At 49.1% G+C, this 55,517-nt stretch carries 60 protein-coding genes, 16 tRNA genes and 2 rRNA genes (2 of these 78 running past the window's edge); 14 read left to right on the top strand and 64 right to left on the bottom strand.

Annotated elements, in window-relative coordinates; all coding sequences use genetic code 11:
- The 9 genes from IC804_RS06505 to IC804_RS06545 form a co-directional block, all read right to left on the bottom strand.
- Positions 1-175, bottom strand: the 5' end (the start) of a protein-coding gene (locus tag IC804_RS06505; protein ID WP_081157443.1) for an XkdF-like putative serine protease domain-containing protein. 1,247 nt of this gene lie to the left of the window's left edge; only the first 175 of its 1,422 coding nucleotides appear in the window; its start codon is at positions 173-175; the stop codon falls past the left edge of the window.
- A 67-nt stretch (positions 176-242) separates the two neighbouring features.
- Positions 243-1,109, bottom strand: a complete 867-nt coding sequence (locus tag IC804_RS06510; RefSeq protein WP_081157442.1) for a phage head morphogenesis protein — start codon at positions 1,107-1,109, stop codon at positions 243-245.
- Positions 1,102-2,550 carry a phage portal protein gene (locus IC804_RS06515; RefSeq protein WP_081157441.1) on the bottom strand — a complete coding sequence of 483 codons (1,449 nt, stop codon included), beginning with the start codon at positions 2,548-2,550 and terminating at the stop codon, positions 1,102-1,104. The genes IC804_RS06510 and IC804_RS06515 overlap by 8 nt, the downstream gene beginning before the upstream one ends.
- A gap of 18 nt (positions 2,551-2,568) precedes the next feature.
- On the bottom strand, positions 2,569-3,960 hold the full coding sequence (gene terL, locus IC804_RS06520) for a phage terminase large subunit (protein WP_081157440.1): 1,392 nt from the start codon (positions 3,958-3,960) through the stop codon (positions 2,569-2,571).
- The gene (locus tag IC804_RS06525; protein ID WP_081157439.1) at positions 3,935-4,468 is read right to left on the bottom strand and encodes a hypothetical protein; all 534 of its coding nucleotides are present in this window, start codon (positions 4,466-4,468) and stop codon (positions 3,935-3,937) included. The genes terL and IC804_RS06525 overlap by 26 nt, the downstream gene beginning before the upstream one ends.
- Positions 4,469-4,555: 87 nt before the next feature.
- The gene (locus IC804_RS06530; RefSeq protein ID WP_081157438.1) at positions 4,556-4,822 is read right to left on the bottom strand and encodes a hypothetical protein; all 267 of its coding nucleotides are present in this window, start codon (positions 4,820-4,822) and stop codon (positions 4,556-4,558) included.
- A 447-nt stretch (positions 4,823-5,269) separates the two neighbouring features.
- Entirely contained in the window at positions 5,270-5,842 is a 573-nt protein-coding gene (locus tag IC804_RS18500) for a hypothetical protein (protein ID WP_223812906.1), read from the bottom strand.
- Between the two features lie 129 nt (positions 5,843-5,971).
- Complete coding sequence (locus tag IC804_RS06540) at positions 5,972-6,778, bottom strand: DUF4747 family protein (protein ID WP_190300670.1); 807 nt, start codon at positions 6,776-6,778, stop codon at positions 5,972-5,974.
- Positions 6,779-6,936: 158 nt separating this feature from the next.
- Positions 6,937-7,389, bottom strand: a complete 453-nt coding sequence (locus tag IC804_RS06545; protein ID WP_081157682.1) for an ArpU family phage packaging/lysis transcriptional regulator — start codon at positions 7,387-7,389, stop codon at positions 6,937-6,939.
- Between the two features lie 574 nt (positions 7,390-7,963).
- Here IC804_RS06545 and IC804_RS06550 point away from each other — a divergent pair.
- A complete protein-coding gene (locus tag IC804_RS06550; RefSeq protein ID WP_081157681.1) occupies positions 7,964-8,074 on the top strand; it encodes a YjcZ family sporulation protein in 111 nt (36 codons plus the stop codon).
- Here the strand turns inward: IC804_RS06550 and IC804_RS06555 are convergent.
- Positions 8,071-8,478, bottom strand: a complete 408-nt coding sequence (locus tag IC804_RS06555; RefSeq protein WP_190300696.1) for an ArpU family phage packaging/lysis transcriptional regulator — start codon at positions 8,476-8,478, stop codon at positions 8,071-8,073. The genes IC804_RS06550 and IC804_RS06555 overlap by 4 nt on opposite strands.
- Before the next feature lie 274 nt (positions 8,479-8,752).
- Here IC804_RS06555 and IC804_RS06560 point away from each other — a divergent pair, with 274 nt between their 5' ends.
- Positions 8,753-9,130, top strand: a complete 378-nt coding sequence (locus tag IC804_RS06560) for a response regulator (protein WP_081157557.1) — start codon at positions 8,753-8,755, stop codon at positions 9,128-9,130.
- 278 nt (positions 9,131-9,408) lie between these two features.
- Here IC804_RS06560 and IC804_RS06565 read toward each other — a convergent pair whose 3' ends face one another.
- The 12 genes from IC804_RS06565 to IC804_RS06620 form a co-directional block, all read right to left on the bottom strand.
- A complete protein-coding gene (locus IC804_RS06565; RefSeq protein ID WP_081157558.1) occupies positions 9,409-9,669 on the bottom strand; it encodes a hypothetical protein in 261 nt (86 codons plus the stop codon).
- A gap of 146 nt (positions 9,670-9,815) precedes the next feature.
- Positions 9,816-10,166, bottom strand: a complete 351-nt coding sequence (locus IC804_RS06570; protein ID WP_081157559.1) for a hypothetical protein — start codon at positions 10,164-10,166, stop codon at positions 9,816-9,818.
- On the bottom strand, positions 10,163-10,465 hold the full coding sequence (locus IC804_RS06575) for a hypothetical protein (RefSeq protein WP_081157560.1): 303 nt from the start codon (positions 10,463-10,465) through the stop codon (positions 10,163-10,165). Before IC804_RS06575 ends, IC804_RS06570 begins: the two co-directional genes overlap by 4 nt.
- A 505-nt stretch (positions 10,466-10,970) precedes the next feature.
- Positions 10,971-11,798 carry an ATP-binding protein gene (locus IC804_RS06580; protein ID WP_081157562.1) on the bottom strand — a complete coding sequence of 276 codons (828 nt, stop codon included), beginning with the start codon at positions 11,796-11,798 and terminating at the stop codon, positions 10,971-10,973.
- The gene (locus IC804_RS06585; RefSeq protein WP_223812940.1) at positions 11,740-12,522 is read right to left on the bottom strand and encodes a helix-turn-helix domain-containing protein; all 783 of its coding nucleotides are present in this window, start codon (positions 12,520-12,522) and stop codon (positions 11,740-11,742) included. The genes IC804_RS06580 and IC804_RS06585 overlap by 59 nt, the downstream gene beginning before the upstream one ends.
- A 322-nt stretch (positions 12,523-12,844) precedes the next feature.
- Positions 12,845-13,693, bottom strand: coding sequence for a recombination protein RecT (recT, locus tag IC804_RS06590; RefSeq protein ID WP_081157564.1), 849 nt, complete (start codon positions 13,691-13,693; stop codon positions 12,845-12,847).
- A gap of 14 nt (positions 13,694-13,707) precedes the next feature.
- The gene (locus IC804_RS06595) at positions 13,708-14,643 is read right to left on the bottom strand and encodes a YqaJ viral recombinase family nuclease (protein ID WP_081157565.1); all 936 of its coding nucleotides are present in this window, start codon (positions 14,641-14,643) and stop codon (positions 13,708-13,710) included.
- A complete protein-coding gene (locus IC804_RS06600; RefSeq protein ID WP_081157566.1) occupies positions 14,643-14,831 on the bottom strand; it encodes a hypothetical protein in 189 nt (62 codons plus the stop codon). Before IC804_RS06600 ends, IC804_RS06595 begins: the two co-directional genes overlap by 1 nt.
- 401 nt (positions 14,832-15,232) lie before the next feature.
- The gene (locus IC804_RS06605) at positions 15,233-15,514 is read right to left on the bottom strand and encodes a hypothetical protein (RefSeq protein ID WP_081157567.1); all 282 of its coding nucleotides are present in this window, start codon (positions 15,512-15,514) and stop codon (positions 15,233-15,235) included.
- Positions 15,489-15,761, bottom strand: coding sequence for a DUF771 domain-containing protein (locus tag IC804_RS06610; RefSeq protein WP_081157568.1), 273 nt, complete (start codon positions 15,759-15,761; stop codon positions 15,489-15,491). The genes IC804_RS06605 and IC804_RS06610 overlap by 26 nt, the downstream gene beginning before the upstream one ends.
- A 15-nt stretch (positions 15,762-15,776) precedes the next feature.
- Entirely contained in the window at positions 15,777-16,502 is a 726-nt protein-coding gene (locus tag IC804_RS06615) for a BRO family protein (protein WP_081157569.1), read from the bottom strand.
- Entirely contained in the window at positions 16,499-16,756 is a 258-nt protein-coding gene (locus IC804_RS06620) for a transcriptional regulator (RefSeq protein ID WP_008881996.1), read from the bottom strand. The genes IC804_RS06615 and IC804_RS06620 overlap by 4 nt, the downstream gene beginning before the upstream one ends.
- Positions 16,757-16,931: 175 nt before the next feature.
- On the opposite strand from IC804_RS06620, the gene IC804_RS06625 reads away from it, so the two are divergent.
- From IC804_RS06625 to IC804_RS06635, 3 genes are read left to right on the top strand one after another with little or no spacing between them, the layout of a single operon-like run.
- Positions 16,932-17,402 (top strand): hypothetical protein, encoded by a 471-nt coding sequence (locus IC804_RS06625; protein WP_008881997.1) that lies wholly within the window; start codon positions 16,932-16,934, stop codon positions 17,400-17,402.
- A gap of 21 nt (positions 17,403-17,423) precedes the next feature.
- A complete protein-coding gene (locus tag IC804_RS06630) occupies positions 17,424-17,858 on the top strand; it encodes an ImmA/IrrE family metallo-endopeptidase (protein WP_008881998.1) in 435 nt (144 codons plus the stop codon).
- 41 nt (positions 17,859-17,899) lie between these two features.
- A complete protein-coding gene (locus IC804_RS06635) occupies positions 17,900-19,033 on the top strand; it encodes a tyrosine-type recombinase/integrase (protein ID WP_008881999.1) in 1,134 nt (377 codons plus the stop codon).
- A gap of 135 nt (positions 19,034-19,168) precedes the next feature.
- On the opposite strand, the gene IC804_RS06640 is transcribed toward IC804_RS06635, so the two are convergent.
- From IC804_RS06640 to IC804_RS06720, 17 genes are all read right to left on the bottom strand, one after another.
- Positions 19,169-19,253 (bottom strand) — tRNA-Leu (locus tag IC804_RS06640).
- Between the two features lie 56 nt (positions 19,254-19,309).
- Positions 19,310-19,383 (bottom strand) — tRNA-Cys (locus IC804_RS06645).
- A gap of 9 nt (positions 19,384-19,392) precedes the next feature.
- Positions 19,393-19,464, bottom strand: a tRNA-Gly gene (locus IC804_RS06650).
- 5 nt (positions 19,465-19,469) lie between these two features.
- A tRNA-Gln gene (locus tag IC804_RS06655) sits at positions 19,470-19,544 on the bottom strand.
- A gap of 16 nt (positions 19,545-19,560) precedes the next feature.
- Positions 19,561-19,633: transfer RNA gene (locus IC804_RS06660), tRNA-His, on the bottom strand.
- 17 nt (positions 19,634-19,650) lie between these two features.
- A tRNA-Trp gene (locus IC804_RS06665) sits at positions 19,651-19,724 on the bottom strand.
- A 6-nt stretch (positions 19,725-19,730) separates the two neighbouring features.
- Positions 19,731-19,815 (bottom strand) — tRNA-Tyr (locus tag IC804_RS06670).
- A gap of 6 nt (positions 19,816-19,821) precedes the next feature.
- Positions 19,822-19,897 (bottom strand) — tRNA-Thr (locus IC804_RS06675).
- 37 nt (positions 19,898-19,934) lie between these two features.
- Positions 19,935-20,010: transfer RNA gene (locus IC804_RS06680), tRNA-Phe, on the bottom strand.
- A 35-nt stretch (positions 20,011-20,045) separates the two neighbouring features.
- Positions 20,046-20,121 (bottom strand) — tRNA-Asp (locus IC804_RS06685).
- Between the two features lie 4 nt (positions 20,122-20,125).
- Positions 20,126-20,202, bottom strand: a tRNA-Met gene (locus IC804_RS06690).
- Positions 20,203-20,213: 11 nt separating this feature from the next.
- Positions 20,214-20,289, bottom strand: a tRNA-Val gene (locus tag IC804_RS06695).
- 9 nt (positions 20,290-20,298) lie between these two features.
- Positions 20,299-20,370, bottom strand: a tRNA-Glu gene (locus tag IC804_RS06700).
- Positions 20,371-20,383: 13 nt separating this feature from the next.
- Positions 20,384-20,474: transfer RNA gene (locus IC804_RS06705), tRNA-Ser, on the bottom strand.
- Positions 20,475-20,478: 4 nt separating this feature from the next.
- Positions 20,479-20,553 (bottom strand) — tRNA-Asn (locus IC804_RS06710).
- Between the two features lie 244 nt (positions 20,554-20,797).
- Positions 20,798-23,726, bottom strand: a 23S ribosomal RNA gene (locus IC804_RS06715).
- A gap of 387 nt (positions 23,727-24,113) precedes the next feature.
- Positions 24,114-25,670, bottom strand: a 16S ribosomal RNA gene (locus IC804_RS06720).
- Together the 16S and 23S rRNA genes with 15 tRNA genes alongside form the textbook arrangement of a ribosomal RNA operon.
- A gap of 660 nt (positions 25,671-26,330) precedes the next feature.
- Here IC804_RS06720 and IC804_RS06725 point away from each other — a divergent pair.
- Complete coding sequence (locus tag IC804_RS06725; protein ID WP_008881779.1) at positions 26,331-27,149, top strand: protein-glutamine gamma-glutamyltransferase; 819 nt, start codon at positions 26,331-26,333, stop codon at positions 27,147-27,149.
- On the opposite strand, the gene IC804_RS06730 is transcribed toward IC804_RS06725, so the two are convergent.
- The gene (locus IC804_RS06730) at positions 27,120-28,028 is read right to left on the bottom strand and encodes a DMT family transporter (protein WP_008881780.1); all 909 of its coding nucleotides are present in this window, start codon (positions 28,026-28,028) and stop codon (positions 27,120-27,122) included. The genes IC804_RS06725 and IC804_RS06730 overlap by 30 nt on opposite strands.
- A gap of 57 nt (positions 28,029-28,085) precedes the next feature.
- Between IC804_RS06730 and IC804_RS06735 the strand changes: the two genes are divergently transcribed.
- Together IC804_RS06735 and IC804_RS06740 are read left to right on the top strand one after the other, a co-directional pair.
- A complete protein-coding gene (locus IC804_RS06735) occupies positions 28,086-28,763 on the top strand; it encodes an MgtC/SapB family protein (protein ID WP_008881781.1) in 678 nt (225 codons plus the stop codon).
- 69 nt (positions 28,764-28,832) lie between these two features.
- A tRNA-Ala gene (locus IC804_RS06740) sits at positions 28,833-28,905 on the top strand.
- 166 nt (positions 28,906-29,071) lie between these two features.
- Here the strand turns inward: IC804_RS06740 and IC804_RS06745 are convergent.
- Complete coding sequence (locus tag IC804_RS06745) at positions 29,072-30,661, bottom strand: DnaD domain-containing protein (RefSeq protein ID WP_081157554.1); 1,590 nt, start codon at positions 30,659-30,661, stop codon at positions 29,072-29,074.
- Between the two features lie 307 nt (positions 30,662-30,968).
- Between IC804_RS06745 and IC804_RS06750 the strand changes: the two genes are divergently transcribed.
- On the top strand, positions 30,969-31,841 hold the full coding sequence (locus tag IC804_RS06750; RefSeq protein WP_011888098.1) for a thermonuclease family protein: 873 nt from the start codon (positions 30,969-30,971) through the stop codon (positions 31,839-31,841).
- Positions 31,842-32,000: 159 nt separating this feature from the next.
- Here the strand turns inward: IC804_RS06750 and IC804_RS06755 are convergent, their stop codons facing one another.
- From IC804_RS06755 to IC804_RS06770, 4 genes are all read right to left on the bottom strand, one after another.
- Positions 32,001-32,249: a hypothetical protein gene (locus tag IC804_RS06755; RefSeq protein ID WP_008881785.1), complete on the bottom strand. Its 249-nt coding sequence runs from the start codon at positions 32,247-32,249 to the stop codon at positions 32,001-32,003.
- A gap of 56 nt (positions 32,250-32,305) precedes the next feature.
- Complete coding sequence (locus tag IC804_RS06760; RefSeq protein ID WP_008881786.1) at positions 32,306-32,806, bottom strand: GNAT family N-acetyltransferase; 501 nt, start codon at positions 32,804-32,806, stop codon at positions 32,306-32,308.
- Between the two features lie 20 nt (positions 32,807-32,826).
- Positions 32,827-33,105, bottom strand: coding sequence for a hypothetical protein (locus tag IC804_RS06765; RefSeq protein ID WP_081157555.1), 279 nt, complete (start codon positions 33,103-33,105; stop codon positions 32,827-32,829).
- Positions 33,106-33,382: 277 nt separating this feature from the next.
- Positions 33,383-36,565, bottom strand: coding sequence for an efflux RND transporter permease subunit (locus tag IC804_RS06770; protein ID WP_081157556.1), 3,183 nt, complete (start codon positions 36,563-36,565; stop codon positions 33,383-33,385).
- Between the two features lie 1,372 nt (positions 36,566-37,937).
- On the opposite strand from IC804_RS06770, the gene IC804_RS06775 reads away from it, so the two are divergent.
- The gene (locus IC804_RS06775; protein WP_031406929.1) at positions 37,938-39,173 is read left to right on the top strand and encodes an IS256 family transposase; all 1,236 of its coding nucleotides are present in this window, start codon (positions 37,938-37,940) and stop codon (positions 39,171-39,173) included.
- Positions 39,174-39,650: 477 nt separating this feature from the next.
- Here IC804_RS06775 and IC804_RS06780 read toward each other — a convergent pair whose 3' ends face one another.
- Positions 39,651-39,848, bottom strand: coding sequence for an H-type small acid-soluble spore protein (locus IC804_RS06780; RefSeq protein WP_008881789.1), 198 nt, complete (start codon positions 39,846-39,848; stop codon positions 39,651-39,653).
- Between the two features lie 113 nt (positions 39,849-39,961).
- On the opposite strand from IC804_RS06780, the gene IC804_RS06785 reads away from it, so the two are divergent.
- Positions 39,962-40,957 (top strand): potassium channel family protein, encoded by a 996-nt coding sequence (locus tag IC804_RS06785; protein ID WP_081157606.1) that lies wholly within the window; start codon positions 39,962-39,964, stop codon positions 40,955-40,957.
- Here the strand turns inward: IC804_RS06785 and IC804_RS06790 are convergent.
- Both IC804_RS06790 and IC804_RS06795 read right to left on the bottom strand, forming a co-directional pair.
- Positions 40,954-41,358, bottom strand: coding sequence for a YugN-like family protein (locus tag IC804_RS06790; protein ID WP_011888104.1), 405 nt, complete (start codon positions 41,356-41,358; stop codon positions 40,954-40,956). The genes IC804_RS06785 and IC804_RS06790 overlap by 4 nt on opposite strands.
- A gap of 333 nt (positions 41,359-41,691) precedes the next feature.
- Positions 41,692-43,041, bottom strand: coding sequence for a glucose-6-phosphate isomerase (locus IC804_RS06795; protein WP_008881792.1), 1,350 nt, complete (start codon positions 43,039-43,041; stop codon positions 41,692-41,694).
- 71 nt (positions 43,042-43,112) lie between these two features.
- Here IC804_RS06795 and IC804_RS06800 point away from each other — a divergent pair, with 71 nt between their 5' ends.
- On the top strand, positions 43,113-43,283 hold the full coding sequence (locus IC804_RS06800; RefSeq protein WP_008881793.1) for a hypothetical protein: 171 nt from the start codon (positions 43,113-43,115) through the stop codon (positions 43,281-43,283).
- On the opposite strand, the gene IC804_RS06805 is transcribed toward IC804_RS06800, so the two are convergent.
- Positions 43,278-44,441, bottom strand: a complete 1,164-nt coding sequence (locus IC804_RS06805; protein ID WP_008881794.1) for an iron-containing alcohol dehydrogenase — start codon at positions 44,439-44,441, stop codon at positions 43,278-43,280. The genes IC804_RS06800 and IC804_RS06805 overlap by 6 nt on opposite strands.
- A 149-nt stretch (positions 44,442-44,590) precedes the next feature.
- Between IC804_RS06805 and IC804_RS06810 the strand changes: the two genes are divergently transcribed.
- On the top strand, positions 44,591-44,824 hold the full coding sequence (locus tag IC804_RS06810) for a DUF378 domain-containing protein (RefSeq protein ID WP_008881795.1): 234 nt from the start codon (positions 44,591-44,593) through the stop codon (positions 44,822-44,824).
- A 32-nt stretch (positions 44,825-44,856) separates the two neighbouring features.
- Here IC804_RS06810 and yugI read toward each other — a convergent pair whose 3' ends face one another.
- The 5 genes from yugI to IC804_RS06835 form a co-directional block, all read right to left on the bottom strand.
- The gene (gene yugI / locus IC804_RS06815) at positions 44,857-45,222 is read right to left on the bottom strand and encodes a S1 domain-containing post-transcriptional regulator GSP13 (RefSeq protein ID WP_008881796.1); all 366 of its coding nucleotides are present in this window, start codon (positions 45,220-45,222) and stop codon (positions 44,857-44,859) included.
- Positions 45,223-45,327: 105 nt separating this feature from the next.
- Positions 45,328-46,500, bottom strand: a complete 1,173-nt coding sequence (locus IC804_RS06820; protein ID WP_008881797.1) for an aminotransferase — start codon at positions 46,498-46,500, stop codon at positions 45,328-45,330.
- Positions 46,497-46,997 carry an Lrp/AsnC family transcriptional regulator gene (locus tag IC804_RS06825; RefSeq protein WP_008881798.1) on the bottom strand — a complete coding sequence of 167 codons (501 nt, stop codon included), beginning with the start codon at positions 46,995-46,997 and terminating at the stop codon, positions 46,497-46,499. The genes IC804_RS06820 and IC804_RS06825 overlap by 4 nt, the downstream gene beginning before the upstream one ends.
- Before the next feature lie 396 nt (positions 46,998-47,393).
- Positions 47,394-48,674 (bottom strand): IS110 family RNA-guided transposase, encoded by a 1,281-nt coding sequence (locus IC804_RS06830; RefSeq protein WP_108437783.1) that lies wholly within the window; start codon positions 48,672-48,674, stop codon positions 47,394-47,396.
- A 149-nt stretch (positions 48,675-48,823) separates the two neighbouring features.
- A complete protein-coding gene (locus tag IC804_RS06835) occupies positions 48,824-49,141 on the bottom strand; it encodes a DUF1871 family protein (protein ID WP_223812907.1) in 318 nt (105 codons plus the stop codon).
- A 30-nt stretch (positions 49,142-49,171) separates the two neighbouring features.
- On the opposite strand from IC804_RS06835, the gene IC804_RS06840 reads away from it, so the two are divergent.
- Positions 49,172-50,332, top strand: a complete 1,161-nt coding sequence (locus IC804_RS06840; protein ID WP_081157349.1) for a MalY/PatB family protein — start codon at positions 49,172-49,174, stop codon at positions 50,330-50,332.
- A gap of 152 nt (positions 50,333-50,484) precedes the next feature.
- Here IC804_RS06840 and IC804_RS06845 read toward each other — a convergent pair whose 3' ends face one another.
- The 10 genes from IC804_RS06845 to IC804_RS06890 all read right to left on the bottom strand — a co-directional run.
- The gene (locus IC804_RS06845) at positions 50,485-50,937 is read right to left on the bottom strand and encodes a superoxide dismutase family protein (protein ID WP_369802848.1); all 453 of its coding nucleotides are present in this window, start codon (positions 50,935-50,937) and stop codon (positions 50,485-50,487) included.
- 129 nt (positions 50,938-51,066) lie between these two features.
- Positions 51,067-51,282 (bottom strand): hypothetical protein, encoded by a 216-nt coding sequence (locus IC804_RS06850; protein WP_008881802.1) that lies wholly within the window; start codon positions 51,280-51,282, stop codon positions 51,067-51,069.
- A 73-nt stretch (positions 51,283-51,355) separates the two neighbouring features.
- Complete coding sequence (kapD, locus tag IC804_RS06855) at positions 51,356-51,976, bottom strand: 3'-5' exonuclease KapD (protein ID WP_171355403.1); 621 nt, start codon at positions 51,974-51,976, stop codon at positions 51,356-51,358.
- Between the two features lie 171 nt (positions 51,977-52,147).
- Entirely contained in the window at positions 52,148-52,471 is a 324-nt protein-coding gene (mnhG, locus tag IC804_RS06860) for a monovalent cation/H(+) antiporter subunit G (protein WP_049756697.1), read from the bottom strand.
- Between the two features lie 22 nt (positions 52,472-52,493).
- Complete coding sequence (locus IC804_RS06865; protein ID WP_008881805.1) at positions 52,494-52,775, bottom strand: Na(+)/H(+) antiporter subunit F1; 282 nt, start codon at positions 52,773-52,775, stop codon at positions 52,494-52,496.
- Positions 52,772-53,248, bottom strand: coding sequence for a Na+/H+ antiporter subunit E (locus tag IC804_RS06870; protein WP_008881806.1), 477 nt, complete (start codon positions 53,246-53,248; stop codon positions 52,772-52,774). Before IC804_RS06870 ends, IC804_RS06865 begins: the two co-directional genes overlap by 4 nt.
- A gap of 6 nt (positions 53,249-53,254) precedes the next feature.
- Entirely contained in the window at positions 53,255-54,727 is a 1,473-nt protein-coding gene (locus IC804_RS06875; protein WP_008881807.1) for a Na+/H+ antiporter subunit D, read from the bottom strand.
- On the bottom strand, positions 54,720-55,061 hold the full coding sequence (locus tag IC804_RS06880) for a Na(+)/H(+) antiporter subunit C (RefSeq protein ID WP_008881808.1): 342 nt from the start codon (positions 55,059-55,061) through the stop codon (positions 54,720-54,722). Before IC804_RS06880 ends, IC804_RS06875 begins: the two co-directional genes overlap by 8 nt.
- Positions 55,062-55,478, bottom strand: coding sequence for a Na(+)/H(+) antiporter subunit B (locus IC804_RS06885; protein ID WP_008881809.1), 417 nt, complete (start codon positions 55,476-55,478; stop codon positions 55,062-55,064).
- Positions 55,471-55,517, bottom strand: the final stretch of a protein-coding gene (locus tag IC804_RS06890; protein WP_008881810.1) for a Na+/H+ antiporter subunit A. The gene runs 2,350 nt beyond the window's last position; the window shows 47 of its 2,397 coding nt (coding positions 2,351-2,397); the start codon falls outside the window, past its right edge; the stop codon is at positions 55,471-55,473. Before IC804_RS06890 ends, IC804_RS06885 begins: the two co-directional genes overlap by 8 nt.

Genomic DNA, 55,517 nt, shown 5'->3' on the forward strand with positions numbered 1-55,517 from the left:
GTTGCAAGTCGATGTTGCCGTACTGCTCTAAAAACTTGTGCGCCACTTCTTCGATTTTCTCGGCCGTTACGACATCCCCGTCACTGTCCGGCTCGTCTGGAACAAGAACGGGTCCAAATACAATCCGTTTTTCCTCATTCTTGTGTGTGACTGGCGCTGTCAGTTCGTGTTTCATCCTCTCACTCCTTTCCGTCCGGAATCGTTTCAAAAAACGCGCTACGCCTAGAATGAAATCACCCCCTTTACGGATAGTAAGGCGTGCGAGTAATCGCCTCGCCCTTTTTCGGGATATACGGACGGCATCGGCATCGACAGTTGATCCATTCCTCGATGGGGCCGGAGCGATCCAACGGGTGCATCAGCCCGTTTGAGAATCGTTCATCCATCCGCACCACCTGCCCGTGAAGCGAGTAATGGTCGGCACGGTCTCTTGGGTTTCTTCCCCTCACTCGACTGTCTCTGACCGTCAACCACTGCTTATACCGAACGTTGTAGTCTTGCATGGTCTGGACAATGCCGATGTTTTGCGCTGCCTGCACCTCGGTTCGTGCGATGGTCTGTAGCCGATGGTCCCGCAGGTCTTGGAAATCTGCACGTAAATCCACCGCAATGTCGTCAATCCCTTTGCCTTCCTCGTATCCACGAACCAACGTGGCACGGAAATCGCCTTTAATTCGCCGGAATGTATCGTCCGAAAAAACATAAACGCGCTCTCGTAATTCCTCGAGAACGCGCTCACTGAATTCAACAAAAACCAATTCCAATCCCTGTTCGAGAATGTCCTCGAACGTCAATTGTCGTGCTACGACCGCGCTTTCGACAGCTGCTTCGGCAATCTCTTCCTCCATGTCTGCGAAAATCGGGTCTAAAATCTCGGCAATAAATGATTCCTGTTCGAGAATCGACAGTGGAATATAGCCAAGCTCTCGCAACCGCTGAATGAACAAGCTCTCAAGCCCGACTTGCAATCGGACAAGACGCTGAGCAAGGCGTTCCTCGATTTCGGAAATGCGTTCGTCCTGCTCTTTAAACGCAGGAAGAGCGCCGTGCTCAACAAGGAATGACACAAGCTCGCGATCCATTTCCAACAGCTTGCACACCTTACACATGCTTGCCGCCTTCTTTCGTAGCAATATCAATCAGTTTGGCGTGCAACTGTTTCAGCGAGTCCAATACCGCACTCGTATCCGCTTGCTGTAGTGCGTCAAGTGGTTGCCCGAAAAGGTAATGTCTATCTAGGTTCGGATTGTCAATCGGCTCCTTGCCTAACTCCCGCAAAATCATGTTTTGCGTGTACGCGCCAATGTCGAACAAGAAGCGCAGCTCCTCGATCTTCGCCTGCGTGTCCTTCGTGTCAATGTCGTTGAAACGGAAACGCCAGTCGGTGATTCCTAGCCCGATGGATAGCAATCGGTTCATCACATTTTCAAGCATATCTTGTCTCGGCTCAATGACCGATTGCTTGTAGATTTCCGTTGACTCCCTCGCCGTTGAGCCGCCAAGCGACCCCTCGACGACAATCCCAGCGCGATAAGGCGGAACGCCATGCGCGGACAAGACTTCATCACGGTTATCAGTCCTCAACATTCGGAAACTTGCTTCCTTCGTCTCTACAGACAACGCTTGGAACTTGATTTCGACCGGCGTGGTTGAGTAATCCCCTTGCCCTTTTTGCGCTGTCACCACGAGCGTTGAATGCCGATTTTTCTTGATGTCCTGTTGAAAGTATCGTCGGATCAATTGCTTCGTTTGCTCGTCGAGTTCCGCTCCTGTCACCGTCACGACATACGCTGGAACGGCGTGATTTTCAAAGAAACTGATGTTGTACTCCGCCCGCTCCCGGTCGGAAATAATCGCGCTTAGCGCGGGCAAAATGTCCGGCAAGCCGTAATAGTCACTCCGGCTCGTATAATTGTGGACGTGAATGATTTCTGTTGCCCGTCGTTCGATCGGAATTGAACCGGCAGGCGCGATTTCGCCCGTCACGTAGTCCACGTCATTTTCAAAGCCAAACCGCTTGAACCATACCTTCTTCACGCCGCGAATTTGGCAATATCGGTTCATATCCTGATGAACGCGAACCGTATGCGCCGGAATATGCTCCAGACCGACAAGCGTGCCGTCTTCGGCTCGGATGACCTCATAATATCCGTTCCCAATGGAATCGTAGTCCACCATCACGTTGTTATTGATGTCGGTCAGCGTCTTGTACGGGTTCGGGTTCTCTAAAAACTGCATGGCGATTTCGCGCTGCTGTTCGCTTGGGTTGTTCGTTTTCGCTTCAAGATACCATCCTAGCCCTGCAGTATCCCGCGCCTTCGTTTTAACCGCTCGATAATGGTACGGGTTGATTTCGAGCAATTGTGCCAGTGCTTCAAAATTGTAAAGAGGTTCGACAAGCCCCAATTCCCCATACTGGCCGTCAAAACGGTCGCTTGGAATGACTCTCGACTCGCCCGATTGTTTGATCGCGTAGCGTTCGAGCGTGCTTTCCTCGATGATTTCCCCATCACTAAGAACGAACGCCTTAGCCACTGGCTTTTGCTGCATACTGCTTCCCTCCCTTCGTTAGAAGACGTCCACTTTGATTGTGCCTTTCGTTCCCGATCTGTTGAGGTACTGCAACGCTTGTGATGTCGCGTCCACTTGGTCATCTGTTGGCGCGTTCGGGAACGCGACCAATTCCTCGACATAATCATGCACCCACGGCGCGATGCTTGGGTGTGGAATATAGACGTTCCCGGCTTCGAATTGCGGCGATACGGCATTCAGCCGCTCGACTTTTGTTCCGTTCGGCACAACAGGCAACATGCCGCTGATCTGATGACGCAACGCGTTGATAATCGCCGTCCCGTTCGCGCGGTCTTCGATAAGTTTGGCTTGCGCCTGCGGCCATTTGGATGTCAGTGAGACAATCGCACGGATCGACTCGGTGAAAGACAGCTTCGCACGGACTTGGTCAAGCAAATACTTGTCCGCGCCTTTCCTGCCCCATACTTGACCGACGACAAATGAACCGTCGTTGGTATCCTTGAACGCAAAATCCCACGATTGAATGTATTCGTCCATTTGAGGGGCTTGTTTGTAATACTTGAACCACGAACGATGAATGATCGCGCCGCTTGGCGGCGTTGGACGCTGTTGGTAGAGCGCGTTCCATGTTCGGGATCCAACTGATTTCTTCGTTTCCTCCGCCCACTTCTCGTCAAATCCGTACTCCGGCCACAGCGGCTCGCCGATTTTTCGACCTAGCAAGTCGTTTTCGGAATCGCAAATCGCAGGAAGCGAAAGCACCGTCCACCGCTCCGGCTCGTGTTCGAGCAACCGTCCGGCAAGGTCATCCTCATGCCATCTTGTGAGAATTAAAATAACCCGTCCGCCGGGTTGCAAACGGGTGGATAGCGTGTTTTGCCACTCATTCCAAAGCATGTTTCGATACGTGAGCGAATCCGCCTCTTTGCGGTTCTTGATCGGGTCGTCGATGATGAGCAAGTCCGCACCTTGCCCTGTGATCCCACCGCCAATCCCGACCGAAATCATCCCACCGCGATGCCCTTCGACGTCCCAACTCGTCACCGAATTAACGTCTCTTGAAAGACGGATGCCAAACAATTCCTCGCCAAACAATTCGATCTTTTGACGGTTGGCCTTCCCGAACCGCCTTGCCAATGAATCGCCATAGGAGACTTCGATGACTCGCCTGTTTGGATTGCGCCCGATAAACCATGATGGGAACGTCTCGGTAACGGTCATGGACTTGGAATGACGCGGCGGCATGAATATCATGAGACGGTCGATTTCGCCCCGTTCCACTCTCATGAGATAATCGCAAATTAAATCCGAATGTCGAGACGGGCGATAGCGCCCAAAATGGGTGTATTCCAAATAGACCGAGTAATCTTCTTTGGCTAACTCTTTTTCGAGCGCGTCTAAATTATTCAGAATCTCGCTTATTAGCATTGCGCTTTCGGATAAGTCGCTTGATAAGCTCCCTTGCTTCTTCGTCTTCGAGAAGTTCACTGACGATGTTGTGCTCCACTCTGATTTCGTATTGCCCATAATTCGCCACCTGCCCCGAATGGTTCAAGTCTGCTGTCAGCCGCTCTTTGCGCCCCCACCGTTCAGGGAACTTTCGCTCAAGACGCCATGCGGCCGCCTGCCAATTTTCCTCCGCCGCCTTGCCGATGATCGCTACATCTCGTATCTCCGCTTGCGCCAGTGCCTTTTCTACTGCGTTGGATAACTCGACAAACGGCTGTTCACTTTTCTTCGGCCGCGCATTCGGGTTCTTCGCTAGACGTTCTTTCTCCCGTGCCCCTCGTTTCAACCAATCGTAAAACGTTGTTTTGTTAATCCCTACGTAGGCACAGGCCGTTTCAATGTAATTGCCTGCTCGGATCACTTTGACGAGTTCTTCCTGCAATTCGGGAGTAAGCTTTATTGGCCGTCCCCTTTTGTTCCTTGTCATACTCACTCACCACCTTCAACTTTATTTCTTAATATGTGTCGGCGTGAAATAAACTCCAAATAAAAAAGCACCCGATTATTCGGATGCTTAATAATTTGCCTCTTTCAATGCTTTTAAGACACCAAGAATAGCTAAACACTTTTCATAACCATTCTTAGTTAAATCTTTCGCATTTTCTTTTACTTTTTCACACAAAAACTCATTATCAGAATAATTTCGATCCATAAAAATAACACATTTTGATGCCCATACTTCAAGGTCTTCGCCTTTAAGAATTTTTTTCACTCCCCAGCCATCATCCTCAGCTTTGTCACGGAGAGCTTCACCTTCTTTAATTAATTCATCTAAATTCACTTGTATCCCTCCTTCCGCCTAAACAATGCGACAAAAGGGGGAATTTTCCTACATCGCTTTTTCGTCAAATTCCGACATTCGTACACACCGCGCAAATGGACAGGAAACAAGATATGGCACTTGCCACTTGGCCCATATACAGTTTTTGCACTTATGGCGTTCGTAGGCACGTTGGGCTTTTTCTTTGTCGTTGTATGGATACATAACCATAAACCTCACTTCATGCTCTCATCGTAGCTTCCATTACATGAGCTTATTGTTTCCTGTTTTGCGTTTTTAAATTCATTGCAAATGAAAAACGCCACCCCGATCGGAGTGACGCCCTACTCCAAAATATCTCACGTTATCATCATAACACGTCTAAACAGAAATATTCTGTCATCTTTCTGTCATTTCTCCTTCATTTTTCTTTCAGTTTTCCATTATTTTTATTGCAACACAATAAAATTAATACTCTTCATACACAAGAATATAGAATAAGGTTTTAAGGTTTCTGAGTGATACAAACACAGCAGTGATCAATGAATATATCCATATACTTATAAATATCCAATGGTAACAATACATGTTAAAGTTATTTGGAAAATTTACAATTGAAGAAATAACCAATATAACTATTCCTACAAGAATAATGAAAAATTGCGTTACAATTGCAGCAGAAAAAAATGTTAACATAACCTCATATAATGATTTACCTTCGACTTTTTTACTATATTTTAATTTTAACTCAGCAAATAATTTAGAATTGGAGGTAGCAATAACAGAAATACTTGCTATATTAAAACCAGCCAATATGGATATAAATGTTAGCGACTGATTGTTAATATCTTTTACTCCTTTTAAAACAGTACTTGTCGACGGGTCCTTATAGAAGATAAATAACAGAATTCCTCCGGTCATCAACAACGGTATAAAAAAATCAAATATTTTTTCCGATTTTGTAGAGAATTTGAGGTAATTTAAGATCACTTTAATTGGAAAATTATTTGCTTCCCAGAATAATTTAACTCTTTTCCCCATCCTCCTCTTCCCTCCATAATGGGTCTCTTTTTAAACCTCTATCTTTTAATTGTTTATAAACATCTTCCGGATCTAAATTTTTATTCTCGTCTACCTTTACATTCACAGAATATTTCTCTGATATTTTGCTTAAATATACCCTTTTAATTCTCCGTCTTGATTTCCGATAACTTTTATATTACTAACTCCCTTTACCGGAGCAACAGCTCCTCTAGGTTTAATTTTCTCCAAAAGTTTTTCAAATCCCTTTAAACTTTTCTTTTTATACTTAGACTGCATTACAATTGTAGCATAGTTGGCTTCGAATTCTTCTGCTTGCTTTTTTGCCACTCTCATTAGCTCATTTTCATATGAATTTGCTTTTTCTACAGCAAGTTCTATTTCAATTTTGTTTACACTATCTAATTTTTTTACTTCATCTAAAAAGTCCCCTCTTAAAAGAGTGCTTACAGAAATATCATATATACCTTTTGCTTGTAAATAACCTTTCCCAAGCTCACTAAAATAACTCTCTACTTTAGAGCGAATAACTTTTGTATCACCTTGTAAAAGCAACAATCCATCAGAGGCTCTTATATAAAAGTAAACAAACCTTTCTTCACCTTCTCTTGGGTCTTTGTCATGATCTCTTTGTGCCAGAGTATCAACATGTCTAAGTTTACCTACATAACCATATTCGGCATATAAAAATCTTCCCACCATATACTTATGTTCAGTATTGTTCACTTTTTCATTAAACTCTTTAATTTCATCAAGCAACATAAACCATCCATTATGTACTTTTTTTATATCATTTTTATTTCTGGAAGTTATGTCATCGATCATACCTTTAAAATTGCAGTAATTCCAGAAATCACTGTATGTTTCCTTTCCATCTGGTGATTTTTTCAACTTTTGAAAATCAATTTGATAAGCATAAAAATTTCTTTCAGCCACAATTATCCCCCTCATTACTCCTTCATATATTTATTAAAGAAATTTGGACTATGCAATATTGCCTGATTTACAAATTTAATCAAATTTTATCACTATACATTTGTCGGATTTTATCGAAATTAGTCGAGTAGCGCTAATTTTTATAATAAAAAAGACACCTATACAGGTGCCTCTTCTTTGTACACTTCGATTCGTAGCGCGAAGGCCAGCTTATAAAACGCCTTTTCCCTCACTCGATAGAACGTCGATTCACTAATCCCCATCTCATTGTACACATCGTAGTCATAAGGTTCGTCTAACGTCAAATACCGCTTCACGATCAGTTCGCGCTCCAGCTTGTTCAACCGATTCACCGCGCGGCGTATTCTCTCCATGTACTCGTCGCGCTCGCGTTCAAAATCCACCTTGTCAATCACTGCTGATTCTGTAGATGAATGAAAAGCATTGGTGTGAGCAGGAGGAACAAGTGAATATGTGGCTGTTACCTTTGGCAATCGCTCCTCTGGAATCGTAAGGAGATAGAACCGATATTTCTCCAGGGCAGCTTCAACAGCTTCCTTCGTTTTTTCACGATCGATTTCTGGGAGCTTGAACGACAACTGCTTTACCACTCGGACCCCTCCCGTGTGTTATAATGTAATTGACCCCTCTTTTCTAAGATGGGAGAAGTCCTGGCTTTTTTATTTTTGTATTAAACGCTTCAATAGTGGAAATAAATCTTAGTGGAACAAGGTCAATCTCCCCGCTCGAAGACTCGTATTCCTGTAGAATGACCTTGTTCCTTTTTAAGCCTATAACCTTGGTTCCTCCGCATCCAATCTTCGAATGAGCTTTTTCAAGTCCTCAATTAGCATGTCTTTCGAATAAACATCATCGTTCATGATTTTGCAAAGAATGTTTGTAGCCATTAGTTTTAGTTCAATAAACGCGCATTTATCTTCCCAGCTGTATGCCATTGTTATCACCTCATGGTTAGTATGAGGCGTAATAAACAGAACTATCGTTTTGTTTCCTAAATGTCTTCTTCAGCTTCTTCTGCCCCCTGATTCACACTTGTCACCGCCCATGTCAGCGAAATGCTAAACTGATTCATCATTTTTTTCATTACCTGGGCTGTTTGTCTTATACAGGCTCGCTATGTTTTACATAGGATGTACTATCCTTTTAAATCAGGAGGTTTACAAAATGTCAGATGGCTTTGGCTTTAGATCAAACTTTGCTTTAATTGTTGTGCTGTTTATCCTTTTAATTATTGTTGGATGTAGTTGTTTCTTTGGTGGTTTTGGTGGTTACTAATCTAGAATCCGTTTAAAAGTTTTATAGGGCGGATCATTATAGATCCGTCCTTTTTCATCTGCATCCACTTCTCGAAACTCCGTAAACCAGTGTAACGGGAAGCAGCCACCCAACCTTTTTAACTCCTTATCGTAATAAAAGTACGCATGTGTTTTTTTTGGCTGTAAATCATCCATCCCTAGCGCAACATGTTTGTATCCACGTTTCCTCCAAACGAGCTTTGTATTGTAGCCTTTTGAATTGTCCAATACAGGGATAGAGCTTGGTGGCACGAGAGAGCATGTTTGCGTCACGCGTGGCAAGAATTCGTCTGAAACCGTCAACATATACATGCGATATTTCTCAAGCGCTGCCTCAACAGCCTCTTTGGTCTTCCCCCCGTCCACATCTCGTAAGAATGACATCTGTTTGTACTTTACCACCCGGACCCCTCCCGTGTTATAATTTAGACTGTGTGCGAATTGCCTCTTTTTTCATCCTGGCCGGGGAGAAGCCCGGTCTTTTTTTACGCCTCATTATATATTCCCCATAATAAAGTAGGTCTAATATACCACAAAACCAAGCTCCATCACTTATAATAGTTCCATTTTCCTGTGTTAATTTAACTATTAAATTGCTAATATGAATTTTGTGTATCGACAATATTCGACAATTCGTCAAAATAGATGGAGGTGTACAATGCCAAAAGCAACAGTCCTTATTGCTGATGATTCCATGTTTATGAGGAACTTAATCAAAGATCTTCTGTCTCGTCATGGTTATCAGATTATAGCTGAGGCGTCTGATGGTTACAATGCCGTAGCTCTTTACGGAGAAAAACATCCTGACATTGCGATTTTAGACCTTATTATGCCTAAGATGAATGGCCTGCACGCCCTAAAACAAATCCTACAAATTGATCCCAACGCTAAAGTTGTCATGTGTTCCTCAATGGGGCAAAAATATCTTACTATTGAGGCGCTCCAAATTGGCGCTAAAGATTTTGTTGTTAAACCATATATTAATGAGTTAGTCTCTGCTCTTAATAATTTGTGCAACCAAAAAGAATCAAAATAAGCTGTTATTCCTGGTATACATCCACGCCTCTTTTTCATATTTTTTACAAAGCAATGAGGGGGGAAGACGATAAAATGGCCTTTATTGAAATCTTCGGATAGTAGTTGTCGATAATCTTAAGCATAAGTTTTCTTATCTCCGTAAAATCGCTTCTTAAAGATCCTAATAAAGAAGACGCCCCCTCAGATCAGTAATAAATGTCTTTAATTATTCAATTTATTAGGTTTCTCTGGCCCGATTAACTTCGGGTCTTACAATTTTTTTGCACACTTGAGATTCTATATCATGCCGTTCTGTTCTTTCCTCTTCTGCAGTATGAAAGTCAGATAATGCTCCCGGATCCTCGCTGCTGTTTTGGGCCCGATCCCCGGGATCTCTTCCAACTTGCCGAGCCACTCCATCATCAATTGCGTGTCTAATTCATTTTGCTGTTTGGCTCCTGCTTCAAATCCGCGATTCCATGCTGTCATTACATGCGGATGAGAGGGAGAAGAAATTTTCTCCCTCTCACGCTTGATTTTGCGCAGTGATCTACTCATTACATCACCACTTTCCAGCCTTTCTTTAATCGGCTGTTCAACTCACATTTTTGCAACGGCTCATATCGGTAGACAGCCTGTCCGTCTTCACGTCGAAACAACAGATACCACCTCAACCGGCGCTTACGCTTGCTCATGACATATATTCACCACCTGTTTCGTCTCACAATCTCAAACACTCTTTCCTGATCCTCAAGCGATCTCCATACCCAATGACGTCCTTTTTCCTCATCGCGTTCAAACCAACGCGTCACAAAATCTCGCCTGCGTGTATATCCGGCACTCACACGGCCGTCACGGTACAACTCTACGCGCACGCATTCATATTGATCGCCACGGCGAATAATTGCTGAATAATCCTCGCCCCAGTCCCAAACGAATTCCTTTGCATATCCAAGTGCTTCCCATCCCGGAAAAGCCCCCTGTATCTTGTCCAAAATCGCGCTATTGGCTTGTTGCCCATTCTCAATGAAATCGAAAATGGTCAACTGATTCATTTTTCGTTCAACCCCATCAACTCTAAGAGTCTTTCCAACTTCATCACCACAAGCCAGTCTTTCCGGTCTGCTTTCAAAGCCAGCGCGTCCGGCTTCTCTCGTTCATCCTCAAGCCATTTGTAGAGCGTCTGGAAGCCGTTTTTCCTTGCCTTTACCTCGAATCTCAGTCCTAATCCTTCCACATCATTCCCGAATCGACCACCCGCCGCCCCACTCAAAGGGATTCGTTCCCCTTGAATGATTTTGGCGAATTCACGTTCTCTGCGTTGTCCTTTGTTTCGTGATTTTCGTCCGCTCATTGCTCCCTCCGTACCTTATCCAAAGTCTTTATCTGCCCTTCTAAGGCGTTTTCCTCACCTTCGGGTACTTTCCTATTACCCTCGCAAGAAAAACGTCGTATAAGCCAAAATACACGGTTTACGAGTGTGTTAATTTTTAAGCCTCATCAGTGCAAGGATATATTTCAGTCGATCATAATCCAGTTCCCCGATCTCACGTCCTTCATACTCGTGTATCCCCATCTCGATAAGCTGGTTGATGACATGTTGGCGTTTAAGATCTTTCATGAACTGCACCTTTTCATAGAGAATACCCAACCTGATCACCTACTTCCCAAACTACATTCTCTGTGATTCCCAATCGTTCATACGCCTCCGCCAATCGCTTGCGAAACACCTGCATCTCGTGTTCGTGCTCTCGCCGGGCCTTTTCTGCGTATTCGCAGTCGCAGGATGCCACTAACCATGCTCCGTTCATCACTCTTGTGTATAGCCGCCCCGTTCCGTCGCATTTCACGCACATGTTTTATGCTCCTTTCAGCCGGAAATCTTCGCCTTCTACTTCCAAGAGGTATGAACCGCACTGCCCGAGCAGCCGACTGGCAGCTGCATAGCCGATTTTTTCACTCAATGTCCCTCGATCCTCATTGCTGTTGAACACGATTGGCTTTTGTTTTCTGTAGCGTTCGTTAATGATCTGATAGTACAGAGCTTCTTTCGCCTCCGACCATTTCGCTTTGCCAATGTCGTCCCAAACCAGCACATCCGCGTTGATTGCTCCGTATAGCAGTTGGTTCAACGTCTCGCCTTCGTCGTTCATCATCTTGGCTTGAATCAGCTCGTCCATGAATGCGACATCTGAAACGACGAGTACATTGAATCCGTCTTTGATCAGCCGTTTGGCTAGCGCAATTTGCAAATGCGTCTTCCCTACCCCAAAATTGTTGTGCATTTGTTTCATTTCAGCCCGTTTGCCAGCCGGAAGCTCTCGTAATCGCTGCTCCCCAACAAATGCGATAAAGCCAAGGTTGTGCCTCGCAATCACTTTTTCGCCGTTTTCCTTCTTGAACTCATTCATATATTCAAGTGTCACATCATACATCGATTGCTGATACTTCGTCACTCGCTTGAAATTCTCGAAATTCGCATGAACAAATTCATCGGGAATGAGTGCCTGCTTGAACCGCCGTTTCCACGCCTTCCGTTCCCGGCATTCGCAAGGTCGGGCGAATTCATAACCACGCTCGTCTCGATAGAAGAGGAATTCGGTATCTTTGCATTGGGAGCACTCATAGTTATCCCTTCCACCCCCAAGCTCGTCTGGCCGCTTCGGCTTCTCGGAGGATTTGTTCATATGTCTTTCCGCCTTCTGCTGAAGGTCGGCTAACACCTCGGTAATGCTTGCGAATCGTCGTGCCATCCGTACCCTCTCCCTCTTTTTGCTCGTGATATTTGCTTAGCAACACTTTGCGCACGTATTCGAAAGAATGAATCTCGTCACCGTTGAATTTCGGTTCATACTCGTCAAACACTTGATCCATCAGTTTGAGAATGTCATCCATCGGGATCTGCTCTTGTAGGAGTTTTTCTATAGCTGCTTCATCTTTAGGAGAAAGTGATAACCCTTTTCCTCTACGCTGGATGTATCTATTGGCAATTAATTGGAATGATTGATCGATTGTACGATCGTTGCCTATATAATCATCATCATCTATTTTTCTATCAGTTATATTTTTTATATCTTTTATATCTTTATTAGATAGGCCAGATGTGGCCGATCTCTGTGACAAAAGTGGCCACTCTCTAGATTCAGACCGGCCATTTTTGGCCACTCTCTTGTCTCCAGATAGGTCAGATGCGGCCACTCTCTCATTTAGGGACAGGCCATTTTTGTCCGGTCTGTTATGATAAGCGAATTTTTTTGATTTCCTAACCCTGTAAATTTCTCCGTATGGTGCTCGAATTGATTCAATATAGCCCTGTTCTTTAAGACGGGTGATATTTCTTCTGACGCTTCGTTCGCTTGAGCCCAAGTCATCGGCGATTTCTGCCAATTTCACTGGCCTTCCGCCGAGCACGATGCCCAACGTTTCTCCTTCTTCCTGCACTTCCTTGGTTACTTTGGAGATAAGCCATAAAAACTCCCATATGGCTGGTCCGATCCGTTCTCGGTGTTCTGGGGTGAGAATTCCCGTATAAACAGGGAAATAAAAACTGTCGGGCATCGTATCACCTCGGCTTTTCTATTTCTTGAAGCATATCGCAAGCTCGTCAATTACACGCTTGACGGTAAATCCCGGGTATCTGCGCATATACTCTAGTACCAGCTGTTTGAAATGCTCCTCATCCTTGGCCTCCTCCCAGATCCATCTTGGGAGGAGGACCTTATATGTGGGCTGATTATTCAGCATCGAAGACGATCTCCCCTTGTTGAGGCGTCTCTTCTTGCGGCTGCGGATCGATCACCTCGTATGCCTCGGCTTCGATGTAGTCAACTGGTTCCGGATCAGCTGTGATGTCCTTCTTCACTATCTCGTCTTGCACAACAGCTTGCTGGATCTCAATAGAAATCGGTAGGTACTTCCACATATGTCGGATGACAGTCTTTTTCGCCATTTCCTCGTAGTCTGTGACCCATGGACCATTATTCGCCGCTTTAGAGCGCTTACGGCGTTTCTCAATCTCCTCTTTTGACATAAATTCAAATTGATAGCCACCGTCCTTGAAATGAGCGACCGCGTAGGCTCCGATGAATTCACCACGATCTCCACTCATACAAGGCTTATGTCTTAATTTCGGCTCAAGGCCCAGTTCATAGTCGAATTCATCATTGGAGTACACTGCATGAGCGTAGATATTCACGATCTGCCCCGACCGACGTGCCAAATCAATCATGCCTTTATAGCCAATGATGAATTGAACATCTGTTTGACCTGTCCGTCCATTTTTGAATGGCACTAAGTAGCAATGTCCGATGAGTCCTGGCTCTAAACCAAGCTGCGCTGCTTGCATAACCGCGCCAAGAAGAGAGGGAACTGAACATTCCAACAGTTTCGGATTGGTTCGAATCGTCGTCAACGCAATGCGCGCCATCCGATCGGCATCCATGTGTTTCGGCAGGGCTTTTTCAATCTCCGGGCCCATCTTTTTCAGATATGCCGCAATCGTTTGAGCTGGAGAAGGAGGAGCCGTCTCTGTTTTCTTCGCTTTGTTTGCAAGCTGATTTTTTAAAGATTGATTTGTTGCCATACATATGACCTCCCTTATTTAATTGCAAAACGACGAGATATAGATGCTTTAGTCACTTCTTGATAAATGTCCGGATACTTCGCTTTGAGTAATTTCGTATCAACGCGATGACTCACAATGTTTTTCCACGTCACCACGCGATCTCCGGCAAATGCTCGCTCGTACTCTCCTAACATCGCCTTAAGCTGATTCTCTGCTTCCTTACGCCGCTCAGCTGCTTCTGCCTCCTCTTGTTTGGCCTGTTCATATTTAGCGATCAGCTCAACAGCGCCCGGGGGAAGCTGGATCTCTTCGTCAAACTTGGCTGTCGGGTACAGTGCTTTCAGCAAATCACTAGACGCCTCTGATCCATCGAACATCGGCGGATTTTTCTTCAGTACGTGATTGTTCCAAAAGTCTGATTCGATCTGAATGAGATATTGAATGATCTCTTCATCACGCTCGATTTTCTTGTAGATGAACTTATTTCCACCAATGAGAACTGCAATCCACCAAGAATCAAAACCTGTGACGGCCATGTAATGCTGACATTGGATGAGATACTGTGCCGGAACCTCATTGTCTTTCCATTCCTCTTTAAGGTGTTCGCTGGCCGTTTTACACTCAAGTCCCTCTTTTCGACCAACAATAAGACGGTCAACGTTTGCTAACATATGAGAGTGTTCTGGATGCTGCAGAATCGCATTTCTGCGTCGCACTTTGAGACCTGTTCGTTTGCTAAATTCTTGAGCAACGACATCTTCAAGCACTGTTCCCCAATACGCGGCTTCACTGTTCAAGCTTTCTTCCGAGGATTGTCCGATTTTTTCGAAATACACAGCCACAGGAGATTTCCATTTGTTCAGCCCAGCAATGGCGGCCGCATCCGAGCCGCCAATGCCTTTCTGTCGCAACCGCAACCATTCAAGATGATCCATGTTTGCCGTTTCTGCTAAGACGATCGGCTTCATCACAGGATCACCTCGTCGTAATCGGTAATTTCAAGGAGGTGCTCTCCTAAACAAACGGCATCGCAGAACAACTCGCCCTCAAATTGAATCGCTTCGCACCCCTTATATAATTCAGCACCGCAGTGCCGGCACTCACCGGCTATTTTGTATGATTGACGCAAACCGTAAGCAAAACGATCAAGATTCATAACTGATTACCTCCCTTGTATTTGGAAGGTCGGTGAAATATAATGGAATTGGCGAGGTAATATTCACCGACCTCTTCTTTTGGTCAAACGGTTCTGTTCCCCAAGCAGAACCGTTTTCTGTTTTTCCATTGCCGATAGGCTTCATTTTCAAGCAACCAAAAACGTTCTTCCCAGGACATCTGCAACCATTCACGAACTTTGATCATCATGACGACATCTGGCCGCACAAACTCTTTCTCACTTCGCGAGTTTTCCACACACGCGACCAAACCTGTTGTGCCCCTGCTGCATCCCCACTGGCTTCAATTACTTCCGATAGGCCAATCAGAAAGATCTCCTCTCGTAGCAACTGCTTATATCGCTTTTTGCGAAATGTTTCTCTGTTTTGTGAAAACACCATTTCACCTCCTTTTGAGACTGAATCGATCCGGATATTTCTTCATCGCCCGGAGCACCGTACGGAGCGTCACGATGCTCTCATGGTTGATTTTTCCGTCTATAAATGTCATCTCTACGATGATGTTTCTATCGAGGTCCAACAGGCTGATCATGTACATCGGTTCTGTTACCGTTTCAAACTCCATCATGGTTACCTCGATCAGCTGAACATCTTTGTAACGACTTGTGATTTCACCAGCAACACACGCCGGCAACTCATCAAACGATAGTTTTTTGATTTGCATGAGTGTCCCCCTTTTTCGCGAATATTTCTCGAAAATGCTTTTGCAAAAACTCCTCCATCTTCGAAGCAATGAAGCACCATCGCTCACCTTTTCGCTCCGGGTAGTACACGAAACCGCCGTTTTCAATGTCGAGCATCGATTTATAGCGAGGATGCAAGAGGATGTTCTCTTTAAGCCAATCCTCGCTGTATCCAGTTCGTTCCTTGAGGTCTTGCATGGACCACCAGACTTTGTTTTTCACTTCCATCCCCCTCACCTCCTTTCAAGCCGTTTCTTTCTTCAGCAACAACCGGAACGTCTCTCGTCCTTTTGGCGTGATTAGCGTCTGAACGTCTGCCTTTCCGTTTCGCTCCCACTCTTTCAACTCGAACAGTTCTGGGATATATGCCGCGTAAGGTTTGAGTTTCCCTTTCTGATCCCGATATACAAATTTATTTTGAAGAAGCCAGTTGATGAAGAACCGTTCTTTGACTTTCAACTCTTTCGCTGTGTCGCGAAAATTCGTCAAAAGGTTTCGAGCGACTAGGGCATCAAAGTAATCCGCTTTCGCCTTCATCGCGGCGATTTGTTCGTTTTGTCGCCGCACTGTTTCTAGTACACCACGAAACACCATCTTTGTTTGTTCGTCCACGAACGGAAGATACGTATTGATGAACATTTCATCATTCGAAACATATCCCCCAGTTTTACGGATGGTTGGGAGGACTTCATGTGTCACCCAACGCTTGAACTGCTTTGCTTCGGGTTTACGACTTCTCAAAACCAAGTTGTAAAGTCCAGCTTCATTGACACACAACATTTGTTGTTTTCCTCCAAGGGTGTCGGTTAAAACTACACCCTTTTCGTCTTCATCTAATCTCCCTAAGGCATCGCGACTGTTTTTGATATCGAGAACACTGCACACATCTTTTGCGATAAACCAAACTTCACCGTTTTTGATGATTGTTCTAACCTGTGTTTCACCATAAGTGAAAACTTGCGGGTTCATTTCCCTTCTCCCTTCCAATTATCATTGACTGCATGTAACGGATCATCTAAAAAAATATATTCTTCAAAGTCTAAACCATTTTCATCGCAATACTTTTTAAGTCTTCCTAAAAACTTTGGTCCTGCCATACTCTTGGAATTTAGAACCCTGTACAAATGGGCAACATCAAGATTCAGCATTCTAGCGAATTTGCGATATCTCCCATTTGCTCTTTCTTCCATTAATACTTTCACCTTGTCTTTGTTAACGTACACTTTATCACTCCCTTCCGAGTGTTGTATGTAGTCAATATTGTTTTCATGTAAAATATAACATCTATTATTACATACAGTCAATACTTTTTATGATTTTTTACTTTTCGTTGTTTACAAACAACAGAATATAGATATAACATTGATTTTAGACAACAAAAAAATGGAGGTTAGATACATGTCTTTTGATAAGCAAAGATTCGCAGAGCTACTGGAAAAGGCAAAAGGGAATAGGTCAATAAACCACTATGCTCAAAAATCAGGTGTTACATCCGCTCATATATCAAGGTTACTCAGATGCTTATTAGACAGCCCTCCCACACCTCAGACAATAAAAAAGTTAGCGGATCACGCTCACAACGGAATTACTTATGAGGATCTAATGCAAGCCGCCGGATATATCGCTGACGATACTAAAGAACATCTACCTACCCTAACGGATAAAGACGAGCGCGACATCCAAAAGGAGCTGGAAAAGATCATCAAGGGGCTCAAGACAGGAAGCGGTTTCGCTGCATTCGGCGGAGTGGACATCGACGAACTCGATGAAGAAGATCGGGAACTACTGATCGCATCTCTGGAAAACTCGCTCCGCCTCGCTAAGCGCATCGCAAAACAAAAGTTCACGCCAAAGAAATACCGTCAATAACTATCTCTAGGGGGGTTCGCTATGGCTGAGAAGATCAAACAGATCGTAGAGAAATTAGTCAACAGGCACGGCACGAACAACCCCTTTGAGATCGCATCACAGAAAGGCATTGTGCTGTTGTTTGAGCCGCTTGGCGGGACATACGGGTATCATCATACATTTCGCCGGATTCAGATCATTCACATCAATTCAGAGTTGGACGAGCCGATGAAACGCTTTGTATGCGCGCACGAGCTGGGGCATGCAGTTCTGCATCCCGAACTTAGCACATCTTTTCTAAGGAGAAACACACTTTTCTGCATGGATAAAGTGGAAAGGGAGGCGAATGAGTTTGCCGTGGAATTGCTTCTGTCGGATGATGTGCTTTATACATATCGCGGTACTGATGCAACCATTTATGAAGCCGCGGCGGCGTATGGAGTCCCTGAGGAGGTGGTGCATCTAAAAAAATTTTGACCTCAAACCAAACATACATTCTGCATAGGGAGGGAGAAGACATGGCCAGCATCCAAAAAACCAAAAGCGGCTGGCGCTATCGTGTTTCCTACAAAGAAAACGGAAAATATAAAACGAAAACGAAAGGAGGTTTTCGGACGAAGAAAGAAGCGGAGCTTGCGGCCGCTGAATTGGAGAAACAACTTCACAAAGGCTATGATATTAATGCCGCAGATCAGCTTTTCCCTGAATATATGCGGAATTGGTTCGAGCTGTACAAAAAGGGGAAACACAGTCCAGAGCATGATAAAAATGTGGAATACTCCGTTCAGCTAGTCGAGGAATACTTTCCAGGGGTAAAGATGAAAGAACTCACAAGGGATATGTACCAGAAGTTTATTAATGAAATAGCGGAAACGAGAACGACTGAAACCGTCAAAAAACGTCATACTTACATCAAAGAATGCATTAAAGCTGCCATCGAAGAAGGAGTGATCATTCGCGATCCTACCTATAAAGTGGTGGTGAAAGGGAAGAAAAAAGGGAAAGACGAGGAACTAAAATATCTAAACTATCAAGAAGCGAAACAATTGATTGCCGAAATCAAAAAAGATATGCGCCCGAAATATATTTCACGGTATATTATCCTCTTCGCCCTGGCAACTGGCGCACGTTTTTCGGAAATATTAGGGCTCACATGGGACTGCATTGATTTCAAAAACAGAATGGTGACGATCAATAAGACTTGGGACTATAAATTTACGAATGATTTCGCCGATACGAAAACCTATTCATCGAAGCGAACCATAAAGATCGATGAAGACACCTGCAAAATATTGAAAGAACTGCGGAAAGCACAGAATGAGGTGGCCATGAAAACCGGATTGAGGAACGAGAAAAATCTTGTTTTTGTGAACACGAAGATGGAGTTAGTGTCCAATAACGCTGTTAACAAAACACTAAAAACGCTGTGTAGAAAACTTGGTTTAAAAGAGGTGACGATGCATTCCTTGAGACATACGCACGCTTCGATGCTGTTATACCGGAAAGCAAACATCAAATATATCTCAAAGCGTCTTGGCCATAAGGATATAGGGATCACATTGCAGACCTACTCGCACATTTTGGACGAGCTGGAACAAGCGGAAAATATGCTCCTCGATCAAATCATGGATGATCTATATCATGCAAAATAGCCGTGCAAAATTCGTGCAAAATTTTTTCGGATTCTATCGTTTTTTTCGGGATTTCCTGAAAATGAAAAACGACCGCAAACGCGGTCGTATCAAGGCTTCCACGACTTTTGACCGTGGGCTATCGAATTCCAAGGATGCCGATGGTGGGAGTCGAACCCACACGGGGGGCTACCCCACACGATTTTGAGTCGTGCGCGTCTGCCAGTTCCGCCACATCGGCGCGACATTTAACATTATATCATATCATTATTAGCTTGTCAACACTTTTTTATTAAGTGGAGGCGGCACCCGGATTCGAACCGGGGGTAAAGGTTTTGCAGACCTCTGCCTTACCACTTGGCTATGCCGCCTCGATCGAGAGCGGAAGACGGGACTCGAACCCGCGACCCCCACCTTGGCAAGGTGGTGTTCTACCACTGAACTACTTCCGCATGATTGGCTGGGGTAGCTGGATTCGAACCAACGCATCACGGAGTCAAAGTCCGTTGCCTTACCGCTTGGCTATACCCCAACACTGAAGGCAAAAGGGCGACTAGTGGGAATCGAACCCACGCATGCCAGAGCCACAATCTGGTGCGTTAACCACTTCGCCATAGCCGCCATAATGATCGTCAGAATGGCAGGGGCAGTAGGAATCGAACCCACACCGGAGGTTTTGGAGACCTCTGTTCTACCATTAAACTATGCCCCTTCATTATGGTGGAGGGGGACGGATTCGAACCGCCGAACCCAAAGGGAGCGGATTTACAGTCCGCCGCGTTTAGCCACTTCGCTACCCCTCCACGGAATGGTGCCGACTGCAGGACTTGAACCCGCAACCTACTGATTACGATTCAGTTGCTCTACCAATTGAGCTAAGTCGGCATATAAATCATAAGATGATTATATTCTATTTATTTAGTGGTGGCTCGGGACGGAATCGAACCGCCGACACAAGGATTTTCAGTCCTTTGCTCTACCGACTGAGCTACCGAGCCCTATGTAATTTTTTTATTTCATAGCTTTGAAATGATGGCGGTCCCGACGGGACTCGAACCCGCGATCTCCTGCGTGACAGGCAGGCATGTTAACCACTACACTACGGGACCATTTTGGTTGCGGGGGCAGGATTTGAACCTGCGACCTTCGGGTTATGAGCCCGACGAGCTACCGGACTGCTCCACCCCGCGACGATTGAAAGTGGTGGAGGATGACGGGATCGAACCGCCGACCCCTTGCTTGTAAGGCAAGTGCTCTCCCAGCTGAGCTAATCCTCCACAAAGAAGTGACCCGTACGGGATTCGAACCCGTGTTACCGCCGTGAAAGGGCGGTGTCTTAACCACTTGACCAACGGGCCATGTTTTGATAAGTGGCGGAGAGCAAGGGATTCGAACCCTTGAGGCGCTATTCACGCCTACACGATTTCCAATCGTGCTCCTTCGACCACTCGGACAGCTCTCCAAGGTGGCTCCGCAGGCAGGATTCGAACCTGCGACCAATCGGTTAACAGCCGATTGCTCTACCACTGAGCTACTGCGGAATGGTTATCTTAGTTAGCTTTCCTTTAGACATTTATTATTATACTGATTAATGTTTATCTGTCAAGCATTTTTTTCATTCCTTCAAAACTAGATAACCGTTTGGTGGGAAGAAGCCTCCGCTTTTCGTACTGTCTAGCTCCGGCCGCCATCGGCTCGCGACGCTTCGGTCCTGCTGTGGCGGCGACAGCCTCCTCGCAGGCCCTCCAGCGCGTCTCGCCGATAGGTGAGCGGCCTCCGCTTTTCTAGGTTAAGCCCTCGATCGATTAGTATCCGTCAGCTCCACGTGTCGCCACGCTTCCACCTCGGACCTATCGACCTCGTCATCTTCGAGGGATCTTACTCGCCTAACGCGATGGGAAATCTCATCTTGAGGGGGGCTTCACGCTTAGATGCTTTCAGCGCTTATCCCTTCCGCACATAGCTACCCAGCGGTGCCCCTGGCGGGACAACTGGTACACCAGCGGTGCGTCCATCCCGGTCCTCTCGTACTAAGGACAGCTCCTCTCAAATTTCCTGCGCCCACGACGGATAGGGACCGAACTGTCTCACGACGTTCTGAACCCAGCTCGCGTACCGCTTTAATGGGCGAACAGCCCAACCCTTGGGACCGACTACAGCCCCAGGATGCGATGAGCCGACATCGAGGTGCCAAACCTCCCCGTCGATGTGGACTCTTGGGGGAGATCAGCCTGTTATCCCCGGGGTAGCTTTTATCCGTTGAGCGATGGCCCTTCCATGCGGAACCACCGGATCACTAAGCCCGACTTTCGTCCCTGCTCGACCTGTCCGTCTCGCAGTCAAGCTCCCTTGTGCCTTTGCACTCTCCGAATGATTTCCAACCATTCTGAGGGAACCTTTGGGCGCCTCCGTTACCTTTTGGGAGGCGACCGCCCCAGTCAAACTGCCCACCTGACACTGTCTCCCACCCCGATAAGGGGTGCGGGTTAGAATTTCAATACCGCCAGGGTGGTATCCCACCGACGCCTCCACCGAAGCTGGCGCTCCGGCTTCCCTGGCTCCCACCTATCCTGTACAAGCGATACCAAAATTCCATATCAGGCTGCAGTAAAGCTCCACGGGGTCTTTCCGTCCTGTCGCGGGTAACCTGCATCTTCACAGGTAGTATAATTTCACCGGGTCTCTCGTTGAGACAGTGCCCAAGTCGTTACACCTTTCGTGCGGGTCGGAACTTACCCGACAAGGAATTTCGCTACCTTAGGACCGTTATAGTTACGGCCGCCGTTTACTGGGGCTTCGGTTCGCACCTTCGCTTGCGCTAAGCGCTCCCCTTAACCTTCCAGCACCGGGCAGGTGTCAGCCCCTATACTTCGCCTTTCGGCTTCGCAGAGACCTGTGTTTTTGATAAACAGTCGCTTGGGCCTTTTCACTGCGGCTCTTCGGGGCTCATCACCCCAAAGAGCACCCCTTCTCCCGAAGTTACGGGGTCATTTTGCCGAGTTCCTTAACGAGAGTTCTCCCGCGCGCCTTAGGATTCTCTCCTCGCCTACCTGTGTCGGTTTGCGGTACGGGCACCTCTTCCCTCGCTAGAGGCTTTTCTTGGCAGTGTGGAATCAGGGACTTCCGGATCAAATCCGTCGCCATCACAGCTCAGCCTTTACGGCCAGCGGATTTGCCTACTGGCCAGCCTTACTGCTTGGACAGGCTCTTCCAGCCGCCTGCTCACCCTATCCTCCTGCGTCCCCCCATCGCTCAAACGGGAAGGAGGTGGTACAGGAATCTCAACCTGTTGTCCATCACCTACGCCTTTCGGCCTCGGCTTAGGTCCCGACTAACCCTGAGCGGACGAACCTTCCTCAGGAACCCTTAGGCTTTCGGCGCAGAGGATTCTCACCTCTGTTTTCGCTACTCATACCGGCATTCTCACTTCTAAGCGCTCCACCAGTCCTTCCGGTCTGGCTTCGATGCCCTTAGAACGCTCCCCTACCGATGACCAACGGTCATCCCGCAGCTTCGGCGGCACGTTTAGCCCCGGTACATTTTCGGCGCAGAGTCACTCGACCAGTGAGCTATTACGCACTCTTTAAATGGTGGCTGCTTCTAAGCCAACATCCTGGTTGTCTTCGCAACTCCACATCCTTTTCCACTGAACGTGCACTTGGGGGCCTTAGCTGGCGATCTGGGCTGTTTCCCTCTTGACCACGGATCTTATCACTCGTAGTCTGACTCCCAAGGATAAGTCATTGGCATTCGGAGTTTGACTGGGTTCGGTAACCCGATGAGGGCCCCTAGCCCAATCAGTGCTCTACCTCCAAGACTCTCACCTTGAGGCTAGCCCTAAAGCTATTTCGGGGAGAACCAGCTATCTCCAAGTTCGATTGGCATTTCACCCCTACCCACACCTCATCCCCGCACTTTTCAACGTACGTGGGTTCGGGCCTCCAGCCGGTGTTACCCGGCCTTCACCCTGGACATGGGTAGATCACCTGGTTTCGGGTCGACGACGACGTACTCAAACGCCCTATTCAGACTCGCTTTCGCTGCGGCTCCGCCTCTTCGGCTTAACCTCGCACGCCATCGTCACTCGCCGGTTCATTCTACAAAAGGCACGCCATCACCCATAAACGGGCTCTGACTACTTGTAGGCACACGGTTTCAGGTTCTCTTTCACTCCCCTTCCGGGGTGCTTTTCACCTTTCCCTCACGGTACTGGTTCACTATCGGTCACTAGGGAGTATTTAGCCTTGGGAGATGGTCCTCCCTGCTTCCGACGGGATTTCCCGTGTCCCGCCGTACTCAGGAGCCGCTCGGGAGGGAACGAAGTTTCGACTACAGGGCTGTCACCTTCTCTGGCCGGCCGTTCCAGACCGGTTCGTCTACCCCGTTCCTTTCTCACTCCCATCTGAGCGGTCCTACAACCCCAAGAGGCACGCCTCTTGGTTTGGGCTGTTCCCGTTTCGCTCGCCGCTACTCAGGGAATCGCATTTGCTTTCTTCTCCTCCGGGTACTAAGATGTTTCAGTTCCCCGGGTGTGCCCTCCATGCCCTATGGATTCAGGCATGGATCCTGCCCCATTACGGGCAGGGGGTTTCCCCATTCGGACATCTCCGGATCAACGCTTGCTTACAGCTCCCCGAAGCGTTTCGGCGTTTGCCCCGTCCTTCATCGGCTCCTAGTGCCAAGGCATCCACCGTGCGCCCTTTCTAGCTTAACCTACAGCGCGTTTCGGCTTCTTCCTTATTGTCTAGCTTCGGCGCCTAGCTCTCTTCCGCCAAATAACCTTCCCCCCCTTGGGGTGCAAGCACCCCTGCGGGTGAAGAACATTTGGCTTCGAGAACTGACCGCGGCACCTCAGCTTTTCCGGTTATCTAGTTTTCAAGGAACGATTTGAAGGAATTCTCATTCCTTCAAAACTGAACGAAACAAAAGCGCGATTTGTTAATGGTCGGCCATTAACGGCCTCCGCTTTTCGCGATGTCTAGCTCCAGCGCCTGGCTCTCTTCTGCCAAATAACCTTCCCCCTCGGGGTGCAAGCACCCCTACGGGTGAAGAACATTTGGCTTCGAGAGCCGACCGCGGCGCTTCCGCTTTTCGTCCTTAGAAAGGAGGTGATCCAGCCGCACCTTCCGGTACGGCTACCTTGTTACGACTTCACCCCAATCACTTGCCCCACCTTCGGCGGCTGGCTCCCGTAAGGGTTACCTCACCGACTTCGGGTGTTGCAAGCTCTCGTGGTGTGACGGGCGGTGTGTACAAGGCCCGGGAACGTATTCACCGCGGCATGCTGATCCGCGATTACTAGCGATTCCGGCTTCATGCAGGCGAGTTGCAGCCTGCAATCCGAACTGAGAGCGGCTTTTTGGGATTCGCTCCCCCTCGCGGGTTCGCAGCCCTTTGTACCGCCCATTGTAGCACGTGTGTAGCCCAGGTCATAAGGGGCATGATGATTTGACGTCATCCCCACCTTCCTCCGACTTTTAGCCGGCAGTCCCTCTAGAGTGCCCAACTGAATGCTGGCAACTAGAGGCAAGGGTTGCGCTCGTTGCGGGACTTAACCCAACATCTCACGACACGAGCTGACGACAACCATGCACCACCTGTCACCCTGTCCCCCCGAAGGGGGAACGCCCAATCTCTTGGGTTGTCAGGGGATGTCAAGACCTGGTAAGGTTCTTCGCGTTGCTTCGAATTAAACCACATGCTCCACCGCTTGTGCGGGCCCCCGTCAATTCCTTTGAGTTTCAGCCTTGCGGCCGTACTCCCCAGGCGGAGTGCTTATCGCGTTAGCTGCAGCACTAAAGGGTGTGACCCCTCTAACACTTAGCACTCATCGTTTACGGCGTGGACTACCAGGGTATCTAATCCTGTTTGCTCCCCACGCTTTCGCGCCTCAGCGTCAGTTACAGGCCAGAGAGCCGCCTTCGCCACTGGTGTTCCTCCACATCTCTACGCATTTCACCGCTACACGTGGAATTCCGCTCTCCTCTCCTGCACTCAAGTCCCCCAGTTTCCAATGACCCTCCACGGTTGAGCCGTGGGCTTTCACATCAGACTTAAAGGACCGCCTGCGCGCGCTTTACGCCCAATAATTCCGGACAACGCTCGCCCCCTACGTATTACCGCGGCTGCTGGCACGTAGTTAGCCGGGGCTTTCTCGTGAGGTACCGTCACCGCACCGCCTTATTCAAACGGCGCTCCTTCGTCCCTCACAACAGAGCTTTACGACCCGAAGGCCTTCTTCGCTCACGCGGCGTCGCTCCGTCAGACTTTCGTCCATTGCGGAAGATTCCCTACTGCTGCCTCCCGTAGGAGTCTGGGCCGTGTCTCAGTCCCAGTGTGGCCGGTCACCCTCTCAGGCCGGCTACGCATCGTCGCCTTGGTGAGCCGTTACCTCACCAACTAGCTAATGCGCCGCGGGCCCATCCGCAAGTGACAGCCGAAGCCGCCTTTCAACCAAAGACCATGCGGTCTTTGGTGTTATCCGGTATTAGCTCCGGTTTCCCGGAGTTATCCCGGTCTTGCGGGCAGGTTGCCCACGTGTTACTCACCCGTCCGCCGCTGGCCGAACAAGAGCAAGCTCTCGTTCGGTCCGCTCGACTTGCATGTATTAGGCACGCCGCCAGCGTTCGTCCTGAGCCAGGATCAAACTCTCCAAAAGAAAGTTGATTGGCTTGCGCTTCGTTTCGTTCAGTTTTCAAGGAACGAGATTAGTCGATATAAATTGCTTTCTCTTGCAAGAACCAGTTCATCGAACTTATCTCTCGCAAGCAGCTTCTTTATATTAGCATAACATCTTTCCGATGTCAACCACTTTTTTCTTTCTCATCACCGCCGAACATCTTGTTCAGCAGCGACGCTATTTAATATACCACCCTAATCTTCAAAATGCAATACCTTTTTTAAATTTTTTTTGGTTTTTTTAACCTGTACTCTTCTCAAAAGTCCCCACTTCCCATTATCTTAATACGTAATCCTTCTCCTTGGCAACCTCTCTAATCCTCCACACAACGATATTCGTTGCGAACCCTTTTCTTGATCCCACCATCAATAGTCATTACACAAGAAAGCAAAATCGACAGCCCTACTTCTTCCCCGTATTATAAAAAACGTTCAGAGATAGGCCCCTTCCTACCTTCTATAACTGAAACATCAAGCGGGGTTGTGTATGCCTCATTGTTGTTACCAAAAACCATAAAGGACAGTACCTGATCTTTCTTACACCATAACTGATCAGTTTTGTTCAAAATGAATGAATACGCCCACCGGCGGACGCATACATTTCAATATAATATGTTGTTTTCAAGGAGGCATCTAGACTTTGATCCGCATTTTAGCTTTACCGTCCGGTTTGAGCCCGTCTTACTCGTCTTCCCTTTCGAAAAACGAGCAGGCGATCCTAAACGCTCTTATTTCTTCGCCCGTGTTGTACACATATCCAAATGAACAACAGCTGCGATTTGAAATTGCGCTGCGTGCCAACATCGTCCAAGCTGCAGTCGACTTAGCAAAGAGCCGGGCGCGGTTTGCCATTTTTCGTTTTTCACGCTGCAACAGCGAGTTTTGGGAGCGGGACGAGCGAGGTGGTTTTCAGCTGCGACCGGGCATCCCTCCTTCAGAGGCCATCAAAGACATTTTCGTTAACAGTGAACGATACGCCTTTGAATGTGCAACTGCCATCGTCATCGTCTTTTACAAAGCCGTGCTCGATACGATTGACGTATCAGCGTTTAATCGCCTGTTCGCCGATCTACTCCTGTATGACTGGCATACTGACCGCGATCTTGGCATCCATACAAAAAAGGGAGAACACTTTCTCCCTGGGGACTGTCTTTATTTTAAAAACCCGGAGTTCGATCCGACGACGCCGCAATGGCAGGGGGAAAATACGATTTACTTGGGCAACGGCTTGTTTTACGGGCATGGCATCGGCATTCACCCAAAAGAGGTCATTATCGATGCACTCAATCGGAAGCGAAAACCGGGAGCGACGAAATCCGCCTATCTTCTCCCCCAAATTACGCAAGTCAACTTCACGTATTTGTCCCAATTCGCCCGCCCGTTGAACGAATTCCGCTTGCCGCTCCGCCCATCGTTTATCATCGGAACGTTAGGGTCCGCTACTTTCTTGTATCGTTAGCGGCCCTTTTTCGTTTTTCTCCCACAAATACAAGCCAATTCCTGTTAAAATAAAAATACCGCCGATCCATTGAAACAGGCGGATCTGTTCGTCAAACAGCCAATACGCCAAGGCTGAAGCGCCAATAGGTTCCAATAAAATGGCCATCGACACGGTCGATGCGCTCACCCATTTGACTGCCCAGTTCATTACGGAATGGCCGAACAGTGTCGGGATGATGGCTAAAGCAAGAAAACAAAGCCAGTCGGTCGGTTGGTACGCTGTTAGGGAAAAGCGGGATAGTACGGTATACAAATACAATGTCGCAGCGCTGATGCCATAGACGATATATGTATACGTCATAAGCGACAATCGCTGGCGCAATTCTTGACCGAATAGCCAGTACGCTGTCACCATCGCGCACGCCAATAATGCCAACACGTCCCCATACAGCGCTTCTCCACTGGCGCGAAAGTCGCCCCAGCTGATGAGGATGCTTCCGACAATGGCCAAAAGAGCGCTCCCGATCGCACCGATCGTTAGCCGTTCACGGAAAAAGATCGCTCCTCCAGCAAAAGCAAACAGCGGCTGCAGCGTCACAAGCACGACTGAGCTCGCAACAGAGGTATAGTCGAGCGATTCAAACCAAAGAATAAAATGAAACGCAAGCAGCACGCCGGAACAAACGGAAAACAACCAGTCGCGCCGGGAGATGCGCTTTAGTTCATCGATATGACGGAGACAAAACGGCGTCATGATCACGACGGCGAAAAAGAGCCGATAAAAGGCAATAACCGCCGATGGCGCTTGTGACCATTTGACGAAAATGGCCGATGTCGACACAGCGAGCGCACCGATCAATAAGGCGACATACGCCTTTGCCGAACTTGGCGGTTTCATCTCTCCATCTCCTTGCCAACTGTTTTCTTACATTATATCACGAACGAGGTGAGAAAAATGGTGTTCGATCCGTTCCTCAAATTAGGGATTTCAGCCATCCTCGGGTTGATTATCGGGCTGGAACGGGAATTGAAACGAAAACCAGTCGGTTTAAAAACGTGCCTTGTCATTTCGATTTCCAGCTGCTTGTTGACGATCGTTTCGATTGAATCAGCGTACATCTTCCCATCGAAAGACCATATTACGATGGATCCGCTCCGTCTGGCCGCCCAAATCGTATCCGGGGTCGGTTTTTTAGGAGCTGGCGTGATTTTACGCCGCGGTAACGACAGCATCACCGGATTGACGACGGCTGCGATCATTTGGGGGGCCGCGGGCATCGGGGTGGCCGTCGGCGCAGGCTTTTATTGGGAATCAGCGTTCGGTGTGGCGCTGCTCATTGTCAGTGTCGAACTCATTCCATTTTTAATTAATTTTTTCGGACCGAAGCAGCTGCGTGAAAAAGAAGTGATGCTGCAAATTACGGTCGCCGATGAAAACAATATTACGAAAGTGATTGATCATTTAAAACAGCAGCACATCAATATTAAAACGATGCGCATTAAAGATGTGGAAGAAAACCAGCATTTATTGAAACTAAGGGCTGTCGTCGACCAACGACGCTCGACCGCTGACATTTATTACACCATCCGCTCCATTGACGCGATCGTTCATGTCGATATTGAAAGCGGCTGATAAAAAAAGATTGCCAACAGCCATTCATCTAGATATAATAGGAACTGGACAAATCATCCATATTCTTTTGGGGCATTAGCTCAGTTGGGAGAGCGTCGTGCTGGCAGCGCGAAGGTCACCGGTTCGAGCCCGGTATGCTCCATTCACCACCCCCTTGCGTGGCAAGGGGTTTTTGTTTGACCGGGAAAGGTCTCACACCGAAACGCTTCGTCGACGAATCCGCGGCCGTAATCTCCCAACGAACGGCGGGCGGCAAAGTCACATGCGAGAGACGCCCGCCGTTCCCTTCATCCCATGGAGATCGTCTTTCAGGATGGTTCTTTATATTTTTTTAAGCGCTCCTCGAGCTCCCGGCGCGCTTGTTCGATGTCAAAGTCGTCATCTTCCGGCTGGCTGTAGTCCATGTTCAGCCAATCCGGCACGATCTCTGTGCGAATCGGCTTCCGCATCGTTCGACTGCTCTCCGTTGAAGAAGAGGTAGACCGTTGGTTCAGCCGCTGCTTTCGAAACGCAAGCCGTGCCGCACGCACTTCGTCGACCGTTCGATACCCTTTTTCCATCCAGTCGCGCAAGATCGTCTCGACGTACACCCACCGTTTCGCCCCGTTTTCCACCGCAATTTTTAACGCTTCTAAGACTAATTCCTCGGACGTGTCATCCACCCACATATTGATTTTTTCCCGCAAATATCCTCCGATCACCCCAAATCCGTTTTGCTCATAGAAACGAACAATCTCCTTGTAGGCGCGCACGCGCTCATCATCTTCTTTCTCTTCTCTGTTCCTCTCTGATGTGATCTCTGTCGTATTCTCTGGTATCGGGCTGTTCACATTGAGCACCCCGATTGACCAATTTGACCAGCTGGACGGCTCAGTTTGAACAGATGGTCGGGCGATTTCGCCCGTCGGCCGCCCGTTTTGGGCAGATGGACGGTGGATTTCATCCATCGACCGCTCATTTTGGACAGACGGCCGAACCCATTCATCGACGGATCGTCCAATGAAAACCGGCAAATCGGCCACTTCATCTGCTGGCCGCTCACGTTGAACCGATGAATGGGCAATTTCATCCGCCAGCTGCCCGATGGGAACGGGTGGGCAGGCCATTTGCTCTGTCGCCCATCTATTTTGAATCGACGGATCCTCCGATTTCCCTTTCGTCCATCCATGTTGAACCGATCGATCAGCCAATTCATCGCTCAGTTGTCCATGTTGAGGCGATGGACCGGCCGCTTCACCTGCCATTTGTTCGTTTTGGAAAGATGAACAAGCGATGTCTCCCTCTGTCCGTTGATTTGGTATCGTCAGAACGATCGGCATGCCATCAAAAGACGCCCCACGGTCGTCTCGAGCGATGGAAGCGGCATCGGAACCTAGCCCCTTGCCGTCTTGAACGGTTGACGTGCCTCCTTGAGACATCGGCATGCAATCTGGAACAGTTGAATCGCCATCGTGGGACATCGACGCACCATAAGAAACAGTTGCAAGGCGATCGAGAACGGTTGAACCGCTGTCCCCCGCTGGGCCGCCATTCGCCCCCGGTGGCTGTTCCTTTTGCCTGACTAGTATTTTTTGCGTCCATTCGGCCAGTTGGTTGTAATCGATCCGATACCATTTCGTTTTATCGATTTTGGAGCGGTTAAAATTCGCCGAAACGATGATCCCGAGCTTTTCGAGCTTTGTGATGATCCGGCGAATCGTGCTTTCCGACCAAAACGGGAATTGCTTCTGCCAATCTCCATACGTGTTGTACACCCATTTGTAGCCGTCACGAACGTTTTCACTTTTCTCAAGCCAATAGTGCAATTGCTGCACGATAATGCTTTCGTTCAATCCGATCGCCACAGCGAGCTGTGGTAAAATGATTAACGGCTCGTCGTCTAAAAGCAATTTGGTCATCGTCCCTCTCCCCCTTCATAAACGATGAATGAAGAACTCGTTCGCAGCGAAATGGCTTTATGATTGCTCCCTTTCTTTGATAAACTTTATTTCGAATGTCATCAAATCACCTAATGGCGCGACAGCAGCGATTTTAGCCCGATTTCACGCTGAAAAACGCCAAAAATACGCCAAAAACGGTTGAATATGCGTTCAAAGAGCAAATCGACATGTTCCGTTGCTTTCATCGCGTCTTTGCTGAAACAGCAACACCTTTTCGATCGGAGGGAGAGCTTTGAAACAAACTGCGATTTTGTTTTTTTGCCTGATGATTCTATTTCCCGCTTCCGTTTTCGCCCATCCAGGTACATTGGATGAATTGGGCGGGCATTTCCGCAACAGTGACTGCACCTACTTGTTGCACGAACCGACCGCATTGGCGAAGCAGGCGAAAACGAAAGAAGAGCTGGTCAAGCTCATTCAAAAATATAACGGCAATGAACGGTGCAAACGGAACCTCACTCCGGAACGGATTGACTTAGACGGCCATACGCTCGGGGGAAAAGAGGACAATGCTTCGCTGCGGCTTGGCCGGACATACAAAGCGGCATTGGTGAAGTGCATTGACGGAGACACGGCCAAATTCCGTGTGAACGGCCACGTGTATACGACGCGCTTTTTGTTCATCGACACCCCAGAAAGCACCATCGAAGTCGAACCATACGGAAAAGAGGCGAGCCAGTTTACGTGTTCCCGACTGAAAAAAGGGGACATTGTGCTTGAAACAGATGGAAATACGTTGTTTGACAAATACCAACGGCTGCTCGCCTGGGTATGGGTCGACGACCGCCTGTTGCAAGAAGAGCTCGCTAAAGCCGGGCTAGTCGAGGACTTTTATGACTATGGCGATTACAAATACGAACAACGCATCCGCAAAGCATACGAGGAAGCCAGACAAAATGGCGTCGGCATATACAGTGGGCACTCTGCCGAGGAGAAGCCGAAAGTCGATTCGAAAACGAAAGCAGAGCCGGCGCAAACCAATCCGCAGACCGAAGAGGAGACGAACAAAGCCGATCGTGAACGTAACCGTGAGCAAGAAGAACGAACTTCGGAACCATCAAGCGGCCTCGTCCTTTATACATTGCTCGGCGCAGCGGCGGCTGCAGGGGTGTATTGGCTCATCCGCCAGCTGAAATGACGACCGCCAACACCAAAAAGACCTGTCCGACACGGACAGGTCTTTTTTCATCGAAAGCAAGTTGCCGGTTTTGCTTCAAAAGTTGCTCGTTCCCGCCTTGGCTTTGAAAACAGCTTCCTTAATGATTTCCGTAAACAAATGTTTCCCTGTTGTTTCTTGTCATTGCTTCGGAAGCAATTCTTCAACACCGGTCTCATTGGCCATTCGCTCCGGCTCCATCCCGAGCCGACGGAAGCCGTATTTTTCGAGGCGCATGATTTGCTCATCGGTCAATTCTGTGTACGCAATGACCGACGGGGTGCCAGACGATTTGTAAATCAAGTTGCCGGTCACCGGGCATTGAAACGCGTCGGCGACAAACCCCTCCCCGTCTTGAATCGTAAACAGCCGGATGGGCATCACATTCATGTTATTCCCTCTTTCCATACATCGTCATGATTATAAGTGCCCGATCCATCACCATTTTATACGAGCCGTTTGCCGACGATGACTAAATCGCGCTCAATGCCGTCAAGCTCAGCAACGCGCGGAAAATAGCCCCACCGTTCAAACCCGAAGCGAGAGAACAGCCGCAAACTCGGTTCGTTATGGGCAAAAATAAAACCGAGCAGCGTCTTCATTCCAAGCGCCGGCGCCTTGTCGATCGCCCGCTTGAGCAGCTTCGTCCCAAGCCCTTGACCGCGGTGCGATTCGGCAATATAAATGCTCACTTCGGCCGTATGGCGGTACGCCGGGCGGCCGTAAAACGATTGGAAACTAAGCCAGGCGCAAATGACACCGTCATCTTCGACTACCCAGAGCGGCCGATGGTGCGGATCGTGCGCTTCAAACCACGCTCTCCGGCTTTCCACTGACACCGGCTCCAAGTCCGCCGTCACCATCCGGCTTGGAATCGTTTCATTATAAATGCGGACGATTTGCGGCAAATCCGCCGCCGTTGCATCACGAATCAACCATCGCTCCATTTGGCATCCCCCTTTTTCCATCAGCCTTTCATTTCAAAAATCAGAAACATCTCTATGTACAGCGAAAGAACACGAAACGCCAGCTCGTTTTGTATCGTGTCGCTTGCGGCGTTTCTCAGCCCGCGTTCCCAAATGACGCGCACTCCTATTTTATCAGAAATGGGGGACGTTCGCGCCTTCTTCATATGTTCACCTGTGCCTCGCTTGTTATTGCCGGCGCGCCCGCACCGCAAAGCGACTGTCCCCCGCCCAATCACCCGTGTCCCCCATTTAGGACGGCGGCCCGTTTCTTTCTCCAAGACGCAGCCCGCTCTCCCACGAAGGCCCCGCCTTCCTCCGACAAAGGCAAAAAAACGGCGTGAGTTCGGTCATCCCAGACTCACGCCGTTTTGTGTTTACCAGAATGGCAACGCCCATCTGCAAAACAACGCAACCGTCTTATCTTTACGTCACCCCAATGAAGCGACAACGTCGAATGACGAAGGCATGAACATTTCTTCCTCTAACGCAGCGACAAAGCGGCGTCCAACGATCGGCGAGCATCCCCGCCTATCGAAGTCAAGACGCGAGTGCTCGTCACTCGCTTGCGGAAGCGCCTTTTTTCTTCCACTTCATCAAGGTCTCATAAACGATCGGGACAATGATCAGGGTCAAAAGTGTAGAGCTCGTCAATCCACCGATGACGGTCACGCCGAGTCCTTTCGAAATCAACGCCCCGCCTTCCATTCCAAACGCAAGCGGAAGCAACGCGCCGACGGTCGCAATGGCCGTCATTAAAATCGGGCGCAAGCGCGTTCCGGCCGCTTCTAAAAGCGCCTCGCGCGTCGACAATCCGTCGCGTTCTTTATGAATGACACGGTCGATTAAGACGATCGCATTCGTCACCACAATCCCAATCAACATCAACATGCCGATCAGCGCCGATATGCTGATGGTTTCGTCAGCAATAAACAGAGCCAGCAGCGCACCGATGACGGTAAACGGCAGCGAGAACAAAATCGTAAACGGCGCCAGCCCGCCACCAAACGTGACGACAAGCACAAAATATACGATCGCTACGGCAGCGAGCATCGCCAATCCGAGCTGGGTGAACGCCTCTTCGATATCTTCGGTGACTCCTCCCATGTGGACATCGACATTGGATGGAACGCGCAGCTTGTCGATGGCCTTTTGCACGTCTGCCGACACAGCGGCGACGTCTTTCGTTTTCACTTCCGCCGACACGCTCGCGTATACTCGGCCGTCATAGCGCTGAACCTCACTGTACGTATGTCCTTTTTTCAACTCGGCCACATCTTCAATCGGCACTTGAACACCGAGCGGCGACACGATCGTTTTCTTCATCAAATCTCGAATATCGTCGTATTGCTCTTTTTCCGTTGCAATGTAGACGTTGAGATCTTCACCATCTTGCTTAACCGTCGCAATCGCTTGGCGCTCGCCATTCTCGGACAACGCTGCGGCGATTTGTGCAGCAGTCAGCCCGAATTCACTTAATTTTTTCTGGTCGGCGACAAGCGTATATTCTTCAAACCGGGCGGACATGCTTGTTTTCACATTGGTCAACTCATCATGATCGCGCAAAATGTCCGCTACTTTCTCAACAATCGGCTCGATTTCTTCCATTTGATCCCCGTACACGTTAAGCTCAATCACATTGGATGTCCCGGTGCCCGAAACGTCCTGGCTTTGCCATTCCCCTTTGTCTCCGCGCTCATCAAGCGCCTTCATCACTTTTTCCTTCTCTTCGGCAAAGTTTTTCACATCGGGGTCATACTCGACATAAAACAGCGCTGCATTGTCCTGACCCGGGTTCATCGGGTTGCCCCCGCCGACAGACAGTTGAATGTTCTTTACTCCGTCGCGCTTCTCGAAAAACGCCTCCACTTCTTTGGCAATGCGTTCCACTTGATCCACCGTTTGCCCCGGAGCAGGACTGTACGTAGCAACGATCATTTTTTGCTCATCAGATGGCAAGAAGCTGACCCCAACATACGGGACGAGGAACAAACTTGCGACAAGCAGCAGCACGGCTGCGCCGCTCACGATGAGTTTATGATCCAACGACCAACGGAGCACCGTTTTATACCAAGACGCCAAGAGGCTTTTTCTTTCCTTTGCCCGGACGCGTTTCGCTGCCACGCCATTGCGGAACAGCCAGTGAGCCAACGCCGGAACAACGGTAACCGCAACAATTAGCGAGGCGAGTAACGCAAACACGATCGTTAGCGCAAACGGCAAAAACAGCTCGCCAACCATCCCTTTGACCAATCCGAGCGGCAAAAAGACGGCCACCGTTACAATCGTCGACGACGCGATCGGGATAAACATTTCTTTCGTTGCCGAGACGATCAGTTCTTTTCCAGTGAGCGGTTCATCCGGCAATGTCATGCGCCGGTAAATGTTTTCCACAACAACGATCGAATCGTCAATGACGCGGCCGATCGCCACCGTCATGGCACCAAGCGTCATGAGATTGAGCGTAATATCCATCTCATACAGCAGCAAAATCGCAATCAACAGCGACAGCGGAATCGACACGACGGAAATCAACGTCGTGCGGATGTTGCGCAAAAACAGGAAAATGACAATGACCGCAAACAGTGCGCCAAACACTGCTTTGTCCACCATCGTGTTCACCGAATCTTCAATCGGCTGCCCTTGGTCAAACACGGTGATAATGCGCAACCCGTCATAGCGCTTCTCGAGATCTTTGATTTTTTCCTTGACGGCGTTGACGACAGTGACCGTATTAGCGTCTTGCGCTTTCACGATTTGCACGCCGATTGACGGTTCACCGTTCGTCCGCGAAATCGATTCTGCTTTAGCGACGACTTCCACTTCAGCCAGATCGCTCAACGAAACAGAAGGAATCGAAGGAGATGTACCTGCTTGGCCGGAAGCGGCGCCTTGCATTTGGGCCGCTGCTCCTTGACCTGCCGCGATTCCTTGCATCTGACCGGCCGCTCCCATTCCTTCGCCGCCTGCCATCGGTGACTGCGCTGCTCCATTAGCAGGGGCGATCGGAATGCGGAGCGCTTTTAAGTCATCGACCGTGACGATGCGTCCGTCGATGACGACCGATTTTTCCGTATCTCCAAACGTGTACAGACCGAGCGGAAGTGAAACAGCGGAAGCCTGAATGACGTTGATGACCGATTGTTCAGTCAGCCCGTACTGCTTCAACTTCTGTTCATCGAATCGAATGTTCACTTCTTGCATTTGCTGGCCAGCGACTTCAACCGAATCAACGCCGTCGATGCCCTCCAATTCCGGGACGACATGACGCTCAACCGTTTCCGTCAGCTCAGCCAACGATTCGTCCGGATTGGTCACGCTTAATGAGATGACCGGAAAAGCGGAAAAGCTAATCCGGGAAACGTCCGGCTCCTGCGCCCCATCAGGCAGCTTCAAATGACTAAGCGCCTCTTTCACTTCATTTTGCGCTTTTTCCATATCTTTGTCGAACTCATATTCAATTTGTACAAACGATGCATGTTGAAAGGAAGAGGAACGGACAACCGTGACACCGTCCAAATGTTCGACCCGCTGTTCAATCGGCTCCGTCACCTTCTTGGCCACTTCTTCCGGCGTAGCCCCCGGATAGACCGTCGAGACGGAAATGAACGGAACGTTAATGTTCGGGATCGTTTCGAGTTTCATGTTCATTCCCGAATACAACCCCGCCACAGCAACAATAATCGTCAAAATCCAAATGGCGAGCTTATTATTGAGCGAAAACTGAATGACTTTCCTCACGCGCTTCTCCCCTTTAAATCCATGATCATATTGGTTCCACTTTCCTATGACTATACGGTCACAAGTTATATACTAATCGACCAAATGGTCATTTGTCAAAATGGGAAACCCACCTCATCTGATTGCTGAACATCGATCCGACATGCTGCTATGTATTCGAGCCCATTTCTAGGTCAACCATCCCGTCTTTTCTTCATTCAGGTTCCACCTTATCACACACCTCCCATCTTTTGTTATGCTCTAGCGACATATTTTTAGTTACGACTCAAGACGTATTTTGGATTCAACTGTGTAAAAAAGACATGGATGATCTTGTTTCTGCGGTTGGCTTTTGTTTTTTGACCGTTAAAATTGCGTGAACAGCCGCGCGGCGAATACATCCGGTTGGGACAATCCGGCAATCGCCACGTAGATAAGCAAAACAAAGGATATAAGAAAAGCAAGATGGAGGATATGTGCAGTTACCGTATGGAGCTTGAAAAAGTGTCAGGCTCATGCTCCTTTTTCACTTGATTAGATGACTCATCGGCAGGAAATAAAAAGTCCTTGAAAGAGCGCCCGCTCCATCAAGTCCCCAAACCATTTCCTAACTATGTTGGTTTAATAGCTTCTTTTCATTGTTTGACTACATGTTCTATCCATTCTAAAGATGTGAATCCAATAGAAAATCAAATTCCGTATGTAATTGAACAAAGTCTTCTTTCTCTTTTTCGGATGTATTCGTACTCCTAAAAACAAGCAAAGCGTTCTAAGACATCCTTTCATTGCTTCATGGATAAAACTAACTAACGATTGTTCCGACGACCCCATGTCTTGATGAAACGTTCCAACTAAAAAGTCAGCTATTCCTCAAAAGCTAATGATGATTCATTGATTCTCCCCTTATATTGATGTTTCTCCTTTATTTAGTTGAATGGCCTGTTGGAATAACCCTACCTTTTTCGTCTTTTTTTAACACAATATTTGCTCAATATTAACTCTGGTTTCGACGGGACATTTATTATGAGAAAAAAGAGTTAACGAAGCGTATGCAATTACAACAGGAAGTGCAACAAAAAGATACATGGGAGCCCCTTGATTAGTTATACAATGCCTTTGGATTTTAGTTATTCGGGCCATCGAATAAAAAATGGAAGGATCTACGAGGTCCTTCCCGAGAATTTTACACTGATGAGAAAAACATAGTCAGATTTGTGATTTTGAACTGAAATAATTGGAAAAAGACAGTTCAAAATAATGTGCTAGTTACATTCTCATTTAGTTAAGTCCATATAATTGTGTAAAAAGGGAAATAGAAAAAGAGCCATGTTGCTTCCCCTTTGGTAGAATAAACAGTGGACCAAAAACACCAAACATAAGGAGGTATGCAACCATGGCTCAATATCATATTACCCTAAATGATGAACTTTTGCACGGGTTATTCACCAGAGATGAGGGATTAGCTAAGCTATTGGAACAAGTCCTCAATCAAATCCTCGAGGCACAAGTAGAAGAACAGCTGGGAGCTCGCCGTTATGAACGAACGGAAGAACGAAAAGGCTATCGAAACGGTTCGTATCCACGCCAGCTGACGACCCGGGTGGGACGGTTGACCTTGCGCGTTCCACGGACAAGAGATGGGGAGTTCTCTACGGAACTGTTCCAACGGTATCAACGGAGCGAACAAGCACTGGTACTGGCACTAATGGAAATGGTGGTAAACGGGGTGTCTACCCGAAAAATCACTCAAATCACGGAGGAATTATGCGGCACTTCGTTTTCCAAGTCCACGGTCTCCTCACTGTGCAAGGGACTGGATCCGATTATCCAAGACTGGAATTATCGTTCCCTTCATGAACACGTGTATCCGTTTGTGCTAGTAGATGCTATTTATACGAAAGTCCGGGAGGATGGACGAGTACGCTCCAGAGCCGTGTTGATCGCTACAGGAGTGAATGAGGAAGGATATCGAGAAATTCTTGGCCTGCAAATCGGAAACAGTGAATCGGAGTCCAGCTGGAGCGAGTTCTTCGGATGGCTGAAAGACCGGGGACTCCGGGGAGTGGACTTGATCATCTCGGATCAGCACGGTGGGCTGGTGCAAGCCATTGAAAAGCATTTCCAAGGCGCTACATGGCAACGATGCCAGACACATTTTATTCGCAATATCCTCGATGCCGCACCAAAGTATATGCAGGATGCCTTGCTCGAGGAGATTCGTGGGATTCTTCATGCTCCAAATAAGCAAACGGCCCGGCTGTTATTGGAACAAGTGCTGGCCAAATGGGAAGAAAAAGCTCCAAAAGCCATGCAAATCCTCGAAGAGGGATTCGAAGACGCCACCGCCGTATTGGACTATCCGGACCGTTATCGTCGGCGTCTGCGCACGACCAACGGAGTGGAACGGCTGAACGAAGAAATTCGCCGCAGAGAACGGGTCATCCGCATCTTTCCGAACCGGGAATCGGTGTATCGCCTCGTTGGTGCCGTGTTGATCGAAATCGATGAAAAATGGATGTCAGGGCGCAAATACTTGGATATGGCTGAATATTGGCAGTGGCGGAAAACGAAAGAGCAAGGAGTCCGATCGGTGAATCAGGAGGCTCCGGCGATCAAGAGAGTGGGATAACCTCTACGCCGTGTCAAGGAGAACGTGGAATACCGGAGCGAAGCGAGGATATGCCGCGAAAGCTCCTTGACACGCCTGTTCCTTGACAACATGATCATTTGTCCGGGAAGGCGACCGGCAGGGAGACTTTCCGGTCTTACCTACCATACGTCAAGTCATCAGGTCCATGTTGTCTATCAAAGGGGAATTTACACAATAATTTGGACTTTACCTTCTCATTTTTAATCTTAGCTTTTGTAAGATGTCTTTTTCAACATAATATACACCTTGACCGTCGGTATGACTTCCATACATCATTTGCCCATTAAAACACCAACAAAAATCCGCCCTCATTCAATGAGAGGGCGGTTCATTCGGGTGGAAATCGACACAAAGGCCCCGACGTCTTTTATGACAAGAAGGCGGTAAACGGTGGGGGAACGATTGCTGTCTTGCATCTACACAGGACCGAAACAAAGGCTGTCTTGGCTCATTCGGTTAGTGGGCGGCTTCTCCCTTTTCCTCCAGTTCGGCCACCGGCACGTCCCGACGCTCATTGAGCCGGCCGTCGCGCAAATGGACAGTTGCCATTTGGTTTTCTTCGTCATACCCGTCAATCCAAACCGATACCCCGTTGTAATACACAGGAATATCGGCAGGTGATGAAACGATTTGTTTTACACGGTTCATGTCCATAACCCACTATCCCCTTTCACTGACGTTTCGTTTCCTAGTATGGAAAAGAACAGGAATGTTTATGCAAAAACCGTCCACACTAAAGAAGGAATCAACCAAAAGAGGGATAGATGATGAAAATGAGGAACTTGCTTGTTTCCTATTGGCGGATGTCAACCGTTCTCCGTCTGTTCGCTATCGCGAGCGCCATTATCGTCTTGTTTGGTGCACTGATGCATGTGATTGAGCCGGAGACATTCCGCACCATCTTTGATGGCATTTGGTGGGCGAGCGTGACGACAACGACGATCGGCTATGGGGATATCGTTCCGAAAACGCTCGCGGGAAAGCTTGCTGCGATAGTGCTTATCGCCCTCGGCACTGGAATCATCGCTGCTTATTTCGCTTCGATATCGGCAGCAGCAGCTTCTCGGGAAACGGCGCATACGAACGGGCAGCTTCCATATACAGAGCGGGGACACGTCATTATTGTCGGTTGGAATGAGCGGGCACGCGAAATGCTGCTTCGCTTCGCTAGACAAGATTCGCTGCCCCGCTTTGTCCTGATCGACGCTACTGTACCGTCCCATCCGCTTCCACACGTTCCTTTTCATTTTATTAAAGGGTCGGCACACGATGATGCGGTGCTCGAAAAGGCCAATATTGGCCATGCTCAGTTTGTGATCATTACCGCCGACCCGCATAAAGCAGAAGAGGACGCCGATACAGATACGATCGTCGCGCTGCTCGCTGCCAAGAGCCTCAACCCGTCGGTGTATGCCATCGTGGAAATATTGACCGCCCGCAATGTCCAAAACGCTTTTCGCGCTGGAGCGGATGAAGTGGTTCAAACGAACTTGCTGGCGAGCACTGCGATGGCGGCCAGCCTTCGCTCACCGGGAGTCGCCGGCGCCATCGAGAGAATGCTCGGTCGATTTGGCGAACAAACCTTGCGCCTTCTCCCCCCCACCGAGCAACAAATCGGCCAGCCGTTCGCCACCGTCCAGCAGCTGCTGCTTGAGCAAAATATCACGCTGCTTGGTGTCATCCGCGGGGACAATGGGAACCTTTCCATTTTGCCGCAGCGCCCGATCGAAGAACATGATCGCCTGTTCGTGTTTGTTCCTTAATCGAGCAGGAGGCGCTCCAGGTCTTGAACGAGCGCTTTGCCGACGGAAATATATTGCTCCGGAACGGTCGCATCCGGGTCTTGCGGTTCGGAAAACTGGTTGAATGCCGCTCCCACATTGCCGACATCAGCAAAATCGTCAATGCCGCGCTGATATTTATGCGCAAGCAAAAACGGACGCCCGAGCTCGACCGTTGTGCCATGTGAATCGAGCTGTCCATCAACTGCTTGAAACGGCACGCGCAAAAATTGGTAACCTACATGGTCAGCGATTTTATAGTCAAAATAGCCATGATCGTAATCCCAGCCGCCGCCAATCACATAACCGAGCGGCTTTAATTTTTGCTCTAAATCATAAAGTTGAAACTGCTTTCCTTCTAACCGTGATGGAATTTCAATCATGCACAACCCCTCCTTTCCTTTTATCGTTTCCCGTTTAGCGGCAATTATTTGCCCATCCCAGACTCTGGCACTTGGCGAAAAATGGACTGATGAGATGCAAACAAAGCCATGCAGAAACGATGGACTGTCTTTCAATGGCAACATGCCGCCGCGGAAGGAATTCATCGTTCACCATTTCTGCCATTCGCCTTCAACGAGCGTCAAAGTCATAAACAAAAAACGCCTCTTCCCCCGACTAAAGGAGAAGAGGCGTTGTTCGTTTCGATTCACTCTGGAAAATGCGGCCGAAACCGGCCGTACATGCCGAGAAAAAGCGGCTTGACCATCCTTTTGTTATTTCAACCGTTTCTCCAGTTCGTCTTTCAGCTCTTCGTAACCCGGTTTGCCTAAGAGGGCGAACATGTTTTTCTTGTACGCCTCAACACCTGGCTGGTCAAACGGGTTCACCCCGAGCAAATAGCCGCTCATAGCGCATGCCTTTTCAAAGAAGTAAACGAGATAGCCAAACGTGTATTCATCAAGCTTCGGCAAAGTGACAACCAAATTCGGCACGCCGCCGTCCGTATGGGCGAGAAGCGTCCCTTCGAACGCTTTCGTGTTGACGAAATCGACCGTTTGGCCGGCTAAATAGTTCAGCCCGTCTAAGTCGCTTTCTTCCGCTTCGATGACCAATTCATGGCGCGGCTCTTCAAGTTTCAGCACCGTTTCAAACAAATCACGGCGACCTTCTTGAATGTATTGGCCGAGCGAATGCAAGTCGGTCGAGAAGTCAGCCGAAGCCGGATAAATGCCTTTTTGGTCTTTCCCTTCGCTTTCGCCGAACAGCTGCTTCCACCATTCAGCGAAATAGTGCAAGGCTGGTTCGTAGTTAACGAGCAACTCGATCGTTTTTCCTTTGTTGTACAAAATGTTGCGAATGGCCGCATATTGGTAAGCTGCGTTTTCTTCGAGCTCCGAGCGGCTGAAGTCTTCGCGCGCCTTCGCTGCCCCTTCCATCATGGCGTCGATGTCAGCGCCGCTGGCAGCGATCGGCAGCAATCCAACCGCCGTCAACACTGAATAGCGACCGCCGATGTCATCCGGAATCACAAACGTTTCGTATCCTTCCTCGTCAGCGAGCGTCCGCAGTGCGCCGCGTGCACGGTCGGTCGTTGCGTAAATGCGGCGGCGTGCTTCTTCTTTGCCGTATTTGTCTTCAAGCAGCTTGCGGAAAATACGGAAAGCGATCGCCGGCTCAGTCGTCGTTCCCGATTTGGAAATGACGTTAATCGAGAAGTCTTTTCCTTCAAGGAAATCAATGACATCTTTCATATACGTCGAGCTGATGTTGTTGCCGACAAAGATGATTTGCGGTGTGGACCGCTTCTCTTTCGGCAAGGCGTTGTAAAACGAATGATGCAGCATCTCAATCGCCGCACGCGCCCCGAGATACGAGCCACCGATACCGATGACAAGAAGGACATCAGAGTCTGATTGAATTTTTTTCGCCGCTTGCTTGATGCGCGCAAATTCTTCTTTGTCATAGTTGACCGGCCAGTCTAACCATCCTAAAAAGTCATTGCCGACTCCAGTTTTTTCATGGAGCGAATGGTGTGCGACTTTCACCGCATCGCGCAAGTATGTAAGTTCGTGTTCACCAAAAAAAGCGAGCGCTTTGGAATAGTCGAAACGAATATGGGTCATTCAATTCTTCCTCCCATTCAATAATCATTGCCTTCTTTCACTTTAGCGGAACGGGCAAGGGAAATCAAGCGATGCTCTCAATTGAAAACGGATTCAATTCCGACAATTTTTTGCCGATCTATACGGCTTTCTTCGGCAGCCAACGTGCGATGGTCGGGGCCGCTACATTTGACATGTGGCTGCCATCAAAAAAAGCCGACCTAGCATTCAAGTCGCCGGCCGGCTTTGAAGGTTTCTTATAAAGACGCACGCAAAATGGCGAGCACATCATCACGATTTAACGTTTTGAAACGGCCAAACTCACCAAACGCCATCGCTTTATCCGCCATCAGCTCGAGATTTTCCTCGCCGATGCCATAATCAGCCAAGCGAGACGGCGCCCCGAGGCTCGACCAAAACGCGCGCAACCGCTCGATGCCCTCAAGCGCCACGTCGCGCTCCGTTTTGCCCGTCGGATCGACGTCAAAGACGCGCACCGCCAGTTGGGCGAAACGGCTGACATTTTCATCAAGCACATGTTTCATCCAATTCGGGAACAAAATGGCCAATCCCCCGGCGTGCGGGATATCGTATACAGCAGAGACCGCATGCTCGATATCATGCGTCGCCCAATCACCGCGCACGCCCATTTGCAAAAAGCCGTTTAAGGCGATCGTGCCCGAGTACATGATCGTCTCGCGCAGCTCGTAGTTCTCTAAGTCGTCAACCAATTTTGGCGCCGCCTCAATGACCGTTTTTAACACTGCCTCGCACATCCGGTCTTGCAGCGGCGTGTTCGGCGTATGATGGAAATATTGCTCAAACACATGGGACATCATATCGACGATGCCGTAAACGGTATGGTCTTTCGGCACCGTCATCGTGTACGTCGGATCCAAAATCGAAAATTGCGGGAATGTCACCGGGCTGCCCCAGCCGTATTTTTCTTTCGTCTCCCAATTGGTGATCACCGATCCGGCGTTCATTTCCGATCCGGTCGCCGCCAGCGTCAGGACCGTCCCAAACGGCAACGCCTCAGTGACAGTCGCTTTTTTCGTAATGAACTCCCACGGATCGCCATCAAATTTCGCGCCGGCTGCAATCGCTTTCGTACAGTCGATCACACTGCCGCCGCCAACGGCAAGCAAAAATTCAATTCCTTCCCGTCTGCAAATGTCTACCCCTTTTTTGACGGTCGAAAGGCGCGGGTTCGGTTCGACGCCTGGCAGTTCAACGACTTCGGCGCCAATGTCCGTCAATAGGCTCATGACTTCATCATATAGTCCGTTTCGTTTAATGCTGCCGCCCCCATAGACAAGCAGCACTTTTTTGCCATATTTCGGCACTTCTTCTTTGAGCTGCTCAATTTGTCCTCTCCCAAAAATGAGTTTGGTCGGATTGCGAAACGTAAAATTTTGCATTATGTATCTTCCTCCTTTTGCTTCTTATTATGGGGACAGACGTCGTTGTTGTAAAGCCGGACGCTTCGACGGCAAATCATGCATATTTTCTGCGGCTATGATTCATCCTATAAGTGACTGAAGGAAATTTTTCAAAGGAGGTATACAGGATGGGAACATGGCAACGCATTGCCTTGTTGTTGACAATCATTGGTGCGATCAATTGGGGACTGATTGGATTTTTTCAATTTGATTTAGTTGCCGCCATTTTCGGTGGACAAGATTCGGCTTGGTCACGCATTATTTACAGCCTTGTCGGTCTCGCCGGCTTGGTCAACTTAGCGTTGTTGTTCAAGCCGGCTGAAGAGCTTGAGCGCACCGAACCAAACCCGACACGCACATGACGGGAGACACTCACCGCCTGGCGGTGGGTGTCTTATTTTTTCGGTAAATCTTCCTTCTTGGATTGCTCAATCCATTCACGCAACTTTTCTTTTAACGGACGAAAGCCAGGTTCAAACGACATTTTCATGCGCGTCTGGCGCTTTTGCTTCTCTCTACCTGGCTCAAGCGCCTTTAAGGACAGGCTCGCTCGCCCTGCCTTATAGTCGACATCGAGCACTTTGACGGTCACTTCGTCACCGACATGGACATAATCGCGCACATTTTTTACAAAGCGGTGCGAAATTTCTGAAATATGAATGAGCCCTTGCATGCCGCCCTCAAGCTGGACGAACGCGCCATATGGCTGGATGCCTGTCACCTTCCCTTTCACAATCGCTCCTCGTTTCATCGTTGGCAAGCAAAACACTCCTATTGGCTAGTTTCATCTACGTTTCTGTATTATAACATAACCGAAAGGGAAAACCCAAAAAAAGATGTCCTGCCCATGGCAGAACATCGTCGATTACAAGCGTTCCAAAAACCGTTTCATCCGCTTAATCGCTTCCTGCAGCTGCTCAAGCGACGAAGCGTACGAACAGCGAATATAGCCTTCTCCGCTTGTACCAAAGACATTGCCAGGGACAACGGCCACTTTTTCTTCCAAAAGCAACCGCTCGGCAAACTGTTCGGACGTCAAGCCGGTATGGCGAATGGATGGAAACGCGTAAAACGCGCCTCCCGGCAAGTGGCACGGCAACCCGATTTCATTGAGCGAGGCGACGAAATAATTGCGTCGCCGCCGGTAGCTGTTGCGCATTTGTTCGACCTCGTGCTCCCCGTTGCGGAGCGCTTCAAGGGCGCCGTATTGCGCCATCGTCGGCGCACACATCATCGCATATTGGTGGATTTTCAACATCGCCTGCAAAAGCTCTTCCGGCGCTGCCGCAAAACCGAGCCGCCAACCGGTCATCGCAAATCCTTTGGAGAAGCCCGAAATCAAAATCGTCCGTTCGCGCATGCCGGGAACAGCAGCCATGCTTGTATGCTCACCTTCATACGTGAGCTCGGCGTAAATTTCGTCGGCAATGACCAGCAAATCATGCTTCTCCGCCAAGCGGGCGAGCGCTTTGAGTTCCGCTGGGCTAAGCACCGTTCCGGTCGGATTGTTCGGCGAACAAATGATCACGGCCTTCGTCCGCTCAGTGATCGCTCGTTCGATGTGCGCCGGCATGAGCTGAAACCCGTCGGCGCCAGACGCATGGACGATCACTGGCGTCCCGCCGGCGAGCACAACAAGCGGTTCATAAGCGACAAAACTCGGTTCCACCACGATCACTTCATCACCTGGATTGACAATCGCCCTTAGCGCCAAATCAATCGCTTGGCTCGCCCCAACCGTCACTAAAATTTCTGTCTCCGGACGGTATTCCACATGAAACTTGCGGCGCAAATAGGCGGCGATTTCTTGGCGCAGCTCGAGCAAACCGGCGTTGGCTGTATAGGACGTATAGCCTTGCTCGAGCGACAAAATGCTTGCCTCGCGGATGCTCCACGATGTGACAAAGTCCGGCTCGCCGACACCGAGGGAAATGACACCGTCAAGGCTCGAAGCGAGATCGAAAAACCGGCGGATGCCGGATGGCTTTAAGCTGGCAACCGTTTCTGACACATACATTTTTTTCGTTTGCGGATTCATGGTGCCACCACGATGCGGCGATCTTGATCTCCTTTGTCGAATATCGTGCCGTCATGTTTATATTTTTTCAAAATGAAATGGGTGGTCGTCGAAATGACGGAATCAAGCGTTGACAGTTTTTCCGAAACAAACTGGGCGACTTCCGCCATCGACCGCCCTTCAATGACGACCGACAAATCATAGGCGCCGGACATTAAATACACCGATTTGACTTCCGGGAAACGGTAAATGCGCTCTGCCACCTCATCAAAGCCGACGCCGCGCTTCGGGGTGACTTTCACATCGATCATCGCCGTCACCCCTTCGTGGCCATCGACCTTCCGCCAATCGACAAGCGTCGTATACTGGACAATCACGTTCGCCTCTTCTAATTTGTGGACGAGCGCCTCTGTTTCTTCCACCGGCAAATCAATCATTTTCGCCAGCACATCGATCGGAGTCCGCGCATCTTTTTCCAATATTTCGATAATTTCCAGTTCTTTATCGCTCAGTTTCACGGAACATCCCTCCCTCTAGAAATGTTGATTTATCAAGGCTTTTCGGCCTCTCAGGGGTGTCCAAAAAATATTTTTCGACAAAATCCCTTACATCCTTTTTCAGTTTTGTGGATATCTTACAGACCTAGGGTGCGCTTCGCGGCCATGGCTGGTTATATTTTCCTGACGTGGGGAGAAGCATATTCGATGCACCCTTTGGATCTCCGCGTCGCTGATGAGGACGAACCCTCCCATGTCTCCGGGCGTCTTCGCGCCAACATTCCCTCGTTCGGTCTCGTCATCAGGCGGAGGCCGGCCAAGCTCCTTTAGGGACTCAAGGTCGAATGGATGAAATCACGCCAGCTTCTCCGGTGTCATCTCGTTGTCCAACGATTCTTCCGTTCGCAGGGGGAGGCCTTAGGCCGCCCGTTGCACTTGGGACAAGACGTCCTGCTTCATTCGCTCCGCGTCAAACGCTTGTTTCTTCGTACAAATCGCAAACAGCACATTCAACAGCTTCCGGCACAAGGCGACGATGGACTGCTTTCCGGTCAGCGGGTTGACGGGGCGGGTTGTGTAATATTCATGCAGCTCGCGAAACGCCTCGTTGTGCCGGATCAGCGGAATCACCGCCCGAAACAGCACCGAGCGCAACCGTTTCCGTCCCCGTTTGGAGATGTGCTTTTGCCCTTTGCGCTGGCCGGAGGAGTTCTCCTTGAGCGTCAGGCCCGCCAACTTCACCAATTGGCGCGGGTCCCGATAATGGGCGAAGCTGCCGATCTCCGCCAGCAGATCGATGATCGTGGCGTCTCCCAACCCGTCGACCGTTTTCAACCATTGGTACTCCATCGTCGTTTGAACCAATGCCTTCAACTCGGCGTCCAGTGCGGCGATCTCCGCCTCCAATTGGCGGTATCGGCGGACGAGCGCGGCGATCTCAAACCGGGCCATCGTCGTCCCTTCCGTCACCCCAATGGAGTCCTTCGCGGCGTTGATCAACGCCTGAATTTTGGCCTTCTGCGGGCATTTCAGCCCTTCGCTTTGCCGGTACACCTCGATGAGCTCCTCGGCGGTCCGACCCGCCATATCAGCCGGAAGCGGCGTCCACTCCAACACCGAAAGCGCCGTTTTCCCCAAGTCACGAAACACGGTCCAAAACTCTGGAAAATACCGATCCGTCCAGCGGACGATCGCGTTTTTCACCGCCGTCTGTTCCTTGCGGAGCTTCTCTTTGAGCGTGCTCCCCACGCGCAAATCGGCTTCAATCTCGTGCAGCAGCCGGGGAACGAGGAATCGTCCGTCTTTTGCCAGTCTGGCAATGACCAGGGCGTCTTTGGCGTCGTGTTTCGTCGGCAGGTTGTCATCAAGTTCTTTCGACCGGCACACATGCGCCGGGTTGACCATGACCAACGGGATCCCGTGCTCCTCGAGGAAGTAGGCCAGGTTCAACCAGTAGTGCCCGGTCGGCTCCACGGCGACGATCGCCTCTGACTTCCCGAACGCTTGCATCGCCCCCTGAATCGCTTTATACAGCTGTTGAAACCCCTCTTTCGACTGGAAGATCGGGAACGACTTGCGAAGCACGCGCCCCCGGTCATCCACGAAGCAGGCGTAGTGGGTTCGTTTCGCGATATCAATACCCACGACAAGCGTTTGTTCGGTGACTTGATCAATTTTATAGTTTTGTGTACAATTCATCTGAAGTCCTCCTTGGTATGGTGAGTGATGTGGTTGACACCCCTGCATCATACCAAGAGGGCTTTTTTTGATCAAGTCCCCGGAAAAGCTCCTAACGGGAATGCTCCCTTTAAACCGTTTCGCTAAACCGACAGCCCGGCTGACCGTCGTCATGCCGGGAATGAACAAGATGCCATCCGTTTCAGCTCGAGCAGCCGATTAGCAAGTTTTAGGCAGTCGCGAAAAGGAATTGTTTTGTCAAACGCGAATTCATATATAGACTGAATGCAAGCAGCGAGCGTGTGGGCATCATCCGTATGATATACGGCCTGAAGCACGTCAATCGCTTCTATCTCGTACGCGTCATTTCCGTAGCCGAACGGATCCCAGGCGCCAATGGTCTCAAGAAGCAGCCGGTTCAATTGTTGTCCGTCCATGCGCCGCCATCCACCTTCTTTCTTGATTGGGATATACCAATTATAAGCCATCGACCTGAAAAAAAGAAGGGAGAAGATACGATGTTTTCATTTGACCAAGTCATCGACCGCCGGGGCACGCAGTCGGTGAAATGGGATGATGTTGAGCGTTTGTTCGGCCATAAAGATGTGTGGCCGATGTGGGTCGCCGACATGGATTTTCCGGCTCCCAAAGCCGTACAAGAAGCGCTGCAAGCGCGAATAGAACACGGAATTTTTGGCTACACCGTCATTCCTGATTCGTTGAAAGAAGCGGTGGGCGAATGGCTCAAACGTCGCCACGAGTGGGAAATCGATCCGGCCTGGCTTGTGTTTGCCCACGGTGTCGTGCCGGCGGTCGCCGCTGCCATTGAGGCGTTTTCAGAGCCTGGAGACCGCGTCGTTGTCTTTTCCCCCGTTTACCGGCCGCTGTTTGATCTCGTCCGCCGCCATGATCGCACGCTCGTGCTTAGCCCCCTTCGCTTGACTGAAGACAATTATGTCATCGACTGGGACGACTTGGAGCGGAAACTGCCCGGAGCAAAATTGCTCATCCTCTGCCACCCGCATAACCCCAGTGGCAAGGTGTGGACAAAAGAAGAACTCGAACGGCTTGGGGAGCTATGTTTCAACCATGGCGTCTTCGTCCTTTCCGACGAAATTCACGCCGATTTGACGTTCCCACCCTATCGGCATATTCCGTTCGCCTCCCTCCATCCGGAGTTGGCGGCGCAAAGCGCCACGTTCCGTGCGCCGACGAAAACGTTCAACCTCGCCGGCTTGCAGGCGGCCGAAGCGATCATTCCCGATGAGTCACGGCGTCGGGCGTTCCGCCGCGTCCAACAGCGGCAAGGGTTTTTCACGCTCAATGCATTTGCCATTGCCGGAGCGGAAGCGGCTTACCGCCATGGCGAGGCATGGCTTGACGCCTTGCTTGCGTATTTGCAGCAAAACATCGACACAACCATCGCCCATCTCGCAGCGGAACTGCCCATTCTTCGCCCCATCCGCCCGCAGGCGACCTATCTCGTCTGGATCGACGGCCGTGGTCTCGGCCTGTCCGAAGCCGAACTCAAAAAACAGCTTCTCGAAAAAGGAAAAATCGCCGTTGAGTTCGGCAGCAAATTCGGGGCGGAAGGGAGCGGCTTCCTCCGTCTGAACGTCGCCTGCCCGCGCTCGACGCTAGAAGAAGGACTGCGTCGGTTGGTTCTCGCGCTGCGCTAGATCATGCCCATCCATCGGCATGAGGTGGGAGTCTTAAACGCCACGTGTCGTTTGTCGCTCCTCAATAAAAAAGGTGTCCCGTTGCTTATGTTGGGACACCTTTTTATGATCTCAAACCGCGATGCCTCCCCCGGAAGTGCAGGAGAGAGCGTTCAAGATGACTTGATTTTCCCGCAGGCGATGCGCTCGTCGGCATCTCCCGCCGGTTGGGTCATGCCGTCGTCTTTCTTGGCATGAATAACGATTGACGTTCCGTCCTTCGTCAACAACGACCCTTTTTCTCCTTCTTTTAACGTCACGTTCGGCGCCGTCAGTTCGACGTTGACCGTGCCGTCCTCTTTGACAATAATGTTTGGCAAATCACCGGCATGCGCGCCTTCTGGGTGGAGAAGTCCGTGCTTTTTCCCGTCAGGGTTGTAATGTCCGCCAGCCGATTGAAAATCGGGCGGCTCGCAACTTCCTTTTTCATGAATATGAATGGCATGCTCTCCTGGCGGAAGCCCTTCTAAGTCAAGCTTCAGCCGGACTCCCTCCGCTTGTTCCGTCAGTTCAATCGTGCCAATCGGATCACTGTCGGCATTGATCATCTCCACCGTCCGACTCATACCGCTCTGTTGGCCGCAGCCAGCTAAAACGAGCGCCACAGCCAAAAGAATCCCATATTTTCCCTGCAACACAAAACTCCCCCCAGCATGGCAGATGTTACCCGCCAGTATTGCCGAAGGGAGCCCATTTTATACATCCGACCTCGGCCCGGACTCGTCCTTGTTGCCATACAGCTCTTGCTCGAGCCGTTCCGCTTCTTTCTCTTGACGACGCGAAATGACAATGATGAGCCGCATCGTGAACACCGCAATGAGCAAAAACACGGTCATTGAAATGACCGCGGGAATATACTCCCTCTTATCTTCCGGAAAGTATAAAAATAGATTCAGCACCCATGGCCACATCGTTAGACAACCTTTCTGACTCAAAATCGTCCATCCTCATTATAGCACAAAAAAGCTGCCACCAATACAGCAGCTATAAAGCGAATTTTTTCCGCAGCTGGGTGAAATCGATCCGCTCCCCAATCGTCGGCGGCTTTGTCTTCGCCAAATATTTTTTATCGTTTTCAATGAGCCGGAAAATCGTATACGCGGTAAATGCGTCATCGAGCGCACAATGGGCTTTTCCAATCCCTTCGTTTCCGTACTCTTGCACAGCCTTGCGCAACGCCGTTTGATTTTTGTTGCCGAAAAAGCGTTTATACTCCATGGCCAAATCGCGGTGCTCTCCGGTAAATGGAAATTCCACTCGCGCCGACTGGCAGTTTTCCCGGAGCACTTTCATATCCATGTTTCCCCACGTTACAACCGTCGTCGGGCGCTCGCGGTCATATTGCCGAAGCAAGGAAACGAGCTCATAAAAACTCATTCCGCTGTCAATTTGCTCTTGGGTGATATTGAGAAACGACTTGCACCGGTCGGTGAGTTGCGGAAAACGGAGCGGTTTCACATAAGAGGAAAATTGGCTCACGATTTGCTCGTCAACGACCGCTACAAGGCCAACTTCAATAATTTCCGGAGAAAACCCGTTCGGGGTCGTTTTTGTTTCCGGCATCGTAAATTCAAAATCGAGAAACAAATATTGCGGGACGTCCATCATCGCTTCCCTCCTTTCCGCACAGCCACAGTCCGTCTTACTATTATTATATCACGGGAAAGCGATTGTTTATTTCTTTTTTCAGAAAATGGCGAAAAAGAGGCGGATGTCGGAAAAAACTTGACTGCTTTAAGAGAAAGAAGGACATCCCGCTATTTTGATTTTGTCTCCTCACTTTGCACGTTTTGCTAGTTTTTCTCTCTGTTTTGCCAAATCATCACGAACCGTCCCTTCCCATGGCCGAACCCCGGAGTAGTATGCGGCACGGCTAATCAAATGAGCCGACACCGGGGATGTTAAAAAAATAAAGACAATGGCCAGCAACAAACGGGAATTGAAATGGTGGTGCTTCAACCAAAAGTAAAATAACGTCCCCGTTAAGATGAAGATCATTCCAAGGGTAGTGCTTTTGCCAATGGCATGGCTTCTCATATAAACGTCGGGAAGGCGGAGGGCGCCGATGGCGGAGATCAACGTTAATAGCGCACCAGCCATGACGAGCAATACGATCAACCCATCAATGATTTCCGTCACGTTCAATCACCACCCCTTTTTGCAAAAACTTGGCAAACGCCGCCGTGCCAAGAAACGCCAAAATTCCGATCAACAAAATAATTTCTAAAAACACACTCGTCTCTAACACGATTGAAAGCACCGCCACAATGCCTGCAAGACAAATCCCGATCGCATCAAGCGCAATAACCCGATCCGCCACGGTCGGTCCCTTGACGACCCGATAGAGGAAACAAACAATGGCGAGCGACAAAAGAGCGAGCGCGATATAGAACATCACGGTCATCGACTCACCTCCAAAATCGTTTTTTCAAACGATGTCTTGATTTGCCGGATGACTTCGTCCACATCCGGCGCATCAATCGCATGAATATAAATCTCTTTCTTGTCATCAGAGACGTCGACTACAAACGTCCCGGGCGTCAATGTAATCAAGCTGGATAACAATGTAATTTCCCAGTCTTTTTTCACTTCAAGCGGAAAGGCGAAAATGCAAGGCTTTATGTTCAACGACGGAGAAAGGACAATTTTTAAAACCGCCCAGTTGGCCAACAACAATTCTTTGATGAAAATGAGCGCCAACTTCCCGATCACAAACAACGGTACGACATAAAACCGCGTCGAGAAATATCTTCGCAGCGCAAAAATGATGCCTAAACCAAGGAGATATCCAATGACAAACGATGACCCGCTAAATGAATCAGCAAGAAACATCCAAACGAACGCCAATAGAACGTTGAGCAGCAATTGCTGTGCCATTTGCCTCTACTCCTTCAGAACGGACTCAATATACAGCGACGGATCTGCCAACGTCGCCGCCGCTTGGGCGATGTATGGACGAACAAATTCGGCCCCGATCCCGTATAAAACGGCCAAGGCAAGAAGCGCGACAATCGGCACATACAGCGGGGCGACTCGTTTTTGCTCATATCCGCGCGCTTCTCCCCAACAAGATTGAATAAAAATTTTCATGACCGAATAAAGCACGAGTAAACTGGACAATAACACAATCAGTGCGAACAGAAGCTGTCCTTTTTCAAACGCCGCCCGAATAATCAGCGCTTTTCCGATAAACCCGCTAAACGGAGGAATGCCGCTAAGCGCAAGAGCGGTAAGGAATACGGCCCAGCCAAGCAACGGATACGAACCAAGCAGCCCGCTAAACCGTCCGAGTTGATTCGTTCCTGCGACATACGCGATCGCACCGACAATAAAAAAGAGCGCAGTTTTCATCACCATGTCTTGCAGCAAGTAAAAGATCGTGCCTTCCATACTTTCTTTTGTCATTAAAGAAATGCCAAACGCCATCACACCGATAGCCGCGACAATGTTATAAATGGCAATTTGCCGCATATCGCGGTAAGCCACCGCACCAATGACGCCAAGCACAATGGTCGCCATCGCCAACCACGCTAAGATGGTATGAGTATAACCGATATCTTGGCGGAAAATCAGCGAAAAAGTACGCAAAATCGAATACACACCGACTTTCGTCAACAAGCCGCCGAACAACGCAAGCACGGCCGATGGCGGAGCAGAATAGGCTCCTGGCATCCAAACATAAAACGGAAACAACGCCCCTTTTAACCCAAATACAATGAGAAAAAGCAAACAAATGACCGTCAACACGGCTGTGTTTTCCGCTCCAGAAATCCGTACGGCTAAGTGCGCCATATTCAATGTGCCGGTCACAGCGTACAAATAGCCGACGGCGATGACAAACAACGCGGAAGAAAACACATTGATGATCATGTATTTCATCGTTTCCTGGAGCTGGATTTTGGTGCCGCCGTGAACGAGCAGTGCATACGATGACATGAGCATCACTTCATAAAACACGAATAAGTTAAAAATATCCCCTGTACTAAACGCCCCGTTCACTCCGACAATGAGGAACTGAAAAAAAACATAGTAGTACATGGACGCCTGCTTCGAGTCAATCGTGTAAAAGGAATACAATAGACCAGCAAGCGCGATCACGCTCGTCGTCAACACTAACAGCGCCGAAAGCATGTCGGAGACGAGCGTAATCCCAAACGGCGCCGGCCAGTTTCCGACGTCGAGCTTTTGCACCCCTTCATGATCGACAAGGCGCACAAGCCAAGCGCCCGCAGCGATGAGCGCCCCCGCTGAAACGAGGGAAATCACCTTTTGCGCCTTCAACGATTTCACACAAAAAATCAAGATAACCGCCGTCGTCAATGGAATGGCAATCGGAAAAATTACTGCATTAGTCATGGTCTTCCTTTCCCCTCATTTGTTCAATGTTGTCCGTTCCAATCTCCTGATAAGAACGATACGCCAAAACGAGCAAAAAAGCCGTGACACCAAAGCTAATGACAATCGCCGTCAAAATAAGCGCCTGCGGAACGGGGTCGACATATTGTTCCGCCTGCACACCAAGCAACGGCGGTGCTCCTTTTTTCAATCCTCCCATCGTCAATAAAAGCAAATGCGCTCCGTGGCTTAACAATCCTGTGCCGATAATGATCCGAAGCAAACTTTTGCTCAACATTAAGTACGTGGCACCGGCAAACAAACAGCCGATGACGATAATCATGACGACTTCCATTTATTCTTCCTCTCCTATCGTTTCGATAATCGTCATGGTGACCCCGACAACGACGAAATAGACTCCTAAGTCAAACAAGACGGCCGTATGGAGCGAAACATCTCCAAGCAACGGCAGCATGACATGGCCGTGAGCATGCGTTAAAAATGGGACATCGAATACAAGGCCGCCAAGCCCCGTTCCTAAGGCAAACAGCAGTCCGATGCCAATGAGCGTCCGATAAGAAATAGGGATCATCGATCGGACCGTTTTGATGTCAAACGCCAACAGCAACAAAATGATGGCACCGGCGGTAACGAGGCCGGCGATGAATCCGCCGCCCGGATAATAGTGGCCGGCGAAAAAAAGCTGAATCCCGAACAAAATGATGATAAACGTGACAACGGCCGTCACCGTCCGCAAAATGAGTTCATTCATACTTGCCGTTCTCCCCTTTCGGAGCTTTCAGCTTCACTA

The organism is Geobacillus sp. 47C-IIb (genome assembly GCF_014679705.1).
In the GTDB taxonomy this organism is placed as follows: domain Bacteria; phylum Bacillota; class Bacilli; order Bacillales; family Anoxybacillaceae; genus Geobacillus; species Geobacillus thermodenitrificans.

What these genes read in the sequence shown, in the direction of transcription:
- IC804_RS06510 (WP_081157442.1), bottom strand. Translation starts at nt 1,109, where the DNA reads ATGTGTAAGGTGTGCAAGCTGTTGGAAATGGATCGCGAGCTTGTGTCA.
- IC804_RS06515 (WP_081157441.1), bottom strand. Translation starts at nt 2,550, where the DNA reads ATGCAGCAAAAGCCAGTGGCTAAGGCGTTCGTTCTTAGTGATGGGGAA.
- terL (WP_081157440.1), bottom strand. Translation starts at nt 3,960, where the DNA reads ATGCTAATAAGCGAGATTCTGAATAATTTAGACGCGCTCGAAAAAGAG.
- IC804_RS06525 (WP_081157439.1), bottom strand. Translation starts at nt 4,468, where the DNA reads ATGACAAGGAACAAAAGGGGACGGCCAATAAAGCTTACTCCCGAATTG.
- IC804_RS18500 (WP_223812906.1), bottom strand. Translation starts at nt 5,842, where the DNA reads ATGGGGAAAAGAGTTAAATTATTCTGGGAAGCAAATAATTTTCCAATT.
- IC804_RS06550 (WP_081157681.1), top strand. Translation starts at nt 7,964, where the DNA reads ATGTCAGATGGCTTTGGCTTTAGATCAAACTTTGCTTTAATTGTTGTG.
- IC804_RS06555 (WP_190300696.1), bottom strand. Translation starts at nt 8,478, where the DNA reads ATGTCATTCTTACGAGATGTGGACGGGGGGAAGACCAAAGAGGCTGTT.
- IC804_RS06560 (WP_081157557.1), top strand. Translation starts at nt 8,753, where the DNA reads ATGCCAAAAGCAACAGTCCTTATTGCTGATGATTCCATGTTTATGAGG.
- IC804_RS06565 (WP_081157558.1), bottom strand. Translation starts at nt 9,669, where the DNA reads ATGAGTAGATCACTGCGCAAAATCAAGCGTGAGAGGGAGAAAATTTCT.
- IC804_RS06570 (WP_081157559.1), bottom strand. Translation starts at nt 10,166, where the DNA reads ATGAATCAGTTGACCATTTTCGATTTCATTGAGAATGGGCAACAAGCC.
- IC804_RS06575 (WP_081157560.1), bottom strand. Translation starts at nt 10,465, where the DNA reads ATGAGCGGACGAAAATCACGAAACAAAGGACAACGCAGAGAACGTGAA.
- IC804_RS06580 (WP_081157562.1), bottom strand. Translation starts at nt 11,798, where the DNA reads ATGAACAAATCCTCCGAGAAGCCGAAGCGGCCAGACGAGCTTGGGGGT.
- recT (WP_081157564.1), bottom strand. Translation starts at nt 13,693, where the DNA reads ATGGCAACAAATCAATCTTTAAAAAATCAGCTTGCAAACAAAGCGAAG.
- IC804_RS06595 (WP_081157565.1), bottom strand. Translation starts at nt 14,643, where the DNA reads ATGAAGCCGATCGTCTTAGCAGAAACGGCAAACATGGATCATCTTGAA.
- IC804_RS06600 (WP_081157566.1), bottom strand. Translation starts at nt 14,831, where the DNA reads ATGAATCTTGATCGTTTTGCTTACGGTTTGCGTCAATCATACAAAATA.
- IC804_RS06605 (WP_081157567.1), bottom strand. Translation starts at nt 15,514, where the DNA reads ATGCAAATCAAAAAACTATCGTTTGATGAGTTGCCGGCGTGTGTTGCT.
- IC804_RS06610 (WP_081157568.1), bottom strand. Translation starts at nt 15,761, where the DNA reads ATGGAAGTGAAAAACAAAGTCTGGTGGTCCATGCAAGACCTCAAGGAA.
- IC804_RS06615 (WP_081157569.1), bottom strand. Translation starts at nt 16,502, where the DNA reads ATGAACCCGCAAGTTTTCACTTATGGTGAAACACAGGTTAGAACAATC.
- IC804_RS06625 (WP_008881997.1), top strand. Translation starts at nt 16,932, where the DNA reads ATGTCTTTTGATAAGCAAAGATTCGCAGAGCTACTGGAAAAGGCAAAA.
- IC804_RS06630 (WP_008881998.1), top strand. Translation starts at nt 17,424, where the DNA reads ATGGCTGAGAAGATCAAACAGATCGTAGAGAAATTAGTCAACAGGCAC.
- IC804_RS06635 (WP_008881999.1), top strand. Translation starts at nt 17,900, where the DNA reads ATGGCCAGCATCCAAAAAACCAAAAGCGGCTGGCGCTATCGTGTTTCC.
- IC804_RS06730 (WP_008881780.1), bottom strand. Translation starts at nt 28,028, where the DNA reads ATGAAACCGCCAAGTTCGGCAAAGGCGTATGTCGCCTTATTGATCGGT.
- IC804_RS06735 (WP_008881781.1), top strand. Translation starts at nt 28,086, where the DNA reads ATGGTGTTCGATCCGTTCCTCAAATTAGGGATTTCAGCCATCCTCGGG.
- IC804_RS06745 (WP_081157554.1), bottom strand. Translation starts at nt 30,661, where the DNA reads ATGACCAAATTGCTTTTAGACGACGAGCCGTTAATCATTTTACCACAG.
- IC804_RS06750 (WP_011888098.1), top strand. Translation starts at nt 30,969, where the DNA reads ATGATTCTATTTCCCGCTTCCGTTTTCGCCCATCCAGGTACATTGGAT.
- IC804_RS06755 (WP_008881785.1), bottom strand. Translation starts at nt 32,249, where the DNA reads ATGAATGTGATGCCCATCCGGCTGTTTACGATTCAAGACGGGGAGGGG.
- IC804_RS06760 (WP_008881786.1), bottom strand. Translation starts at nt 32,806, where the DNA reads ATGGAGCGATGGTTGATTCGTGATGCAACGGCGGCGGATTTGCCGCAA.
- IC804_RS06775 (WP_031406929.1), top strand. Translation starts at nt 37,938, where the DNA reads ATGGCTCAATATCATATTACCCTAAATGATGAACTTTTGCACGGGTTA.
- IC804_RS06780 (WP_008881789.1), bottom strand. Translation starts at nt 39,848, where the DNA reads ATGGACATGAACCGTGTAAAACAAATCGTTTCATCACCTGCCGATATT.
- IC804_RS06785 (WP_081157606.1), top strand. Translation starts at nt 39,962, where the DNA reads ATGAAAATGAGGAACTTGCTTGTTTCCTATTGGCGGATGTCAACCGTT.
- IC804_RS06790 (WP_011888104.1), bottom strand. Translation starts at nt 41,358, where the DNA reads ATGATTGAAATTCCATCACGGTTAGAAGGAAAGCAGTTTCAACTTTAT.
- IC804_RS06795 (WP_008881792.1), bottom strand. Translation starts at nt 43,041, where the DNA reads ATGACCCATATTCGTTTCGACTATTCCAAAGCGCTCGCTTTTTTTGGT.
- IC804_RS06800 (WP_008881793.1), top strand. Translation starts at nt 43,113, where the DNA reads ATGCTCTCAATTGAAAACGGATTCAATTCCGACAATTTTTTGCCGATC.
- IC804_RS06805 (WP_008881794.1), bottom strand. Translation starts at nt 44,441, where the DNA reads ATGCAAAATTTTACGTTTCGCAATCCGACCAAACTCATTTTTGGGAGA.
- IC804_RS06810 (WP_008881795.1), top strand. Translation starts at nt 44,591, where the DNA reads ATGGGAACATGGCAACGCATTGCCTTGTTGTTGACAATCATTGGTGCG.
- IC804_RS06820 (WP_008881797.1), bottom strand. Translation starts at nt 46,500, where the DNA reads ATGAATCCGCAAACGAAAAAAATGTATGTGTCAGAAACGGTTGCCAGC.
- IC804_RS06830 (WP_108437783.1), bottom strand. Translation starts at nt 48,674, where the DNA reads ATGAATTGTACACAAAACTATAAAATTGATCAAGTCACCGAACAAACG.
- IC804_RS06835 (WP_223812907.1), bottom strand. Translation starts at nt 49,141, where the DNA reads ATGGCTTATAATTGGTATATCCCAATCAAGAAAGAAGGTGGATGGCGG.
- IC804_RS06840 (WP_081157349.1), top strand. Translation starts at nt 49,172, where the DNA reads ATGTTTTCATTTGACCAAGTCATCGACCGCCGGGGCACGCAGTCGGTG.
- IC804_RS06845 (WP_369802848.1), bottom strand. Translation starts at nt 50,937, where the DNA reads ATGAGTCGGACGGTGGAGATGATCAATGCCGACAGTGATCCGATTGGC.
- IC804_RS06850 (WP_008881802.1), bottom strand. Translation starts at nt 51,282, where the DNA reads ATGTGGCCATGGGTGCTGAATCTATTTTTATACTTTCCGGAAGATAAG.
- kapD (WP_171355403.1), bottom strand. Translation starts at nt 51,976, where the DNA reads ATGGACGTCCCGCAATATTTGTTTCTCGATTTTGAATTTACGATGCCG.
- mnhG (WP_049756697.1), bottom strand. Translation starts at nt 52,471, where the DNA reads ATGGCTGGTGCGCTATTAACGTTGATCTCCGCCATCGGCGCCCTCCGC.
- IC804_RS06865 (WP_008881805.1), bottom strand. Translation starts at nt 52,775, where the DNA reads ATGACCGTGATGTTCTATATCGCGCTCGCTCTTTTGTCGCTCGCCATT.
- IC804_RS06870 (WP_008881806.1), bottom strand. Translation starts at nt 53,248, where the DNA reads ATGGCACAGCAATTGCTGCTCAACGTTCTATTGGCGTTCGTTTGGATG.
- IC804_RS06875 (WP_008881807.1), bottom strand. Translation starts at nt 54,727, where the DNA reads ATGACTAATGCAGTAATTTTTCCGATTGCCATTCCATTGACGACGGCG.
- IC804_RS06880 (WP_008881808.1), bottom strand. Translation starts at nt 55,061, where the DNA reads ATGGAAGTCGTCATGATTATCGTCATCGGCTGTTTGTTTGCCGGTGCC.
- IC804_RS06885 (WP_008881809.1), bottom strand. Translation starts at nt 55,478, where the DNA reads ATGAATGAACTCATTTTGCGGACGGTGACGGCCGTTGTCACGTTTATC.